Origin of the sequence: Streptomyces sp. 2-1 (assembly GCF_048564895.1) — a bacterium.
Taxonomy (GTDB): domain Bacteria; phylum Actinomycetota; class Actinomycetes; order Streptomycetales; family Streptomycetaceae; genus Streptomyces; species Streptomyces phaeochromogenes.
The window spans coordinates 2,747,244-2,804,914 of the sequence record NZ_CP183383.1; the positions used below are offsets into that span (position 1 = coordinate 2,747,244).

General features: G+C 70.5%; 50 protein-coding genes and 1 pseudogene (2 of these 51 cut by a window edge). 26 read left to right on the top strand and 25 right to left on the bottom strand.

Features of this window, described 5'->3' with window-relative positions; translation table 11 throughout:
* The 4 genes from ACN20J_RS12050 to ACN20J_RS12065 form a co-directional block, all read left to right on the top strand.
* Positions 1–561: the 3' portion of a DUF4331 domain-containing protein gene (locus ACN20J_RS12050; protein ID WP_189840129.1), read on the top strand. The gene continues 981 nt to the left of window position 1, outside the view; only the last 561 of its 1,542 coding nucleotides appear in the window; the start codon falls outside the window, past its left edge; it ends in the stop codon at positions 559–561.
* A 106-nt stretch (positions 562–667) separates the two neighbouring features.
* On the top strand, positions 668–2,125 hold the full coding sequence (locus ACN20J_RS12055) for a tetratricopeptide repeat protein (protein WP_419665876.1): 1,458 nt from the start codon (positions 668–670) through the stop codon (positions 2,123–2,125).
* Positions 2,122–3,891: a sulfite exporter TauE/SafE family protein gene (locus ACN20J_RS12060; protein ID WP_419665877.1), complete on the top strand. Its 1,770-nt coding sequence runs from the start codon at positions 2,122–2,124 to the stop codon at positions 3,889–3,891. Before ACN20J_RS12055 ends, ACN20J_RS12060 begins: the two co-directional genes overlap by 4 nt.
* A gap of 44 nt (positions 3,892–3,935) precedes the next feature.
* Entirely contained in the window at positions 3,936–5,633 is a 1,698-nt protein-coding gene (locus ACN20J_RS12065; RefSeq protein ID WP_419665878.1) for a serine/threonine-protein kinase, read from the top strand.
* Between the two features lie 32 nt (positions 5,634–5,665).
* On the opposite strand, the gene ACN20J_RS12070 is transcribed toward ACN20J_RS12065, so the two are convergent.
* A complete protein-coding gene (locus ACN20J_RS12070; protein WP_189840133.1) occupies positions 5,666–6,475 on the bottom strand; it encodes an SGNH/GDSL hydrolase family protein in 810 nt (269 codons plus the stop codon).
* A 315-nt stretch (positions 6,476–6,790) separates the two neighbouring features.
* Here ACN20J_RS12070 and ACN20J_RS12075 point away from each other — a divergent pair, with 315 nt between their 5' ends.
* From ACN20J_RS12075 to ACN20J_RS12105, 7 genes are all read left to right on the top strand, one after another.
* The gene (locus tag ACN20J_RS12075; RefSeq protein WP_189840134.1) at positions 6,791–7,999 is read left to right on the top strand and encodes a S8 family peptidase; all 1,209 of its coding nucleotides are present in this window, start codon (positions 6,791–6,793) and stop codon (positions 7,997–7,999) included.
* A gap of 481 nt (positions 8,000–8,480) precedes the next feature.
* Complete coding sequence (locus tag ACN20J_RS12080) at positions 8,481–8,858, top strand: hypothetical protein (RefSeq protein ID WP_259333555.1); 378 nt, start codon at positions 8,481–8,483, stop codon at positions 8,856–8,858.
* Between the two features lies 1 nt (position 8,859).
* A complete protein-coding gene (locus tag ACN20J_RS12085) occupies positions 8,860–9,954 on the top strand; it encodes a GNAT family N-acetyltransferase (protein ID WP_189840136.1) in 1,095 nt (364 codons plus the stop codon).
* A 365-nt stretch (positions 9,955–10,319) separates the two neighbouring features.
* The gene (locus ACN20J_RS12090) at positions 10,320–11,138 is read left to right on the top strand and encodes a glycosyltransferase family 2 protein (RefSeq protein WP_189840137.1); all 819 of its coding nucleotides are present in this window, start codon (positions 10,320–10,322) and stop codon (positions 11,136–11,138) included.
* Complete coding sequence (locus tag ACN20J_RS12095; protein ID WP_189840138.1) at positions 11,135–12,121, top strand: glycosyltransferase family 2 protein; 987 nt, start codon at positions 11,135–11,137, stop codon at positions 12,119–12,121. Before ACN20J_RS12090 ends, ACN20J_RS12095 begins: the two co-directional genes overlap by 4 nt.
* Positions 12,118–12,927: a polysaccharide deacetylase family protein gene (locus ACN20J_RS12100; protein ID WP_189840139.1), complete on the top strand. Its 810-nt coding sequence runs from the start codon at positions 12,118–12,120 to the stop codon at positions 12,925–12,927. Before ACN20J_RS12095 ends, ACN20J_RS12100 begins: the two co-directional genes overlap by 4 nt.
* The gene (locus tag ACN20J_RS12105) at positions 12,920–16,867 is read left to right on the top strand and encodes a lipopolysaccharide biosynthesis protein (protein WP_189840140.1); all 3,948 of its coding nucleotides are present in this window, start codon (positions 12,920–12,922) and stop codon (positions 16,865–16,867) included. Before ACN20J_RS12100 ends, ACN20J_RS12105 begins: the two co-directional genes overlap by 8 nt.
* Positions 16,868–16,889: 22 nt before the next feature.
* On the opposite strand, the gene ACN20J_RS12110 is transcribed toward ACN20J_RS12105, so the two are convergent.
* Positions 16,890–18,311 (bottom strand): GH39 family glycosyl hydrolase, encoded by a 1,422-nt coding sequence (locus tag ACN20J_RS12110; RefSeq protein WP_189840141.1) that lies wholly within the window; start codon positions 18,309–18,311, stop codon positions 16,890–16,892.
* 177 nt (positions 18,312–18,488) lie between these two features.
* Here ACN20J_RS12110 and ACN20J_RS12115 point away from each other — a divergent pair, with 177 nt between their 5' ends.
* The 3 genes and pseudogenes from ACN20J_RS12115 to ACN20J_RS12125 all read left to right on the top strand — a co-directional run bounded on the left by ACN20J_RS12115 (position 18,489) and on the right by ACN20J_RS12125 (position 20,559).
* Entirely contained in the window at positions 18,489–19,583 is a 1,095-nt protein-coding gene (locus tag ACN20J_RS12115; RefSeq protein ID WP_189840142.1) for a DUF5925 domain-containing protein, read from the top strand.
* Positions 19,584–19,811: 228 nt separating this feature from the next.
* Positions 19,812–20,159, top strand: a pseudogene (locus ACN20J_RS12120) (hypothetical protein); the annotation flags it as partial.
* A 193-nt stretch (positions 20,160–20,352) separates the two neighbouring features.
* Entirely contained in the window at positions 20,353–20,559 is a 207-nt protein-coding gene (locus tag ACN20J_RS12125) for a hypothetical protein (protein WP_246575221.1), read from the top strand.
* A gap of 329 nt (positions 20,560–20,888) precedes the next feature.
* On the opposite strand, the gene ACN20J_RS12130 is transcribed toward ACN20J_RS12125, so the two are convergent.
* Positions 20,889–21,269, bottom strand: a complete 381-nt coding sequence (locus ACN20J_RS12130) for a GntR family transcriptional regulator (RefSeq protein ID WP_419665879.1) — start codon at positions 21,267–21,269, stop codon at positions 20,889–20,891.
* A gap of 71 nt (positions 21,270–21,340) precedes the next feature.
* On the opposite strand from ACN20J_RS12130, the gene ACN20J_RS12135 reads away from it, so the two are divergent.
* Complete coding sequence (locus ACN20J_RS12135; protein WP_419665880.1) at positions 21,341–22,261, top strand: GNAT family N-acetyltransferase; 921 nt, start codon at positions 21,341–21,343, stop codon at positions 22,259–22,261.
* Positions 22,242–22,742 (top strand): DUF402 domain-containing protein, encoded by a 501-nt coding sequence (locus tag ACN20J_RS12140; protein ID WP_419665881.1) that lies wholly within the window; start codon positions 22,242–22,244, stop codon positions 22,740–22,742. Before ACN20J_RS12135 ends, ACN20J_RS12140 begins: the two co-directional genes overlap by 20 nt.
* Positions 22,743–22,789: 47 nt before the next feature.
* Here the strand turns inward: ACN20J_RS12140 and ACN20J_RS12145 are convergent, their stop codons facing one another.
* Positions 22,790–23,452, bottom strand: coding sequence for a class I SAM-dependent methyltransferase (locus ACN20J_RS12145; RefSeq protein WP_189840146.1), 663 nt, complete (start codon positions 23,450–23,452; stop codon positions 22,790–22,792).
* A 225-nt stretch (positions 23,453–23,677) separates the two neighbouring features.
* Between ACN20J_RS12145 and ACN20J_RS12150 the strand changes: the two genes are divergently transcribed.
* On the top strand, positions 23,678–23,812 hold the full coding sequence (locus tag ACN20J_RS12150) for a hypothetical protein (RefSeq protein WP_257678067.1): 135 nt from the start codon (positions 23,678–23,680) through the stop codon (positions 23,810–23,812).
* Between the two features lie 76 nt (positions 23,813–23,888).
* Here the strand turns inward: ACN20J_RS12150 and ACN20J_RS12155 are convergent, their stop codons facing one another.
* Positions 23,889–24,377 carry a GNAT family N-acetyltransferase gene (locus tag ACN20J_RS12155; protein WP_419665882.1) on the bottom strand — a complete coding sequence of 163 codons (489 nt, stop codon included), beginning with the start codon at positions 24,375–24,377 and terminating at the stop codon, positions 23,889–23,891.
* Positions 24,378–24,542: 165 nt separating this feature from the next.
* On the opposite strand from ACN20J_RS12155, the gene ACN20J_RS12160 reads away from it, so the two are divergent.
* Positions 24,543–25,610 (top strand): lytic polysaccharide monooxygenase auxiliary activity family 9 protein, encoded by a 1,068-nt coding sequence (locus ACN20J_RS12160; RefSeq protein WP_189840148.1) that lies wholly within the window; start codon positions 24,543–24,545, stop codon positions 25,608–25,610.
* Between the two features lie 55 nt (positions 25,611–25,665).
* Here ACN20J_RS12160 and ACN20J_RS12165 read toward each other — a convergent pair whose 3' ends face one another.
* A complete protein-coding gene (locus tag ACN20J_RS12165) occupies positions 25,666–26,544 on the bottom strand; it encodes an esterase/lipase family protein (protein WP_419665883.1) in 879 nt (292 codons plus the stop codon).
* Positions 26,545–26,715: 171 nt separating this feature from the next.
* Entirely contained in the window at positions 26,716–27,162 is a 447-nt protein-coding gene (locus tag ACN20J_RS12170; protein ID WP_189840150.1) for a MarR family winged helix-turn-helix transcriptional regulator, read from the bottom strand.
* A gap of 130 nt (positions 27,163–27,292) precedes the next feature.
* Between ACN20J_RS12170 and ACN20J_RS12175 the strand changes: the two genes are divergently transcribed.
* Positions 27,293–27,667, top strand: a complete 375-nt coding sequence (locus ACN20J_RS12175) for a cupin domain-containing protein (protein ID WP_189840235.1) — start codon at positions 27,293–27,295, stop codon at positions 27,665–27,667.
* Positions 27,668–27,695: 28 nt separating this feature from the next.
* Here ACN20J_RS12175 and ACN20J_RS12180 read toward each other — a convergent pair whose 3' ends face one another.
* Complete coding sequence (locus tag ACN20J_RS12180) at positions 27,696–28,706, bottom strand: DNA polymerase Y family protein (protein WP_419665884.1); 1,011 nt, start codon at positions 28,704–28,706, stop codon at positions 27,696–27,698.
* Positions 28,703–32,278, bottom strand: coding sequence for a DNA polymerase III subunit alpha (locus tag ACN20J_RS12185; protein ID WP_419668872.1), 3,576 nt, complete (start codon positions 32,276–32,278; stop codon positions 28,703–28,705). Before ACN20J_RS12185 ends, ACN20J_RS12180 begins: the two co-directional genes overlap by 4 nt.
* 167 nt (positions 32,279–32,445) lie before the next feature.
* Here ACN20J_RS12185 and ACN20J_RS12190 point away from each other — a divergent pair, with 167 nt between their 5' ends.
* The gene (locus ACN20J_RS12190) at positions 32,446–33,498 is read left to right on the top strand and encodes a DUF3533 domain-containing protein (protein WP_419665885.1); all 1,053 of its coding nucleotides are present in this window, start codon (positions 32,446–32,448) and stop codon (positions 33,496–33,498) included.
* Between the two features lie 111 nt (positions 33,499–33,609).
* On the opposite strand, the gene ACN20J_RS12195 is transcribed toward ACN20J_RS12190, so the two are convergent.
* Both ACN20J_RS12195 and ACN20J_RS12200 read right to left on the bottom strand, forming a co-directional pair.
* Positions 33,610–34,692, bottom strand: a complete 1,083-nt coding sequence (locus ACN20J_RS12195; protein ID WP_246575205.1) for a S1 family peptidase — start codon at positions 34,690–34,692, stop codon at positions 33,610–33,612.
* 285 nt (positions 34,693–34,977) lie between these two features.
* On the bottom strand, positions 34,978–35,982 hold the full coding sequence (locus ACN20J_RS12200; RefSeq protein ID WP_361996956.1) for a slipin family protein: 1,005 nt from the start codon (positions 35,980–35,982) through the stop codon (positions 34,978–34,980).
* Between the two features lie 89 nt (positions 35,983–36,071).
* On the opposite strand from ACN20J_RS12200, the gene ACN20J_RS12205 reads away from it, so the two are divergent.
* Positions 36,072–36,953, top strand: a complete 882-nt coding sequence (locus tag ACN20J_RS12205; protein ID WP_361996954.1) for an alpha/beta fold hydrolase — start codon at positions 36,072–36,074, stop codon at positions 36,951–36,953.
* Between the two features lie 52 nt (positions 36,954–37,005).
* Here ACN20J_RS12205 and ACN20J_RS12210 read toward each other — a convergent pair whose 3' ends face one another.
* The 8 genes from ACN20J_RS12210 to ACN20J_RS12245 all read right to left on the bottom strand — a co-directional run bounded on the left by ACN20J_RS12210 (position 37,006) and on the right by ACN20J_RS12245 (position 45,385).
* A complete protein-coding gene (locus ACN20J_RS12210; protein ID WP_419665886.1) occupies positions 37,006–37,704 on the bottom strand; it encodes a hypothetical protein in 699 nt (232 codons plus the stop codon).
* Positions 37,705–37,849: 145 nt separating this feature from the next.
* Complete coding sequence (locus tag ACN20J_RS12215; RefSeq protein WP_189840156.1) at positions 37,850–38,755, bottom strand: S1 family peptidase; 906 nt, start codon at positions 38,753–38,755, stop codon at positions 37,850–37,852.
* A 237-nt stretch (positions 38,756–38,992) separates the two neighbouring features.
* Complete coding sequence (locus tag ACN20J_RS12220; protein WP_419665887.1) at positions 38,993–39,793, bottom strand: DUF1684 domain-containing protein; 801 nt, start codon at positions 39,791–39,793, stop codon at positions 38,993–38,995.
* Between the two features lie 142 nt (positions 39,794–39,935).
* Complete coding sequence (locus ACN20J_RS12225; RefSeq protein ID WP_189840158.1) at positions 39,936–40,907, bottom strand: ABC transporter substrate-binding protein; 972 nt, start codon at positions 40,905–40,907, stop codon at positions 39,936–39,938.
* 53 nt (positions 40,908–40,960) lie between these two features.
* A complete protein-coding gene (locus ACN20J_RS12230) occupies positions 40,961–41,767 on the bottom strand; it encodes an amino acid ABC transporter ATP-binding protein (protein ID WP_281402061.1) in 807 nt (268 codons plus the stop codon).
* Positions 41,764–42,645 carry an amino acid ABC transporter permease gene (locus ACN20J_RS12235; protein WP_189840159.1) on the bottom strand — a complete coding sequence of 294 codons (882 nt, stop codon included), beginning with the start codon at positions 42,643–42,645 and terminating at the stop codon, positions 41,764–41,766. Before ACN20J_RS12235 ends, ACN20J_RS12230 begins: the two co-directional genes overlap by 4 nt.
* 74 nt (positions 42,646–42,719) lie before the next feature.
* On the bottom strand, positions 42,720–44,543 hold the full coding sequence (locus ACN20J_RS12240; protein WP_419665888.1) for an FAD/NAD(P)-binding protein: 1,824 nt from the start codon (positions 44,541–44,543) through the stop codon (positions 42,720–42,722).
* Positions 44,540–45,385, bottom strand: coding sequence for an amino acid ABC transporter permease (locus ACN20J_RS12245; protein ID WP_190229457.1), 846 nt, complete (start codon positions 45,383–45,385; stop codon positions 44,540–44,542). Before ACN20J_RS12245 ends, ACN20J_RS12240 begins: the two co-directional genes overlap by 4 nt.
* Before the next feature lie 462 nt (positions 45,386–45,847).
* On the opposite strand from ACN20J_RS12245, the gene ACN20J_RS12250 reads away from it, so the two are divergent.
* Positions 45,848–46,795 carry an ABC transporter substrate-binding protein gene (locus ACN20J_RS12250; RefSeq protein WP_419665889.1) on the top strand — a complete coding sequence of 316 codons (948 nt, stop codon included), beginning with the start codon at positions 45,848–45,850 and terminating at the stop codon, positions 46,793–46,795.
* Between the two features lie 94 nt (positions 46,796–46,889).
* On the opposite strand, the gene ACN20J_RS12255 is transcribed toward ACN20J_RS12250, so the two are convergent.
* Positions 46,890–48,062, bottom strand: a complete 1,173-nt coding sequence (locus ACN20J_RS12255; protein ID WP_419665890.1) for a DUF5685 family protein — start codon at positions 48,060–48,062, stop codon at positions 46,890–46,892.
* A 291-nt stretch (positions 48,063–48,353) separates the two neighbouring features.
* Between ACN20J_RS12255 and ACN20J_RS12260 the strand changes: the two genes are divergently transcribed.
* Positions 48,354–48,797: a cell division protein SepF gene (locus ACN20J_RS12260; RefSeq protein WP_143635919.1), complete on the top strand. Its 444-nt coding sequence runs from the start codon at positions 48,354–48,356 to the stop codon at positions 48,795–48,797.
* 49 nt (positions 48,798–48,846) lie between these two features.
* On the opposite strand, the gene ACN20J_RS12265 is transcribed toward ACN20J_RS12260, so the two are convergent.
* Positions 48,847–50,019, bottom strand: a complete 1,173-nt coding sequence (locus ACN20J_RS12265) for an acyl-CoA dehydrogenase family protein (protein ID WP_189840239.1) — start codon at positions 50,017–50,019, stop codon at positions 48,847–48,849.
* A gap of 214 nt (positions 50,020–50,233) precedes the next feature.
* Positions 50,234–51,850 carry an MFS transporter gene (locus ACN20J_RS12270; RefSeq protein WP_189840164.1) on the bottom strand — a complete coding sequence of 539 codons (1,617 nt, stop codon included), beginning with the start codon at positions 51,848–51,850 and terminating at the stop codon, positions 50,234–50,236.
* 260 nt (positions 51,851–52,110) lie between these two features.
* Between ACN20J_RS12270 and ACN20J_RS12275 the strand changes: the two genes are divergently transcribed.
* Entirely contained in the window at positions 52,111–53,280 is a 1,170-nt protein-coding gene (locus ACN20J_RS12275) for a glycosyltransferase family 39 protein (RefSeq protein WP_361899568.1), read from the top strand.
* Between the two features lie 237 nt (positions 53,281–53,517).
* Positions 53,518–54,546: a phosphatase PAP2 family protein gene (locus tag ACN20J_RS12280; RefSeq protein WP_364195355.1), complete on the top strand. Its 1,029-nt coding sequence runs from the start codon at positions 53,518–53,520 to the stop codon at positions 54,544–54,546.
* A 181-nt stretch (positions 54,547–54,727) separates the two neighbouring features.
* On the opposite strand, the gene ACN20J_RS12285 is transcribed toward ACN20J_RS12280, so the two are convergent.
* Together ACN20J_RS12285 and ACN20J_RS12290 are read right to left on the bottom strand one after the other, a co-directional pair.
* The gene (locus ACN20J_RS12285) at positions 54,728–54,943 is read right to left on the bottom strand and encodes an I78 family peptidase inhibitor (protein ID WP_055618508.1); all 216 of its coding nucleotides are present in this window, start codon (positions 54,941–54,943) and stop codon (positions 54,728–54,730) included.
* Positions 54,944–55,294: 351 nt separating this feature from the next.
* On the bottom strand, positions 55,295–56,287 hold the full coding sequence (locus ACN20J_RS12290; RefSeq protein ID WP_189840167.1) for a helix-turn-helix transcriptional regulator: 993 nt from the start codon (positions 56,285–56,287) through the stop codon (positions 55,295–55,297).
* 63 nt (positions 56,288–56,350) lie between these two features.
* Here ACN20J_RS12290 and ACN20J_RS12295 point away from each other — a divergent pair, with 63 nt between their 5' ends.
* Complete coding sequence (locus ACN20J_RS12295; RefSeq protein ID WP_189840168.1) at positions 56,351–57,526, top strand: epoxide hydrolase family protein; 1,176 nt, start codon at positions 56,351–56,353, stop codon at positions 57,524–57,526.
* Here the strand turns inward: ACN20J_RS12295 and ACN20J_RS12300 are convergent.
* On the bottom strand, positions 57,515–57,671 hold the 3' end of the coding sequence (locus tag ACN20J_RS12300; RefSeq protein WP_372505529.1) for a hypothetical protein. 692 nt of this gene lie beyond the right edge of the window; the window shows 157 of its 849 coding nt (coding positions 693–849); its start codon lies beyond the right edge, outside the window — the gene reads right to left on this strand; its stop codon occupies positions 57,515–57,517. The two genes, ACN20J_RS12295 and ACN20J_RS12300, sit on opposite strands and share 12 nt — an antisense overlap.

Here is a 57,671-nt window from a genome sequence, read left to right on the forward strand (position 1 = left end):
GAGGCGATCTACAAGATCCCGGCCCCTAAGGAGCCCAGGAACGACCTGGTCGACGTCTTCCTCAAGGGTGTCGAGGGCCTCAACCAGCCCCCGCACGTGCGTGCTTCGGAGATGCTGCGCCTGAACACCTCGATCAAGCCGGCGGCCAAGGAGAAGCGGCTCGGCGTGCTGGACGGCGACAACGCGGGCTTCCCGAACGGACGCCGGCTCGGCGACGACGTGCTGGACATCGCGCTGCAGGTCGTCGAGGGCGAACTCGTGGGTGCCAAGAACGACTTGGGTGACGCGGTCGACAAGAACGACCAGAAGTTCGAGAAGGCGTTCCCCTACGTCGCGCTGCCGACCTCCGGTTCGCGCGGTCCGCTCGCCAAGGGCACCACGGGCACGAACGACGTCCGCAACCAGCTCGGTGACGCCCTGCAGCCCGCGGGCACCACGGGCGGTGTGGCCGGCATGAACGACACCACGCTGATCGCCGTCTCCGCGGCGTCGGGCGCGGCCGGGTTCCTGCTCATCGGCACGGGTCTCCTGTGGTGGCGCAGCCGCCGCCGGGCCTACTGACCCGCACTCCGACTGGCGCGGCCCGCGCGTATCCGTCCCCCACGGCGCGCGGGCCGCGCCGCTCACCCCGAACCACCGCTTCCATCAAGGAGATTGAGGAGAGGGCATGGCCCCGGGTACGAACGAGGACGCGCAGGAGAAGGATCGCGCGGACGTGACCCCGCCGCCCGAGGGCGAGGACAGGCCCGACCGAAGCGACCGGTCCGACCGGCCGAAGGAAAGTCCTGAGTCCCCGCGGGCGCGGATGCTGCGGCTCGGCGCGTGCGCGGTCGCCATCGCCGTCGCCATGACCGCGGGAGCGGTGGTCCTGGGCAACAAGGACGACGACGGCGTGCGTACGGTGGCGTCCGCGCCCGGTGTCGCTCCCGAACTGCTGGCCACCGGCAGCCTCGCCTCCAGCATCTCCGCACTGCAGACCCACCTCAAGGCACAGCCCAAGGACTACGGCGGCTGGTCCACGCTCGGCGTCGCCTACATCGAACAGGCACGCACGAACGGCGACCCGTCCCGCTATCCGCAGGCGGAGCGCGCCCTGGCGCGGTCCCTGAAGCTGAAGCCGGACAACGACCCGGCGCTCGCGGGCCGTTCGGCGCTGGCCGCGGCCCGGCACGACTTCCCCGCCGCACTCCGCTACGCGGACAAGGCGCTGGACGAGAACGCGTACAACGAGCGGGCGCTGTCGACCCGCATCGACGCCCTCGTCGAACTCGGCCGCTACAAGGAGGCGTCCAAGGCCGCCGACCAGGCCGACGAGCGCCGCCCCGGCATCCCGGTCTTCACCCGCTACGCCTATGTACGGGAGCTGCGCGGCGACGTCACCACGACGCGACGCGTCCTGAAGCAGGCGCTCGCCGGTGCCTCCACCCCCGGCGACATCGCGTACGTGGCGACGGCGCTCGGCCAACTCTCCTGGCGCGAGGGCGAGTACAAGACGGCGCTGACGTACTACGAGCAGGCCCTGCGGGCCGACAAGGTGTACCTCCCGGCGCTGGAGGGCCGGGCCAGGGCGCAGGCCGCGAACGGCGACCGAAAGACCGCGATCGCCGGCATGGAGGACGTCGTGGCCCGCTTCCCGCTGCCCGGCCCGCTGGTCGTCCTCGGCGAGCTGTACGAGGCCCGCGGCGGCGAGGAGGACAAGGCGAAGGCCCGTGCCCAGTACGCCCTGGTGAACGCCTGGACCGCGCTGGCCCGGGCCAACGGCGTCAACGCCGACCTCGACACGGCCCTCGCGGCGGCGGACCACGGCGACCGCAAGGCCGCCCTGCGCGCCGCCCGCGCCGAGTGGGACCGCAGGGAGACCGTCCACACCGCGGACGCGCTCGCCTGGGCCCTGCACGTCAACGGCCGCGACGACGAGGCCCTCCCCTACGCGCGGCGCGCCACGGCCACCGGCTACCGCGACGCGACGTTCCTCTACCACCGCGGCATGATCGAACAGGCCACGGGCAACAAGAAGGCGGCCCGCGGCAGCCTTTCGGCGGCGCTGAAGCTCAACCCGGGCTTCTCCCCGGTGGGCGCGAAGCTGGCCGAGAAGACGCTCAAGGCCCTGGGCGGTGCCGAATGAGCACCGTCCCCGCGCGCGGCCTCCGGGGCCGGCTCGCCCGGCAAGTGACCGTGCGCCGACGGGCGTTCGCGTCCGGTGCGGCCGTCCTCGTGGCGGCCTGCGCGCTCGTGCTGGTCCCCTCCGGAACCGCGTCCGCGCATCCGCTCGGCAACTTCACCGTCAACCGGTACGACGGACTCGTCATCGGTCCCGGGAAACTGCGGGTCGATCACGTGGAGGACCTCGCGGAGATCCCGGCGACCCAGGCCAAGCCCGCCATCGACGAGGCGGGCATGGAGAGTTGGGCCCGGGATCGGTGCGAGACGGCGGCCGGCAAGAGCCGGGTGACCGTGGACGGGGAGGCCGTCGCGCTGACCGTCGGCGAGAGCCTCGCCCGGGTGCGGCCCGGCCAGGCGGGGCTCAACACCCTTCGGGTGGAGTGCCGTTGGACGGCCCCGCTGCCGGAGAACGCCGAGAAGAACCTGTCCGTGCGCTTCCGCGCCTCCGTGGACGACGGCCCCGGCTGGCGCGAGGTCACGGCACGCGGCGACCGGATGACCCTCACCGCCTCGGACGTACCGACGAAGTCCGTCTCGGGTGAACTGACCAAGTACCCCAAGGAGTTGCTGTCGTCCCCGGCGGACACGGCGACGGCGTCGCTGCGCGTCCGCCCCGGCGGTCCCGCGCTCGTCGAGGAGAACTCCGACGCGCCCGGCTCCTCCATCCTGCCGCGCGGCGCCGACCGGTTCACCCGCGCGCTGGACGACCTGGTGTCCCGCCAGGACCTGACCCTCGGCTTCGCCGCGCTCACCCTGGGCATCGCCGTGCTGCTGGGCGCGATGCACGCCCTGGCGCCCGGCCACGGCAAGACGATCATGGCCGCAACGGCCGCCGCCCGCGGCAACGCCACGATGCGCGACGTCATGCCGCTCGCCATCTCCGTGACCGTCACCCACACGCTGGGCGTGGTCGCCCTCGGCATCCTGGTGACCGCCGGCTCGGCCGCCGCGCCCTCGGTGATCGCCTGGCTGGGTGTGGCGAGCGGCGTCATCGTGATGCTGGCCGGCGCGACCCTCGTACGCCGGGCCTGGCGTCAGCGCGGACACGGGCACAGCCACTCCCACGGCCACGGACACAGTCACGGGCACAGCCACAGCCATGGGCACGTGCACGCCCACAGTCATGATCGCGCGCTTGTCCTTGCGCATGCGCAGGGGCACGAGGACGGCCACAAGGGCGTCCACACACACGGGGGCGATCACGCACACGGTGACAAGCAGACGCACGACCACGGCCCGTCCCACACCCACGACCAGGGCCCCGCTCACACCCACGACCACGGCCCCTCCCACGACCACGACGCCCCCCACGATCACGGTCACGGCGGCCACTCACACCCCCACCCGCACAGCCACTCTCACGCCCCCTCCCCCTCCCCCTCCCTCAAGCTCAAGGACACCCTTCTTCTCGGCTTCGCCGGTGGCCTCGTACCGAGTCCCTCCGCGGTCGTCGTGCTCGTCGGTGCCGCGGCGCTCGGCAAGGCCTGGTTCGGGCTGCTGCTCGTGCTCGCCTTCGGGGCGGGGCTCGCGCTCACGCTCACGGCGGCCGGGTTCGCCGTGGTCAAGATCGGCAGCCGGGTCGCGAAGGCCATCGAGAACGGCGCCCGGTGGTCGGGCGGCCGGACCGCGGCCCTGCTCCGGCGGACCGTGCCGATCGGATCCGCGTTCGTCGTGGTGGCCCTTGGGGCTGGATTGGTGTTCAGGGGGGCCGCAACCGCACTCGGTTGAGCTACTTTTGTTCAGAATCGTGCGGATGCGAATGGGGGACGCCCGTGTCCGAAGATCCGGGTAGTGAACGAGTGATCGCGGGGCGCTACCGTCTGCTCTCTCCGCTGGGCGAGGGCGGGATGGGGACGGTCTGGCGCGCCCGTGACGAGGTGCTGCACCGCGAGGTCGCCGTCAAGGAGGTACGGGCCCCGGGCGGACTGCCGGGCCCCGACGCCGAGCGGATGTACGCCAGGCTGGAACGCGAGGCGTGGGCGGCGGCCCGGGTCGCCAACCGCAATGTGGTGACGGTCTACGACGTGGCGACGGAGGACGGGCGCCCGTGGATCGTGATGGAGCTGATCCGCGGGATCGCGCTCTCCGATCTGCTGGACGCCGAGGGCCCGTTGTCGCCGCAGCGCGCCGCGCACATCGGCGCGGAGGTGCTCGCCGCGCTGCGGGCCGCGCACGAGGCGGGGGTCCTGCACCGGGACGTGAAGCCCGGCAACGTACTGCTGTCGAACGACGACCGCGTCGTCCTCACGGACTTCGGTATCGCGACGGTGGAGGGCAGTTCGGCGCTCACCATGACCGGTGAGGTCATCGGTTCACCCGAATTCCTCGCCCCGGAGCGGGCGTTGGGGCGTACGCCTGGACCCGAGTCCGACCTGTGGTCGCTCGGTGTGCTCCTGTACGCGGCGGTCGAGGGCAACTCGCCGTTCCGCCAGAACACCCCGCTGAGCACGCTGCGGGCGGTCGTCGACGAGGAGTTGCCCGCGCCGCAGCGCGCGGGCCCGCTGGCCCCGGTGATCGAGGGTCTGCTGCGCAAGGACCCGGCGGACCGCACGTCGGCCGAGGACGCCGAGCGGGATCTCCGGCTCGTCGCGGCGGGCGGCACCCCCCATACGGGCAGCGCCGCCTACGCGCCGACGATCGCGGCGCTGCGACAGCCGGCCCCGACCCCGCCGACCCCCACGCCCGCGTACACACCTCCCGCCTACACACAGCCCGCTTACTCGCCGCAGCGGACGCCGTCCGCGACGACCACCACCACGGGGCCCGCCCATCCCCGGCGCGCGACGATCGTGATGATCGCGGGTCTGGCCGCGCTCGCGCTCGCGCTGGCGGGACTGACGTACGCCCTGGTCAACCGGGACGACGGAGGCGGCGGGGACGACACCTCCAACAGCGGATCGAGCACCGGTGGCTCGACGGGCGGCGGTGACAACGGCGGGAGCAACGGGAGCAGTGGGGGCGGCACGGACGGCGGCTCGACCACGGAGAGCTCGAGCTCGAACGGGAGCGACGGCGGTTCGACCACCACCGGCGGCCAGACCACCAAGCCGCCCACCCAGTCCGTGAAGGTCACGGTCTCGGGCTCGCACACCGACTACACCGGTGCCTGCCCGCCGCCCGACGCCGAGGCTCCGACCTTCACGGCGACGTTCACGGTGACGGTCGTGCCTGCGGACGTGGAGTACCGCTGGGTGACGGAATCGGGCCAGGTGTCCGACCCGAGCTGGAAGACGCTGTCGTTCCCCGCGAACGGCGGGAAGACCAAGCAGAACACGGTCATCGCGACGACGTACGACGCGTCGGGTACGTACCAGAACAAGATCGGGGTGGAGGTCCGCAGTCCCAAGGAGGCGAAGTCGGAACAGGTGCCCTTCTCGGTGACGTGCGAGACGGAGGCCCCGACGGGCGGGGCCTCCTCCGACGCTCCGCAGGCGCTCGCGCCGAACGGAGCGATCAGGCCTCGGCACTAGTCGGTCCGAGGCGATCCGGGCCTCGGCGGTGATCAGTCCGAGGCGTTGAGGACGGGCAGATAGCCACCCGACTGGCCCGAGGCCGTCGGGTGGTACGACTCGCCGATGTTCAGCCAGTTGACGCTGTGCAGCCAGGCGCTGCCGGAGCAGATCTCGTGACCGGTGAACGTGGGGCGTACGTCGCCGAAGGTGAAGCCGTGGTCGGCCGCACGCTTGGCGATGGCGCTGTCCAGGTAGTCGGCGGCGCTGTTGATGGCGGCCCGTTCCGTCTCGGTGAGGCCGGCCAGGCAGCTGCCGCCCAGCTTGTAGAACCGGGGGTAGCCCAGGACGACCACATGGGCGGCCGGGGCCTTCGCGCTGATCGCCGAGTAGACCGAGTCGAGCTTGCCGGGCAGTGTCGAGTCGACGTACGCCTTCGCCGTGTTGATGCGGGCGACGCAGGCGCTCTCGGACTGCAGGACGCAGGTCGTCATGACGTCGGAGAAGCCCGCGTCGTTGCCGCCGACGCTGATGGAGACGAGGCTGGTGCCGGAGCCGAGCGGGCCCAGCTGGTTCGCCAGAACATCACCCGTACGAGCGCCTGAGCAGGCCGTGAAACTGAACGACGAGGGTGAATGGGCGGCCGCCCAGAGGTAGGGGTAGGCCTTCGTGCTGCGCTTGCAGTCGCCGCTGGAGCTGATGTAGCTGCCCGCGCCGACACCGGACGAGTAGGAGTCTCCGAGGGCCACATAGCCCGTGGCTGCTGCTTGCTGGGACGCCTGGGCCGTCGTTGCCCCGGTGAGGGCGAAGGCGGTGGCGAGGAGGAGCGAGGTCACGTATGCCGTAAGTCGGGAACGTCTCATGGAACCTCCCTTTAGCAGGATCTCTGCCGTAACTTTCGTAGCAGCTACGCGTGTTGACAGGAAGTGTCCATGCCAAGACTTTTCCGGACCTACCGGATCCCACTCTTTGCGTTCACTGTGCGTTCGATTGCGTGTTCATGACAGGCGCGTGACAAAGCGTCAACTCCCTTGAGCCGCACGCGTAGATCGATCACGCTGATGCCTCAACCGGTAGCGGAACGCAACGCTCCTGGTTGTGCGTGCGATCACGCACGCACCCCCCACAGACGTGCGCCCCACCCAGGCGTACGCCGCCTATGAGGAGGACTCCCTCGCATGGCACAGCTGCGTAGCAAGAAGATCCGGATCGCCGCGATAACCTCCGTGGCGACCGCCGCCCTGCTCGGCGCCGTCACCGCGATTCCCGCCCAGGCCGCGCCGGCCGAGGGCCGGGTCCTCGCGGCGGACTCCCCCACCGCCGTGAAGGACAGCTACATCGTCACGCTGAAGAAGGGCGTGGACTTCAAGGCCTCGTCGACCGAGGGCAAGGGTCTGATCAAGGAGTACGGCGGCACGGTCAAGAAGACGTTCGGCGCCGCGCTGAACGGCTACACGGCGACCCTGTCCGCGACCGAGGCCAAGAGACTGGCCGCGGACCCGTCGGTGGCCGTGGTCGAGCAGAACCAGACGGTGCACGTCACCGACACCACCCAGTCCAACGCCCCCTGGGGCCTGGACCGCTCCGACCAGGCGGCGCTGCCGCTCTCCGGCACGTACACCTACCCGGACTCGGCGGGCAGCGGGGTGACGGCGTACGTCATCGACACCGGCGTGCGCATCACGCACTCGCAGATCAGCGGCCGGGCCAGCTACGGCTACGACGCCGTGGACGGCGACACCGTCGCCTCGGACGGCAACGGTCACGGCACGCACGTCGCCACGACCATCGCCGGCTCGACCTACGGCATCGCCAAGAAGGCGAACATCGTGGCGGTCCGCGTGCTCGACAACGCGGGCTCCGGCACCACCGCGGGCGTCATCGCGGGCATCAACTGGGTGACCCAGAACCACAGTGGTCCCTCGGTCGCCAACATGTCGCTCGGCGGCGGCGCGTCCACGACCCTGGACACCGCGGTGGCCAACTCCATCGCCAGCGGCGTGACCTACGCGGTCGCGGCGGGCAACAGCAGCGCCAACGCCTCCTCGTACTCCCCGGCCCGCGTCGCCACGGCGATCACGGTCGGCGCCACCACCAGCACGGACGCCAAGGCCAGCTACTCCAACTTCGGCTCGATCCTCGACATCTTCGCCCCCGGCTCGTCGATCACGGCAGGCTGGTACACCAGCGACACCGCGACGAACACCATCTCCGGCACGTCGATGGCCACCCCGCACGTCGCCGGCGCAGCCGCCGTCTACCTGGCGGGCCACACCTCGGCCACCCCGGCCCAGGTATCCACAGCCCTCGTGAACGGCGCCACCACCGGCGTAGTCACCAGCCCCGGCACGGGTTCCCCGAACCGCCTCCTGAAGATCGTCCCGTAATGACGTACGCAGGTCCCCGCGCCCCTGACAAGGGGCGCGGGGACCTGCGCATTCTTCTGGCGGCGGCGCGGGGAACTGCGCAATCTTTTGGCGGAGGCGCGGCTGCTCCCTTCGCGGCACGGGCCAACCCCTCAGGGGCGCGGGGAACTGCGCAATCTTTTGACGGGGGGCACGGCTGCCCTCTTGCGGCGCGGGCCAACTCCTCAGGGGCGCGGGGAACGGCGCAATCTTTTGACGGGGGCACGGCTGCATCCTTGCGACGCGGGCCCAGTTTCAGGGGCGCGGGGAACGGCGCGACCAGCCACAACCGACCCCCCACCCAAACATCAACGGCGCCCTCATCTTGACGCCCCCCACACCGCTGGGCCACATTGAAGCCCGGCATCCGGCGCGTCGGGGGGCAAAGTCGCCAATGCAGACCTTACGCATACGTATCAAGCCATCTCCATCGGACCCATCCCCATCGGATGGTGAAGAGCGGTTGGACCAGGATCCGGGGAGGGACCTGCTCCCCCTGCTCGCAGGCGCCGCCGCGGCCATCGCCGGCGTCGGAGCCGTCCTGGCCCTGACCGACACGGACTCACCCCTGCGCGCCCCGTTCGCGCTCTTCTTCCTGCTGGCCGCTCCGGGAACCGCGGTAGGAATCGCCCTGCGCGGCATGGAACCGTTCGGCCGCACCATCGCGTCCTTGTCAGCAGCAGTAGCTCTCAACCTCCTGGTCGCCCAAGGCATGCTCGCGGTGCACCGGTGGTCGGTCCGTGGCGGAATCGCGGCCGTGGCCGCGCTCAGCTCCCTCATTCTCCTGCTGGTCCTGGTACGGCGGTTCCGTGGCCGTACAGTGAGAAGACGGGCATCCTGACGTGAACATCAGCGTGTACCGCCCCGGCGAACTCACCGCCGCCGACCGGGCGGCGTGGTCGGCCCTTCAGTCGAAGGCCCATCTGCAGGGCGCGCCGGAACTCGCCAACCCGTTCCTGTCACCGGAGTTCACCCTCGCCGTCGGACGCTGCCGACGCGGCGTACGGATCGCCGTCGTCAGAGAGAGCGGCGAACCGGTCGCCTTCTTCCCGTTCCAGAGAACCACCACCGGCGTCGGCCGGGCCGTCGGCCTGGGCGTCTCCGACTGCCAGGGCCTCGTCCACGGGCCCGGCTTCACCTGGGACGCAAGGGAACTGCTGCGGGCCTGCGGGCTCGCGGTGTGGGAGTTCGACCACCTGGTGGAAGGCCAGGAGCCGTTCGAGGCCGAGGCCTCCGGCACCTTCCCCTCTCCGGTCATGGACGTCGACCGTGGGTACGAGACGTATCTCGCCGAACTGCGGGCCCGCTCACCGAAGTTCACCCGGACCACGCTCGCCAAGGACCGCAGACTCGGCCGCGACCACGGCGAGGTCCGCTATGTGCACGACGAGCGTGATCCCGAGGCGCTGCTCACGCTGATGGGCTGGAAGTCGGCGCAGTACCGCAGGACCGGTCGCAGCGACCGCTTCGCACAGCCGTGGATCACCCGGCTCACGCACCAGCTCTTCCACACCCGTTCCGAGCCGTTCGCCGGAATCCTGTCGGTGCTCTACGCGGGCGGCAGGCCGATCGCCGCGCACTTCGGGCTGCGCTCCGAGCGCGTCCTGGCGTGCTGGTTCCCCGCGTACGACCCGGCGTTCTCCAAATACTCCCCGGGCCTTGTCCTGCATTTGCGCATGGCCGAGGCGGCTGCCGCCGACGGCATCGCCTATCTGGATCTCGGCCGGGGGCAGAAGGAATACAAGGACTCCCTGAAGACACGCGAACTCGCCGTGTCCGAGGGGTTGGTCACGCGCCGCCATCCCGTGGCGCTCGGACACCGGGCGCGGCGCGCCCCGGTCCGGGCGCTGCGCAACGTGGTGCTGTCGCGGCCGGAGCTCTTCGAGCCGGCCGACAAAGCCCTCAAGCGGATGGGAAAAATCCGCTCGGGCCGTTAGGTAACGTCCAAACCAACAAAAACGTGAGGCCACGTTCCAGGTCTTGCCATATCGTCTCAATCATCAATACCGTCGTACATCCACCCGCATCGGACCATCATGCACATGCGATTCAGGGGAGGGCTCAGGATCGCGAAGAGGGCCCGGCGCGGGGCGCGGTAGGGGGGTGCCGTGCTCGGTGACCGCTTTTGTGCCGAGTGCCGCCGCGCGACCGACCCAGCCAGTCGGCCAGCTTTGCCAGCTCACCCGGCTTGCACGGAGATCGATTTCGGCATGCCGTAAGTGACAAAACCCCCCTTTCGAACCGGACAAAATGCCGGACCGCCCAGGGGCGGGCGGTCCACCGGACGAGAGGGATCAGACTCATGAGTTCTGTTGTGCGCCCGGCGGTTTCGGGCAAAGATCCGCTCATAGCCAGCAAGTACCGGCCCATATCGACTCACCTGGCCATAGCGCCTCCGGTGAGCGTCGTGATTCCCGCCATGAACGAGGCGGAGAATCTCCCGTACGTCTTCAAGACTTTGCCTGGATGGATCCACGAAGTGGTTCTCGTCGACGGCAATTCCACCGACAACACCGTCGAGGTCGCCCGCGAACTGTGGCCCGACGTCAAGGTCGTCAAGCAGGTCGGCAAGGGCAAGGGAGACGCCCTGATCACCGGTTTCGCGGCCTCCACCGGCGACATCATCGTCATGGTGGACGCGGACGGCTCGGCCGACGGCCACGAGATCGTCAGCTATGTCTCCGCGCTGGTCTCCGGGGCGGACTTCGCGAAGGGGTCGCGGTTCGCCAACGGCGGCGGCACATCCGACATGACGCCGATCCGCAAGCTCGGCAACCATGTGCTGTGCGCGGCCGTCAACGCCAAGTTCGGCGCCCGCTACACCGACCTCTGCTACGGCTACAACGCCTTCTGGCGGCACTGCCTCGACAAGATCGACCTCGACTGCACCGGCTTCGAGGTGGAGACCCTGATGAACATCCGGGTGGTCAAGGCGGGGCTCAAGGTCCAGGAGATACCGAGCCATGAGTACCTCCGGATCCACGGTTCGAGCAATCTGCGAGCCGTGCGGGACGGGCTGCGGGTGCTCAAGGTGATCCTCAAGGAGCGCTCCAACCGTCGCTCGCTGCGCCGTCGTCCGCACGCCGTGGCACTCAACTCCGGGCCGGGAGAGGTGTCTTGAGAACCCTGGACATCTCCGTGGTGGTCTGCGTCTACACCGAGGACCGCTGGGAGGACATCCTCGCGGCGGTGGACTCGGTGCGGGCGCAGTCCAGGCCGGCCCTGGAGACGCTCCTGGTGGTGGACCACAACCAGGTGCTCCTGGACCGGCTGTCGAAGGAGTACAAGGAGACCGAAGGGGTTCGGGTGCTCGCCAACGCGGGCCCCCGGGGCCTCTCCGCGGGCCGCAACACCGGCATCGCCGCCTCGTACGGCGACGTCATCGCCTTCCTCGACGACGACGCGGTGGCCGAGCGCGACTGGCTGCGCCACTTCGCCGAGGGGTACGAGGATCCGCTGGTCATGGCCGTCGGCGGTCGTACGATGCCGATCTGGGCGTCGGGCCGCCGGCCGGCCTGGTTCCCCGAGGAGTTCGACTGGGTCGTGGGCTGCACGTACAAGGGTCTGCCGCCCGGCCGGGTCCAGGTGCGCAACGTGCTGGGCGGCAACGCCTCGTTCCGGCGCAGCGCCTTCGACGCGGCGGGCGGCTTCGCGACCGGCATCGGGCGCGACGGCGACAAACGGCCGCTGGGCTGCGAGGAGACGGAGCTGTGCATCCGCCTCACCCGCGCCCGGCCGGACGCGGTCCTGCTGATCGACGACCGTGCGGTGATCCACCACCGGGTGCCCGAGGCGCGCGAGCACTTCGCGTACTTCCGTACGCGGACGTACGCCGAGGGTCTGTCGAAGGCGCTGGTCGCGCGGAGTGTGGGCGCCGACAAGGGCCTTGAGTCCGAGCGCCGGTACACCACGCGCGTACTGCCCGCCGGGGTCGCGCGCGGGCTGCGCGACGCGCTGCTCGCGCGCCCCGGCGGCGCGGGCCGGGCCGCCGCCATCGTCACCGGAGTGGTGACGGCGGCGGGCGGGTACGTTCTCGGCAGCGTCCGGGCACGCAGGGGTGGGGCCACGTTCTCGGTCGTGCAGATCGAGGGGGCGAAGCCATGAACGATCCGCGCGATGCGCGCGTGCCGATTCTCATGTACCACTCCGTCGCGACCGCGCCGAACGACGCGACCCAGGAGCTGTCGGTGGCACCCGAGGCGTTCACCGAACAGATGGCGCTCCTGGGTGACCTGGGGTTCACGCCGGTCAACACGGCCGCGCTCGCCGAGTGCTGGCGTGAGTCGAAGCCGCTGCCGAGGCGGCCCGTGCTGATCACGTTCGACGACGGCTACGAGGGCGTGCACCGGCACGCGCTGCCCGTGCTCGGCGAGCACGGCTTCGCGTCCACGCTGTTCGTGTCGACGGGCTGGCTGCGCGGCGCGTACGACACCGGGGGCGCCCTCGACGAGATGCTCGACTGGGACCAGGTGCGCGCGCTCGCGGGCGCGGACGTCGAGATCGGCGGCCACAGCCACACGCATCCGCAGCTGGACCAGCTGACCGACGAGGTTCTCTGGTTCGAGCTGCTGCGCTGCCGGGAGATCGTCGCCGACGAACTGGGCACCCGCCCGGCGTCGTTCGCGTACCCGTACGGCTACTCCAGCGGCCGGGTGCGCCGGATCGTGCGCGAGGCCGGGTTCGCCCAGGCGCTCGCCGTCGGCAACAGCCTCGCCCGGCGCCGCCAGGGGCCGTACGCGCTGCGACGGGTCACCGTGCGCCGCAGCACCGGTATCGAGGAGTTCGAGCGGCTCGTGGAGGGCCGCGCGATCGCCCGTACCTTCGCCAGGGACCGGGCCCTCACCAAGGGGTACGCCATGGTCCGCAGAGCACGACAGGTTCGCCGGAAGGCCATCCGTTCCCGTGTCTGACACGACCACGGCCCAGGCCGACACTCCCACGTCCGAGGCACCCGAGCAGTCCGGGCGCCGCCTTCGGCTGCCCCGCCTCGGCCGGTCGTCCGGAGGCAGCCCGCTGTTCCGGAACGCCTACGCCCTGATGCTGAACACCGGGATCTCCGCCGTGCTGGGGCTGGGCTTCTGGCTGGCCGCCGCCCGGTACTACTCCGAGTCCGCGGTCGGGCAGGGCTCCGCCGCGATCGCCGCGATGAAGCTCCTCGCGGGGCTCACCGCGGTGACGCTGACGGGCGCCCTCGCCCGCTTCATCCCGGTCGCGGGGCGGGGCACCGGACGGCTGATCTTCCGTACGTACGCGGGCAGTTCGGTGGTCGTGGCGCTGGCCGCGGGCGTCTTCCTGCTCACGCTGAGCCTCTGGGGTTCCTCGTACCGCTTCCTGCACAGCCCGCTGATCGCAGTCGGTTTCGTGGGGGCCGTCGTCGCCTGGTCGGTGCTGACGCTCCAGGACGGGGTGCTGACCGGGCTGCGCAGCGCGCTGTGGGTGCCGGTCGGCAACACCGTGTTCTCCGCGGTGAAGCTGGTGCTGCTGGTGGCGTTCGCCGCGGCGATCCCGACCATGGGTGTCTTCGTTTCGTGGGTCGCTGCCATCGCGGTGTCCGTGCTGCCGCTGGGCTGGCTGGTGTTCCGCCGCCTGGTGCCGCGGCATGTGAAGGCGACCGCTGAGCACGCCGAGCCGCCCAGCACGAGGGAGATCGGGCGGTTCCTGGCGGGCGACTACACCGGCTCGCTGTTCTCGCTCGCCGTGGTGTACCTCGTCCCGGTGATCGTGGCCGCACAGGTCAGTTCCACCGACAACGCGTACTTCTACATCACCACGACCATCGGCGGCACGGTCAATCTGCTCGCCATCAACATGGGCGCCTCGCTGACCGTCGAGGGTTCGCACGACCCGGCGCGGCTGGCGGCGAACACCCGTGCCGCGCTGCGCCGGATGGCGCGGATCATGCTGCCGGTCGCCGCTGTGCTGTTCTTCGGGGCGCCCTGGATCCTCGGTGTGTTCGGCCAGGGGTACGCGGACGCGGCGACGCCGCTGCTGCGCTGGTTCGCGGTCGGCGCGGTGCTGCGGGTCGTCATGGAGACGTACTTCGCGGTGCTGCGCGCGCAGAGCCGCACCTCCGGACTCGCCTGGCTGCAGGGCCTGTTGTGCCTGCTGGTGCTCGGGCTGACGGTGATCCTGCTGCCCCGCATGGGCCTGACCGGCGCGGGCGTGGCGGAGATCTCCAGCCTCGCGGTCATCGTGGCGCTCGCAGCTCCCAAGCTGTACCGGATCGTCAGGACCGCGCCGGCCGACGCCGTGCCCGAGGACGCGGCGCCCGACGGCGACCTGGCGGACCTGGGCGCCCGTGATGTGCCTGCGTCTCAGCAGGAAAAGCCGAAGAAGGGGCGCGGCCCGGCCTGGGCGCAGCGGCTCGACACGGACACGCTGGCGCTCGGTGTGCAGCTGGACTTCGACCACCTGGAGCGGCGGCCTGACGTACGGCCCGGTCCGGGGACACCGCCCGTCGGGACGCCGAAGGTCGAACGGCCGGAGCACCGCGGCGAGCCGCGTCCCGACCACCGGCCGACCTGGGCGCTCAAGGCACCCCTCCAACTGCCCCCCGCCCGCGTGGAGGTGGGCCTGCCCGTCGAGGAACGGGAACCCGGCTCCGAGACCTCCCTCGGCCCGTCCGAGGTCGAGGTGGACGCCCCCTTCGAGCCGTCGGAGGGCAGGTCCGGCGACGAGTCGGAGGGCGTACGCGAACGCAGCGAGTCCGGCGCGTCGGGGGCCGTACGCAGGAAGGGGTCTTCGCCGCTCGCGCTTGAGGCGGGTGCGCTTGAGGCGGGTGGATCCTCCGGTCCGTCCGGTCCGTCCGCGCCGCCGGTGCCCTGGTGGGAGCGGCTGCGGCCGACCCGGCTCGGGGTGGTGCTCGGCTGTCTGCTGACGGCCGCGCTGGTCCTGTACTGGGTGCCCGCGGCCGGACTCGGCGAGCGCGATCTCGACCGGATGGGCGGGCTCGGCCTGGTCTCCGTGCTGCCGACGCCGACGCTGGTCGGGGCCGGTCTGCTGGTCACGGTCTTCGCCTCGCTGCTCTGGCTGGGCCGTGAGCACCGGGCTCTGCTGCTCGTCACGCTGCTGGCCACCGTGGTGTCGCTGCACGCGCTGCCCGCGGTCATCGAGACCGAGCCGCGGTTCGCGACGGCCTGGCAGCACCTCGGGTTCATCGACTACATCGACCGGACCGGGTCCGCCGTGCCCGACCTGGACGCGCGCTGGAGCTGGCCGGGCTTCTTCGCGGGGGCCGCGTTCGTCGCGAAGGCCTGCGGGGTCACCGACCTCACCGAGGTCATCCGCTGGTGGCCGACGGCCATACAACTCCTCTATCTGGCACCGCTGTTCCTGCTCGTACGCCATATGCGCGCGAGCTGGCGGGCCAAGTGGACCGGCATCTGGATCTTCGTGCTCAGCGGCTGGGTCGGCCAGGACTACTTCTCGCCGCAGGGCTTCACGTACCTCCTCTATCTCGTCTTCGTGGCGATCCTGCTCGTGTGGTTCCGGGCGCCACGGGTGCTGTGGACGAAGGCGCGGCCCGGCGAGCTGGAGGTCGAGCCGACCGACCGGCGCCAACGGGCCGTACTGCTCATGGTGTTGATCGGGCTGTTCATGGCGACCGTCCCGGCGCACCAGCTCACGCCGTTCGTGATGCTGGGGGTCCTCGCGGTCCTCGTCCTGATCGGCCGCTCCGAACTGCGCGGCCTGCCCATCCTGTTCGCCGTCGTGGTCTGCGTGTGGATCGGCTTCCTCGCCGAGCCGTACTGGTCGGGGCACTTCGACGAACTGTTCGGCGGGGTCGGCGGTGTGGGCAGCAACGTGTCCTCGTCGGTCTCCGGCCGTATCGGGGAAGGCAGTTCGTCCCACAAGCTCGTGCTGTACGCGCGTGTGGCGCTGGCCGGCGGTGTGATGGCGCTGGCCTGCTGGGGCTGGTGGCGGCGGCGCGACCACAAGTACCGCGAGCGGTCGCTGCTGGTCCTCACGTTCGTCCCGTTCCTGGGCTTCGGCATGCAGTCGTACGGCGGCGAAATGGCGCTGCGCGTCTTCATGTTCGCCCTCCCGGGGGCGGCCCTGCTCGCCGCGCTCGCCCTCTTCCCGCGTACCGGCGTCACCGCGAAGGAACGGGACAAGGACCGGGTGAGCCTCGCCCCGCTCGCCGCGCTGATGGCGGGTCTCGTCCTGATGGGCGGCTTCCTGGTGGCCCGCTGGGGCAACGAGCCGTTCGAGCGGATCCGGCCGGGCGAGGTCGCCGGCATGGAGTACGTGTACGCGCACGACAAGCCGACCGTACGGCTGCTGTGGCTCAGCGACGACACGGTGAACAACGTGACGCCCGCGATGCCCTGGGGCGCCCGGGACATGGAGAAGGTGGAGTACCTGCCGACGCTGGCGCCGCCCGATCCGGTCCTGGTGTCGGGCCTGGTCAAGTCCCTCAAGGACGCGGGTCCGAACTCGTTCCTCATGGTCAACCGCAGCCAGGTGACCTACCTCCAGCTGGACGTGGGCTACTCCAAGACCTGGGACACCCGGCTCGTCCACAACCTCGACGCCCGGCCGGAGCTCCGCAAGACGTTCGCCAACGACGACGTGACGATCTACGCGCTGCGCAAACAGCCGGACGGCAAGGTCCCCGAGCCCGACCCCGGTCCGATCGGCCCCCAGGTCACCTGGACCCCGTGGTCGGTCGTCGGAGGCCTCGCGGCGATCGCCCTGATCATCCTGCTGACGACCCGCGAGGTGGTACGGGTGGCCGTACGGCCGAGCGTGCGTCAACTGCAGTGGTTGCAGGGCAGCTTCTGGTTCTCACTGCCGTTGCTGGCGGTGCTGCTGGCTTCGCTGATACAGAGATTCCTGACGATGGCGTGAGGGGGATGCGGGGATGCGGGGGCTAGCGGCCGAGCCACTTCACCTCGTACGCCCCCATCTCGAACCGCTTCCCGTCGACCTGCGCACTGATCTTCCGGTCGAGGGTGTTCACGACGAGGAGGGCCTTGTCGTCGGCGAGGACCCGTACGTTGGGCTTGTCGTCCGCGGCGACGGAGACCTGCTCGTACTTGGTGCCCGGCGGGAACTCCTTGTCGAAGCGGGAGATGAGGTCGAGCATCGGCAACGCCTTGCCGCCGCCGGCGCGGTCGGTCGGGGTCCACAGGCAGCCGGGGCAGGTGGCGCCCTTCTCGGTCTCCGGGTTCCAGTAGAAGGCGGAGGTCGTGCCGCCGCGGGCCATCGCGATCAGGCCCGAGGCCTGCACGGCGACGCGGTGCGGCTCGGACCAGCCGTCGCGGATGTCGTCGCCGTCGGCGGGTTCCACGTAGTACTCGGCCCACCACAGCGGCAGGTCACCGGTCTGCTCACGGACCCAGCGGCTGACGGCCGTGAACTTGTCGGTGGCCCCGAACTCGTCCGGCAGCAGGTCGTCGTCCTTGGTGTAGCTGGACCCGTCGACGACGACGAAGTCCGCGCCTGCCTTGTGCTCGTTCCAGTAGTCGAAGGCGTCGAGGATCCGCTGGTCCATCGTGCCCCAGCTGCCCTTCAGCGTCGTCGACGCGTTCTCCTTCTGGCGCGGGTCGAGGCTGTCCATCACCAGATAGGGCCCGCCGACCTCGATGTCCTTGTCGACCTTCTTGAGCGCCTTGTAGACGAGGTTGTAGAGCTCGGTGTAGCCCTCGTAGTCCCAGCGGGCCTCGGCATCGTTCCAGAAACCCTTGAACTCGTTCCAGACGATGAAGTGCCGTACGTCCGGGTAGCGCTTGGCGACGGTCGCGGCCAGGGCGGCGTAGTCCTTGTAGTGGGCGCGGTCGGGCGCCGTCTCCAGGGCCGCCTGGCTCCAGTCGGTCTTGTCGGAGCCGGGTGTGCCGCCCTTCATCCAGTCCGGGGCGCAGCACAGCGTGACCACCGGCGTGCCGCCCGTCTCCCGGACGAAGTCGATGCGGCGGTCCATGTCCTCGAAGTCGTACCGCCCCTTGACCGGCTCGGGGTTGTCCGCGCCCCAGCCCATGATGTGCTGGATCTGCGGCAGGGGCTGCTCGCCGAGGCGCTTCTCCACCCGCTTCGTGGCGGCGCCGCTGCCCTCGTCCGCGCTGAACTGGGTGTGCGTGAAGCCCCAGCCCACCTCGGGCCTCGGCTCCGACGGGGGAACGGCCGGCGTGCCGTGCACCTTGTCACCGTCGCGGGTCGTGCCGGCCTCGCTTCCCGCGTCGCCGGGAAGTGTGTGGATCAGGGTCAGCACCAGGGCCAGAGCGGCCACGCCCACACCGAGCAGAGCGGTGAACCGCCACCGCCGAGCCCCCGAATTCCACCCATGACGTCCCATCAAGGGCAACAGTAACTGCGGGGGTCAGCGGTAGAACAGGTTCCGTCGACCACAGCCCTGTAACAGGGCGGAGGGGATACACAGAGTCCCCGCCGGTGTGCCTCTTCGATATGCCCCCTTCGATGCGCAACGCGGAAACCGGATGCACGGGTCGCCCACGTGACGGATCATGGCGGCATGTCTGCGAACCCACACGACGCTCTGCCGATCCGGCTCAACGTCGACGACAGCGACTCACCGTCGGACGTCGTCGACGCGCTGTTCCTCGGCCGCTTCGCGACGGGCGAGCAGCCGCACTCGCACTCGGCGAACATCGACCGCGTACGCTCCGGGGCCACGCTGCTCCCTCCGGACGCCCAGGTGCTGCGGTCCGCGCGCGACGACGACCGCAGCGCGACCCTCGCCGAAGGTGAGGGCTGGACGGTGCTGGTGTCGCGCTGGAACCGGGGCGCCGACATCACCGTCACCGCGACCAGCGCCGAGCTCGCCGAGAAGGTGCTCGGCCAGGCCACGGACGGCGCGGCCGACGAACCCGAACCCCAGCCGGAGAACGTGACGATGGGGTTCTGGTACGTGTCGCCCCGGCGCGGACCGCACCGCACGACCCGCCAGATCTCGGCGGGTACGTGGGAGGAGGTGCGCGCCAACTACACCGCGCGCGTGGCGGACGCGATGGACGGCCTGATGAAGACGACGCCCGAGGACATCGCGGGCCGTCTGCTGTTGCTGCACGGTCCGCCGGGTACGGGCAAGACATCGGCGCTGCGGACTCTGGCGCGCTCGTGGCGGGACTGGTGCCAGGTGGACTGTGTGCTGGACCCGGAGCGGCTCTTCTCCGACGTCGGCTATCTGATGGACATCGCGATCGGCGAGGAGGACGGCACGGGCAAGGGCCGCTGGCGGCTGCTGTTGCTGGAGGACTGCGACGAGCTGATCCGCGGCGAGGCCAAGCACACGGCGGGCCAGGCGCTCTCCCGCCTCCTGAATCTCACGGACGGCCTGCTGGGCCAGGGCCGCAACGTCCTGGTGGGCGTCACCACCAACGAGGACCTGGAGCGCCTGCACCCCGCCGTCGTACGCCCCGGCCGCTGCCTCGCCCGTATCGAGGTCGGCCCGCTCACCCGCCGCGAGTCCGCCGCCTGGCTCGGCACGGAGGAGGGCCTCCCCCGGGACGGCGCCACCCTCGCCGAGCTCTACGCCCTGCGCCGGGGCACTACCCCGACTTCGGTCCCGGACCAACGTGAGGGCGCGGACGCGGGGTTGTACCTGTAGGCAGCGAAGCCTCCGAGAAGAAGGCCCAGATGACGGCGGGAGCGTCGAGAGTGTCATCGGTCCTCCCCATGAGCCGCGGGAACCGGTAGTCGGGGTTGGGGATGGTGTGGCCGCCGCCGCGGCCGGCGAGCGCCACGACAGGCTGTTTGCCGGGCTGGGCGTAGCGGGTCTCAATGACCAACGGGCCCTCGAAGTCACCGCCCGGGCATCCGCTCGCGCCCGTCATGAATGCCTGCATGGCCCAGTCCTCTTTCGTTTCACGCGGTCCGCGGATCTGCACGTTGTTCTGCGTGTCTGTCCCCTCACCCTGTGGTCGTCCCGCGGCCGGTATCCAGGGACCGGGAGTCCGTGGCTGGCGCGCGGCCCGGGCGTACGGTGGTGACCATTGGACAAGCACGCGCTCGCGGAGTTCCTGCGCGGCAAGCGAGAGCGCGTACGGCCCGAGGACGTGGGCCTGCCGCACGGGTCCCGCCGCCGGACCCCGGGCTGCGCCGCGAGGAGGTCGCCCAGCTCGCGCACATCTCGGTGGACCACTACAGCCGTCTGGAGCAGGCTCGCGGACGCCACCCCTCGCAGGCCGTTCTGACCGGGATCGCCCGCGCGCCGCGTCTGTCCGACCAGGAGCGCGCCCGTCTCTTCCGGCTCGCCGACGAGGCGGCAACCGAGCAGGCTCAGGGGCCCTCCCGTGCGGTGGACCCCGGCACGCTGAAGCTGCTGGAGTGGCGTCGATGTACTGGCTCTGATCGACGCCGAGTACACCGAGGGCCGAGTGGTCGTCGACCGCAACCGGATCACCGGCGGCGGGGTCACCGCGGGGCTCGAGTACGCCCCCGCCCCGCCCTTCGACGCCGGCACACCGGAGACCGCGGGACCTGAACTCACGGACATGGCACGCGCCGGCAACAAGGCGGTGAACGACGAAATGGCAGCCGTCGCCGAAAAGCTGGCATCGAACGGTTGGGGCCGCGCCGCCTAGGCCCTGCCGTCACATTCCCGCCGTCCCGTTTCCACCATCGCCCGAAGAACTGGCCGGGCGGCGCCTGGTGCATTCTTTTCCGCCCAGGAAAGAACGGCCAAGGAGGCATGCGAATTCGCCGCCGCCCGGGAGGCGGCGCGTCGCTCCCTTTGCCGTTCCAACAATGGACTGCCTCCGCCCCTGGGCGTCATCAGCTGCCGTGCCCCGTGGGCGGCCACCACATGGCTACGCGGCCGACCCTTCCTCGCCTCAGGCCGACCTCGCCGTCAGCCATCAACGATCAGCCATCTCCCGTCAGTTGCCTGCCGCCAGCCACCTGTCGTCAGCCGTCAGCCGGACGCCCCGTACGCCGCGCGCAGCGCGTCCCGGGCCGCGGCGAGGGCGGCGGCCTCGGACAGCCCGAGCCGCCGCACGCGATCGGCGTAGGCCTGCGCGGCGGACGCGGCTTCCCGCTCCGCCGCCGAGCCCGCGGCAGCGACGAACGTTCCGTTGCGCCCCCGCGTCTCGATGACCCCGTCCGACTCAAGAGCCCGGTACGCCTTGGCGACCGTGTTGGCGGCGAGGCCGAGCTCCTCGGCCAGCCCCCGCACGGTCGGCAGCCGGTAGCCCACCGGCAGCGCCCCGGCCCGCGCCTGTTCGGAAATCTGGGCGCGCACCTGCTCGTAGGGCGCGATCCCCGCCTCGTCCTCGATGTCGATCTTCAGCGTCACGCAGTGATTGTCCCGCACCGGCGGGAAAATGAGAGGCACCCGGCCTCACCTCCCACGTAGCGTGCGACGTCATGACTGTGATCGTCCGCGACTTCCGCACTGGAGACGCCGAGGGCTTCGCCCGTATCCGGCACCTGGCGCTCCCCTTCATGCTCTCCACCCCCGAGGCCATCACCTACGACGCCGCGAACGCCCACCCCGACTCCCACTTCCAGCCGCTGGTCGCGGAGGAGGACGGCGAACTCGTCGGCACGGCCCAGGTCGGCATCGTGTACGACAGCCCGCAGCCCGGCCAGGGCTATCTGAACGTGTACGTGCACCCGGACCGCCAGGGCCGGGGCGCGGGCTCGCTGCTCGTGAGGACCGCCGAGGAGCGCCTCGCCGCCCTGGACGTGACCAGGTCCTTCGTCCGGGTCGTGGACGAGCCGGCGAACCGCGCCTTCGCGGAGAAGCGCGGCTACCTCCCCCGTCGCTCCGCGCACTTCCTCCGCCTGGACCTGGCGACCTGCACACTCCCGCCGCGCCAGGAGCCGCCCGCGGGCGTCGAGCTGCGCACGGCCGCGGACTTCGCGGACGACCCGCGCCCGCTGTTCGACCTGGACGCGGAGACGCTGCTGGACGAACCGAGCGACATCGCCCATGAGTTCACGGACTACGAGGCCTGGCTGAAGGAAACCTGGCACCACCCCCTCCTCAGCCATGAACTGACTTCGGTCGCGGTCGTCGACGGCCGCCCCGCGGCGTTCAGCGCCGCCCGTACCGACGACGGCACCCGCTACGGCACCGTGATGACCGGCACGGCCCGGGCCCACCGCGGCCGAGGCCTCGCCAAGCTCGCCAAGAACGACTCACTGCACCGCGCCCGCGCCGCCGGCTTCACGGAGGCGTTCACGGCCAACGACGCGGGCAACGAACCGATGCTCGCGGTCAACAAGTGGTTCGGCTACGAAATCTGCGCCACGGAGGTGCAACATGTCCGCGAACTCGTCTGATTCCCCCCTCCAGTTGGACATCGTCCTGGTCAAAGCGGGTCGTACGAAGATCCGTTACCCGGCCGAGCTGCTGCACGACGACGGCACCCACGTCACCGTCCGAGCACCCTGGGCCGGTGCCGGAGTCCGCGACTTCGGCTTCGTACGCTTCGAACCGGGTGACGTCTTCACCGAGCACTACTGGCGCGACCGCTGGTACGCGGTGAAGGAGGTCCGTGGTCCCGAGGGCGTGCTGAAGGGCTGGTACTGCGACATCACCCGCCCGGCCTCCGTCTCCGGGGGCGAACTGGTCGTCGAGGACCTCGACCTCGACCTGTGGCGCTCCGCCGACGGCACGGCCGTACTGCGGCTGGACGAGGACGAGTTCGCGGAGAGCGGTCTGGAGACCACCGACCCGCAGGCCGCGGCCGCCGCCCGGTCCGCCCTGGACGAGCTCGAACTGCGTGCTCGCGAGGGCGACTTCGAGGCACTTCTGGCATAGGCCCGCCCCAGCCAGGACACCTCCGACCGCAGCCCCGCCGACAGCCCTCAGGGCACGGCCACCACCGCGTACCGCTCGTCCTCCACCTCTCGTCCCCACAGCAGTGGGTCGTCCGACAGCGGCTCCACGCGGACGTCCTCCGCGAGGGGTGCGAGCAGTCCGGTCAGCCGGTCGGCGGAGATGCCGACCGGGCTCACCGTCCCCCAGACGCCCTCTATGAGCACGAGCCGTCCGCCGGGGCGGAGCAGTCCGCACCAGTGCCTCAGGACGCGGCCGGGATCGGGCAGCGTCCACAGCACATGGCGGACGAGGACGACGTCGAAGCGCTGCTCTCCGACCGGCGGGGCCGCCGCGTCCCCGACCAGGAACGCCGCGTCCCGCCCGGCCAGCTTGGCGCGGGCGAGATCGACCATGCGCGGCGAGGAGTCGACCCCGGTCACCCGGTGCCGCTGCTCGGACGCGAGGAGCGACAGGCTGCCGGTGCCGCAGCCCAGATCGAGCACGTCGGCCGGCCCGCGCGGCAGCCAGCCGCGCAGCCTGGCCGCCCAGGCCTCGCGCACGGCGGGATCCCGCAGTCCGTGGTCGGGCTCGTCGTCGAACGTCGCGGACTCGGCGTCCCAGTCGACACCGGGCCGCTCTCCGCCGATCTTCACTTCTTCTGTCTTCACTTCTTCGGTCTGCACTTCTTCACTGGCGCTGTTACTCGTCATGTGCCCAGAGTGACACCCGGCACTGACAACGGTCCGGCGCCGGGCCCGGGACAGAACTTCACCGGACCTGCGTCGGAACTGCGCGGAACCCCCAGTTGTCCGGCATGTGGACTCACAGGTGAAACGTGACTACCGCCACTGACAAGCGGGCACCGATGAGTCACTCTCCCCGGAACGGTCTACCTCCGTACAAACGCGGAACCCGGTAGATGCAAGGAGGCAGCCATGCGCCGTGTAACCGTGCAGAAGCCCCTGAGGAAGTCGGACTCCCGTCGCGTGCGGGACGACGCGGACGAGCGCCCCGCCGAGCGCCCCGAGGTCCGAAAGGACATCGCACGCACGTGGTGGCCGGACGGCTGAGCCGCCACGACGCGAGGAACCGCCACAACGCCAGGAGTCGTCACGGCACCAGGAACCGTCAGGGCGCGAGGAGCCATCACGGCGCCAGTCGCTTGCGGTAGTGGAGGCGGTCGTACGGCCCGTCCACGCGGCGCTCCACGAGTTCGTACCCGTACTTCGGGTAGATCTTCTGGTTCTCCCACATCAGCGCGTTCGTGTAGAGCCTGACCTCGGGCAGCCCGAGGTCACGCGCGCGTGCGTCCACGAAGGCCAGGAGCCGGCGACCCACACCCTGCCCATGGGCGTCCGGGTGGACGGCGATGCTGTCGAGGAACAGATGGTCCTCGTGCGCCTCGATCACCACGAGTCCGGTCACGGGCTCCCCCGTGACGAACACCCGCCCTGCCGCGATGTCGGCCGCGTGGTCCGCCTCCATGGGCCGCGGGACCACCCCGATGCGCTCGATGTACGGGTGGTAGGCCGCGTCGGTCACGGCCTTCACGGCAGCGGTGTCGGAGGCGACGGCGGGGCGGATCCGAGCCTCGTACGGAGTGTCCGCCGGGGCTTCTTCCGGGGTCTTCGTCATGGCCGGAACGGTACCTACCTGATCGCAGTCTCAGCACCCCCTTAAGCGGACCATAAGGATCGCCCTCACCCCCTCCCAGCAGGCGATTTCGCGGTTTCGAGGGGCTAGCTTGCTGATCGCCCCCAGGCATCACAAGCACCCCGGATCCGCTTCGAGGAGTTCCCCATGTCCGCTCGCCGCAAGGCCACCCGCACCCGCCTCGCCACGGTCGCCGCCGTCGGCGTCGCCCCGCTCGCCCTCACCGGTCTCGCCGCCGCCCCGGCGGTCGCGCACGGCTCGATGACGGACCCGGTGAGCAGGGTCGCGGGCTGCTTCGCGGAGGGTCCGGAGAACCCGAGGTCCGCCGCCTGCAAGGCGGCGGTCGCGGCCGGCGGCACGCAGGCCCTCTACGACTGGAACGGCGTCAACATCGCGAACGCGGCCGGGAAGTCGAAGGAGATCATCCCCGACGGAAAGCTGTGCAGCGCGGGCAACGACAAGTTCAAGGGCCTCGACCTGGCCCGCGCCGACTGGCCGGCCACGCGGCTGACCTCGGGCAACCGCACCTTCCGCTACAAGGGAACGGCCCCGCACAAGGGCTCGTTCGAGCTGTACGTCACCAAGGACGGCTACGACCCGGCGAAGCCCCTGAAGTGGTCGGACCTGGAGTCGAAGCCGTTCCTCAAGGTCACCGACCCGCGGATGGAGAACGGCGACTACGTCTTCGACGGCGTCGTCCCGGTCAAGTCGGGCCGCCACCTCATCTATTCGATCTGGCAGCGCTCGGACTCCCCGGAGGCGTTCTACACCTGCTCCGACGTCGTGTTCGGGGAGGGCGGGAGCGGAAGTGGGGGCGGCGCCGGGGCCTCCGCGGCCCCGACCGCGTCGGCACCGTCCGACCAGGACATCGCGGACGGCACCGACGAGTCGTCCGTGGAGCACGGCGGTCACGGCGACGACGACCCGAAGACCCAGGCCACGGCCACGGCAGCCGCGGACACCGCCTCGGACTCCGACTCCGGTACCGACTCCGCCACGGAATCCGCGGAGGCGGCGGGCCCCTCCGAGGCGACGGACGACTCGGCGAGCGACGCCGAGCCCGCCGGCGGTTCGGAGAACCTCGCCGAGACCGGCGGTTCGAGCACCACTCCGTACGTCGCGATCGGTGGGGCGACCGCCCTGGCGCTCGGTGCGGCGGCGCTGTTCGCGTCGGTCCGCCGCCGCGCGGTGGGTGGCGGCCGCCACAGCCGATAGCCCCATAAGGGGCGCGGGACCGTATCAACGTACGGCCCGCAGTTCCCCTCCCCCGCTAGCCGATGACCGACAGGCAGGTCGTCGGAGTGGCATGCGCCGGATCAAGGGCGTTCGCCACCTCGTGGAAGGCGATCCGGTCGATGAGCCCGATCGCCGCGTGTTCGGAGAGGTCGACCGCGCACAGGTCCTGGATCAGGACATTGCGTACGTTCGGGCCGTCGAGGTACTGCGAGCGGTACGGCGTGACGACCTCGTCGTACTTGGTGGCGATGACCGTGTAGCGGACACCGGGGACGGTGTCGCCGCCCGCGTTGAGCTTGGTCAGGAAGGCCGATCCGGCCACCTGGTCGGCGAGGGCGGGGGTGGCGGTGGAGAGCAGGTCGGCCGCACCGGGGAAGTAGTCGAGCAGTTGGGCGAGTCCGTTCAGGGTGGTGCCGTGGTTGTCGGGGGCGATCCCGACGAGGGCGTTCACCTTGGCGGCTCCGCCGAGGAACTTCAGATAGTGGCGGGGCATCATGCCGCCCTGCGAGTGGCCCACGAGGTCGGCCTTGGCGGAGCCGGTCGCGGCGAGCACTTTGTCGACGAAGGTCTTGAGCTGCTCCGCCGACTTGTCGATGGGACCGAGGCCGTTGAAGAACGGCACGCCGGGCAGCTGCCCGTAGTCGAGGGCGAAGACGCAGTAGTCGCGGTTCACGAGGTAGGGCGCGAGGCCCAGCCAGTTGTCCACGGAGTTGGCGAAGGTGCCGTGGACGAGGACGACGGGCCGCGGGTGGGCGGCGGAGGGCTTGCAGGAGTAGTCGTTCCAGCCACGGCTCGGCGCGGCCTCGGCCTGAGCGGTGGCGACGGAACCAGCGGCGGCCGTGGGGACGACGGTGACCGCGGCGGTCAGCAGCAGCACGGCCAGGGGTCTGAGCAGGCGTTTCCAGGGCAGCATCGAGTGATCTCCTTGCGGCTCAAGGGAGTTGCGATGGCGTACGCCCTGTGATCCGGATCACGAGGATGCTGTTCTTTTGCCAAGTTACGAGTGAGTAGTAGAAGTGTGAAGTTACGCGTCAGTAAAAACTTCCGGCGCTGGCCGGGAGCACTGACACGTGCCGTGGAACCGTCACCAGGCGGGCCTGATGGGACCGTAGGGCGCAATGCGCAGCAAACGGTCACGCAACGCCCGGACTTCACCCTCACCGAGTAGCTCGACCCAGGGGCCGACGGCCTCCGCCGCCGCTTCCTCGGCGGCCCGCGTGCAGGCCCAGCCCTGCTCGGTCAGTACGACCAGCCGGGCGCGCGCGTCGTCGGGGTGCGGGCGCCGCTCGGCGTACCCCTTGCGGACGATCTCATCGACAAGTTGACTCGCGGCCTGCTTGGTCACGCCCAGATGGGCGGCCAGCTCCGTGACCGTCGCCCCGCCGGGCGCGAGCCGCGCGAACGCGAACCCGTGCGCGGGCCGAACCCCCTCGAACCCGCGGGCGACGACACCCTCGTGGATGCGCTGGGTGAGCTCACCGGCGACGGCGAGCAGGGCGGCGGACAGGGCCATGGCCTCGGAGTTCTGCACGCACGCATTGAAACACCCTTGACGAATTGGTCAAGCAGCTTGACCATGGATCCATATAGTCAAGCAGCTTGACCATTCACCACCACGACTCACCACCGCTATTCACCACCATTCGCCTCTGGAGGCAGCCGTGCCCGTAGTCCGCTCGTCCGAAGCCGTCGTCCACGAGATCCACGGCGCGCGCTTCGTCTCGTACGCCACTCCCCTCAGCGGGAGCAAGGAACTGTGCGCCTGGCGGGGCGAGATCCCCGCGGGCACGAAGGCGCCCGCGCACACCGTCAACCGTGAGGAGATCTTCCATCTGCTGTCCGGCGAACTGCTGATGACCCTCGACGGCCGCACCGAGCGGATCGCCGCGGGCGACACGGTGATCATCAATCCCGGCGCGACGCTCACCGTGGAGAACCCGACCGAGGAGACCGCGACCTCCTGGGTCACCACGTCCATCGGCCTCCAGGCGGAGCTGGCGGACGGCACGGTCATCACTCCGCCGTGGGCCAACTGACCGCGCCCCCCTGTTGTCCGGGAAACGGTTACGCCACCAACGCCCCCGGCATCACCGCCCGCGGCCCGAACTTCGCCCGGACCCGGTCCGCCACCTCCTCCACCCGCCGGACCTTCTCGTCCACCGGGTCGAAGGTGAGCTGGTAGGAGGCCCGCTCGGCAGGATCGAGCCCCTCGGCACGCAGGGCGATGCCGCGGACCCTGGCCCGCTGCAGCCCGAGCGCCTCGTACATGCGGTACGCGGCGTCGGTGAGCGCCGAGGAGTGGGCGGTCGGCTCGGGGAGGGTGCGGCTTCGGGTCGTGGAAGAGCGGTCGGCGTAGCGGACGGTGAGGGTGAGTGTGCGGCACACCTTCTCCAGGGCGCGCAGCCGGGAGCCCAGTTCCTCGGCGGCGGAGAGCAGGGCGCGCCGGTGCAGGTCCGGGTCCAACTCGTCGCGCGGGAAGGGGCGTTCGGCGGCGAGCATGGGGGTCCCCCCGCTCGAGCGAAGCCGAGAGTGGGGGAGGGAGACGGCGTTCGGTACGACCCGGCCGCGGTCGATGCCCTGTGCCATCTCGTGCAGTTCGCGGCCCGTTCGGGCGCTGGTGAGCCGTTGCAGTGTGGACAGGGGCGCGGCGGCGACCTTGCCGACGCTGTCCAGGCCGTACTCGCACAGGGTGCGGGCGGTGGCGGTGCCGACTCCGGGCAGCGCCCGCACGGGCTGTTCCGCCAGGAACTCCGCGAGGGCGCAGGGGTCTTCGGGCACCACGCGGGTCGTTCCGGGGGCGGCTTCCCGCAGGGCCATCCGTGCGAACATCGGCCCGGGTCCGGCCCCGATCACACAGTCGACGCCGTGCCAGGCGAGCGCCCGTACCCGGATCAGCGAGGCCAGTTCCCCCACATCCCGCTTGAAGTACCGCTCGGCGCCCCGCAGATCGGCGAGCGCTCCGTCGGGCGGCAGCGCCTCGATGACGGGGGTGAACTCCTCCAGCGTGCCGAGGAGCCCGGGCAGGGCGGCCTCGTTCGTCGGAGGCAGCTGGAAACGTACGCAGAGGATGGTCATCCCGCACTCCCCGGGCTCTGGTGCCACAACTTCTTTCCACCGGCGGGCCCTTCGCCCGCCGGGCGCAGATCGGCCCACGGATGCATTTCGTATCCCGTGGGCATCTGGATTCGACGGCCGCCCGTCGGATCTCCCGTGTCCCGTGAGCCGTCCTCGGCCTCGTCCTCCCCCTGCGGTTCGGCCAGTCGCAGGGCCACCCCGTCCAGGCCTTCCTCGCGCCGCAGTTCCACCAGGTCGGCGAGGTTCCAGGCGGCGGCCCCGACCACGCTGAGGCTGCGCGGGCCGCGCCGCTGCACCACTCCGCGTACGAGCAGGAGCCAGGAGTGGAAGACGGTGTGGGCGCACGCGTCGTGGGAGTCGTCGAAGAAGGCGAGGTCGACCAGGCCAGTGCCGTCGTCCAGGGTGGTGAAGATGACCCGCTTGCCGGAGCGGATCGGCGGGGTCTGGGTGGCCGCCTTGGCGCCCGCGACCAGGACCGTCTCACCGTGCCGGGCCGCCCGCAGCCGGCGCGCGGTGACCACACCCAGCTCCTCCAGGAACGTCCGGTGGTCGTCCATCAGATTGCGTGAGGCGTCCATGGAGAGCACCCCCAGCTCGGCGCTGAGCCGCTCCGCCGAGGAGAGGTCGGGCAGCCCGGCCGGCGCGGTCTTCTGCCCACCGGCCAGCGGAAGTTGGTTCCCGCGACCGCCGCGCGCTCCCCGGTGCAGCTCGGTCAAGTGCAGTTGCAGATCACGGCGGTTGGCCCCGAAGGCGTCCAAAGCACCGACCTGCGCGAGTCGTTGGGCGAGTGGCCTGCTGGGCCGGGCCCGTTCCCAGAAGTCGAGCAGCGAGGCGTACGGCTGCCCGGCCGCGACCCGCGCCGCCTCGGCCTCGCTGATGCCGTGCACGTCGGAGAGGGCGAGCCGCACACCCCAGGCCTTCCCGGACCCTCCGGGGATCTTCCCGGCCGCCCCTCCGAACCCCTCAGATTCAGACACCAGTTCGATACGATGTGCGACCGCCGACCGGTTCACGTCCAACGGCAGGATCGGCACTCCTCGCCGCCGCGCGTCCGCGAGCAGCAGCCGCTTCGGATACATCCCGGGATCGTGGGTGAGCAGCCCGGCGTAGAAGGCGGCCGGGTGATGCGCCTTCAGCCAGGCCGACTGGTACGTCGGTACGGCGAAGGCGACCGCGTGCGCCTTGCAGAAGCCGTACGACCCGAAGGCCTCGACGATCTCCCAGGTCCGCCGGATCGTCTCCGCGTCGTATCCCCGCGCGGCGGCATGCTGCGCGAACCACACCCGGATCCGCCCCTGCGACTCGGGGTCGGAGAGCCCGCGCCGCACCCGGTCCGCCTCGTCGCGCCCGCAGCCGGTCATGATGTCGACGATGTCGATGATCTGCTCGTGGAAGACCACGACCCCGTACGTACTCCTCAGCGGCTCCTCCAGATCCGGGTGCGGGAAGCGGACCGGCGCCCGGCCGTGTCGCGCCTCGATGAACGGCCGCACCATGTCGGCCGCGACCGGCCCCGGCCGGAAGAGGGAGATGTCGACGACGAGATCGTGGAAGGTCGCGGGCTGGAGCCTGCCCACCAGGTCCCGCTGACCCGGCGACTCGATCTGGAAGCAGCCCAACGTCTCGGCGGACCGGATGAGTTGATACGTGGCGGGGTCGCCCTCCTCCACCGCGTCCAGGTCGACCCGGTCCCCCGTGGCCCGCTCCACCTCGGCCACCGCGTGCGCCATCGCGGACTGCATCCGCACACCCAGCACGTCCAGTTTGAGCAGCCCGAGGTCCTCGACGTCCTCCTTGTCGAACTGCGACATGGGGAACCCCTCGCCGCTGGTCGGCATGACGGGCGTACGGGCGAGGAGCGAGGCGTCGGAGAGGAGTACCCCGCACGGGTGCATGGCGACTCCGCGCGGCAGGGCGTCCAGTGCCTCCACGAGTTCCCACAGCCGCCCGTACTTCTCCATCTCCCCGGCCAGGGGCCGCAGTTCGGGCAGTTCCCGCAGTGCGGCGCGGGCGTCGCGGGCCCGGATGTGAGGGAAGGACTTGGCGATGCGGTCGATGTCGGCCGGGTCCATGGAGAGGGCCGCGCCGACGTCCCGTACCGCATGACGCACCCGGTACGTCTCCGGCATCGCCACGGTCGCGACCCGCTCGGTGCCGAACCGGCCGATGATCGCGCGGTAGACCTCAAGCCGGCGCGCGGACTCCACGTCGATGTCGATGTCGGGCAGGACCGGGCGGCGCTTGGACAGGAAGCGTTCCATCAGCAGTCCGTGTGCGACGGGGTCGGCGTGCGCGATGCCGAGGAGGTGGTTGACGAGCGAGCCCGCGCCGGAGCCGCGCGCGGCGACCCGGATGCCCATGTCCCGTACGTCGTCGACGACCTGAGCGACCGTCAGGAAGTAGGAGGCGAAGTTGTGGTGGGCGATGATGTCCAGCTCGCGGTGCATCCGTTCCCAGTAACCGCGCGCTTCGGAGGAGCGGTCGTAGCCGCGCAGCACCATCCCCGCCGCCGCCCGCGAGGCCAGTACGCGCTGCGCGGTGCGTCGTCCGGCGCCGACGAGGTGCGGCTCGGGGAAGTGCACGGCACCGAGGCCGAGGTCGTCCTCGGGGTCGACGAGGCACTCGGCGGCGGTGGCCCGCGTCTGTTCGAGCAGGCGGTAGGCGGTGTCACGGCGAAAGCCCGCGGCCTCGACGATCCGTTCGGCGGCGCCGAGCATGGCGCCCGCGTCCTTGAGCCAGGCCTCTCCGCTGTCCAGCTCCTTGCGGGGGTCGACCGGCACGAGCCGGCGGGCGGCGTCCAGGACGTCGGCGACCGGGCCCATGCCCGGGTCGGCGTACCGGACGGCGTTGCTGAGCACCGGCCGCACCCGCTGCTCGGCGGCGAAGCCGACGGTACGGGCGGCCAGCCGCAGCGAGCCGGGACCGGTGCCCTCGCGCCCGTGCCAGACCGCTTCGAGCCGCAGGGCGTCGCCGTAGACCTCCCGCCAGGGCGCGAGCAGTTTCGCGGCCCGGTCGGGGCGCCCGGCGACGAGCGCCCTGCCGACGTCGGAGGCGGGCCCGAGCAGGACGGTCAGGCCGTCGGCGTGGTTGTCCGCCCAGGGCAGCAGCGGCCCGCCCGAGTCGCCCGCGTGTGCCGCAGTAACGATTCTGCAGAGCTCGGCCCAGCCCTTCGCGCCGTCCCGGGCAAGGAAGGTCACCCGAGGCGTCGACTCATCGATGAAGGCACCGCCCCGCACGGGAGTCCGCCGCCGCTCCCCCCTTACGGGCTCACCGGCCCGCACGGACTCCCCATCCCCTACGACCCCCGTGGCCCGCGCGGACTCCTGGACTCGTACGGGAGTCCGGACCCGTACGGGCTCCTCGACCGCGAGATCGACCCCGAACAGTGGGCGCACGCCCTGGGCGGCGCAGGCCTTGGCGAAGCGGACCGCGCCCGCGAGGGTGTCCCGGTCGGTGAGGGCGAGCGCGTCCATGCCCCGCTCGGAGGCGCGCTCGGCGAGGCGCTCCGGGTGCGAGGCCCCGTACCGCAGGGAGAACCCGGAAACGGTGTGCAGATGCGTGAAGCCCGGCACGCGCACCTCCACCACTCCCAGGGGCTCCCACGCCAGCCCTACCAGCACTCGAACGTTTGTTCCCTACTCCCTCACCCCCACCATAGACCAATTCCCGAACATGTGTGCGACATCCGTTCGAACCCGTCCCACCTGCGCAAACGCCGGGTGGCTCGGACCGTGGGGGCATGACACAGACAGCCGGGGCCCCTCGCCGGACCTTCCTCGAAGAGGTGAAGGACGGAGTCACTCCGCGGGCCACGCTGCTGGTCATCGGCGTGGTCGCCCTGCAACTGCTCTTCATCGCCTCCTATGTGGGGGCGCTGCACAACCCGAAGCCGAAGGACGTGGCGTTCGGGGTGGTCGCCCCGGGAGCCGCCGCGGACCAGGCGGTGGCCCGTCTGAAGCAGCTCCCCGGCGAGCCCCTGGACCCTCGCGCGCTCCCCGACCGGGCGACGGCCCGCGAGCAGATCGTGAACCGCGACATCGACGGCGCCCTGGTGATCGACCCGGCCGGCACCACCGACACCCTGCTGGTCGCGTCCGGCGGTGGCAAGGTCCTGGCCAGCGCGCTGATCGCGCTCACCACCGGGCTGGAGAAGGGCCAGGGGCGCACGGTGAGAACCGTCGACGTGGTCCCGGCCGACGCGCAGGACGCCAACGGGCTCACCACCTTCTACCTGGTCGTCGGCTGGTGCGTGGGCGGCTATCTGTGCGCGTCGGCGCTGGCGATCAGCGCGGGCGCACGGCCTGCCAACCCCCGGCGCGCGACGATCCGGCTCGCCGCCATGGCCGTGGTCGCGATCGTCGGCGGACTCGGCGGCGCGGTCATCGTCGGGCCGATCCTGGGAGCCCTTCCGGGCAGTGTCTGGGCTCTTTGGGGGCTCGGCGCGCTGATCACCTTCGCGGTGGGAGCGGCCACGCTCGCGTTCCAGTGCCTCTTCGGGGTCGTCGGCATCGGAGTGGCCGTACTGCTCGTGGTGATCCTGGGCAACCCGAGCGCGGGCGGCGCCCTCCCGCCCCCGATGCTCCCCCCGTTCTGGAAGGCGATCGGCCCCGCCCTGCCCCCGGGCGCCGGCACCTGGGCGGCCCGCTCGATCGCCTACTTCAAGGGCAACGACACCACGGCCTCACTCCTGGTCCTCTCGGCCTGGGCGGCGGTCGGCACCGCGGTCACACTCATCGCGGGCTCGCTGCAGAGCAAGTCATCGAGCCCCGGTTCACAGGGGCGCCCCTCTTAGGGGCGCGAACTGCGCACCCAGCCACGGCCGGCCCGCACGAAGCACCCGACCCGAAAAGCCCCGCCCCCGCGCAAGCGGGAGCGGGGCTTTCGGAAAACCGCGACGGAAGCGTCAGCCGATCTGCGTCCCCGTGGCGGACAGCGCCTCGGTGACCGGCTGGAAGAAGGTCTCCCCGCCGGAGGTGCAGTCACCGCTGCCACCGGACGTGAGCCCGATCGCGCTGCTGCCCGAGAACAGCGACCCGCCACTGTCACCCGGCTCCGCGCAGACGTCGGTCTGGATAAGCCCGTTCACGATGTCGCCGTTGCCGTAGTTCACGGTGGCGTCAAGACCGGTCACCGACCCGTCGTGCACCTGGGTGGTGGAGCCGCTGCGGGTGACCTTCATCCCGACGGTCGCCTCCGCCGCACCCGTGATCGCCTGAGCGGAACCGTTGTAGAGGTTCACCTCGCTCGGGTGGGCCACGTCCGCGGTGTACTTCACCAGGCCGTAGTCGTTGTCGGGGAAGCTGGAGTCCGCGTTCTCACCGATCTCGGTGCCGGACGAGTCGGACCAGTTGGTGATGCCCTCGGTGCAGTGCCCGGCGGTGAGGAAGAACGGCTCGCCGCCCTTGACCACGTTGAAGCCGAGCGAGCAGCGACCGCTGCCACCGGTGATGGCGTCACCGCCGGCGACGAAGGGCTTGAACTCCCCCTTCGTGGTCTTGAGTTCGGCCTTGGCGCCGAGCCCCTCGACGACCTTGGTCAGCTGCGCCATCTTCGCGCCCTTGACCGTACGGTCCGCGGTGACGACGACCTTGTTCGTCGCCGGGTCGACCGCCCACGAGGTGCCGGGGATGGTCGCGTCCTGCTTCAGCGTCGTACGGGCGCCCTTGAGTTCGGCGAGGGAGTTCTCGACGATTCTGGCCTTGGCGCCGGCCGACTCGACGGTCTCGGCCGCGGCCTCGTCGAGGACGTTCACGACGAGGCTCTTCGCCTTCGCGTCGTAATACGTTCCCGCCGCGTCCGTGCCGAGGTCCTTGCCGAGCGTCGAGGCGAGCTTTCCGGCCGCCGTGACCGAGAGGATCTTGAGCTCGGGAGCGGGCGCGTTCTCACTCGCGTTCGCACTCTGCAAGGTGACTCCCGCGGCGACCAGTGCGGCGATGCCCGCACCTGCCACGGCTGCCCGCCGCTTGGGTATGCGTCGGTGCTTCAACTTGTGTCCTCCTGTGGGGGGTCGGAAACGGCGGCTGTGGGGGCCGCCGAGACCGAAAGGTGTACGGACATGGGCCCGACTCGCAATAAAAGCCGCGTCCATGCCAACGGACGCCGACCACTATTCCGAGGCCGTACGGGAGCACACAAGGTCGACTTCAGGACGCGCGTGCCACAACGGACGCGCGCCCCCGCATGGTTGACGCGCGTTGACAAGGGGCCGTCTCACCACGTCGATTCCCATAGCAAACACTACGAGCGAGTAACTAACGGCAGCCTGTGAGGTCTAGTCCTGTCCGGATTTCGACCCTCCGAAGTCCGGATCCAACGGTGTCTCGACGGGCGGGAGTTGCTCCTGCATCGATTGCTGCCACTGCGCCAACAGCTGTTGCGCCTGCGCCGAGAACTCCTGCGGCTGGATCGGAAGCTGCTGCGCCTCGGGCAACGACTGCTGTGTCGGAGCCGTCCGGTCCGACGATTGCTGTGCCTGGGACGCGGGAGGCGCCACCTGTTGCGCCGACTGCTGGGCCGGCTGCTGCGCCCGCTCCAGGAACCGCAGCAGCTCGACGGGGAAGGGCAGGACGAGCGTGGAGTTCTTCTCGGCCGCGACCGCCACCACCGTCTGCAGCAGCCGCAGTTGCAGGGCGGCGGGCTGCTCGGACATGACTCCGGCGGCCTCCGCCAGTTTCTTGGAGGCCTGGAGCTCGGCGTCCGCGTTGATGACCCGGGCCCGCCGCTCACGGTCGGCCTCCGCCTGCCGGGCCATGGACCGCTTCATCGTCTCCGGCAGCGACACGTCCTTGATCTCGACGCGGTCGATCGAGACGCCCCACTCCACGGCCGGACTGTCGATCATCAGCTCCAGGCCCTGGTTGAGCTTCTCGCGGTTGGAGAGCAGATCGTCCAGCTCGCTCTTGCCGATGATCGAGCGCAGTGACGTCTGCGCCATCTGCGAGACCGCGAACCGGTAGTCCTCGACCTGGATGACCGCGTCGGCCGCGGACACCACCTTGAAGTAGATGACGGCGTCCACGCGCACCGTGACGTTGTCCCGGGTGATGCCGTCCTGCCCGGGTACCGGCATCGTCACGATCTGCATGTTGACCTTCTGGAGCCGGTCCACGAAGGGCACGATCATGGTGAACCCCGGGCCCCGCACCCCGGATCGAAGCTTGCCGAGCCGGAGCACCACGCCCCGTTCGTACTGTTTGACGACGCGGGCCGCCGCCATCGCGTACACCGTTCCGACGGACGCGAGAGCCACTCCCGCCGTCACCAGCTCCTCGATCATTACGACCCCCAGGGTCCGTACCGGGCGCAACAGGTGTGTACTTCGACGGTAACTCCGGCGCGGACGCGAAGGGGAGATGGAGGACCGAGGTGCCGAACGGGATACGGATGCGGGACGGACGACTGCTGGCGTTCGAGGAGTGGGGGGACCCGGACGGCAGCCCGGTGATACTGCTGCACGGCACACCGGGCTGCCGGCACGGGGCGGTGCCTGCGGAGCTGATGGCCGAGCGTCCCGGGGTGCGGTTCATCGCGTACGACCGGCCCGGGTACGGGGATTCGGACCGCGGTCCCGGACGCCGGGTGGCGCAGGCCGCGCGCGATGTGGCGGCGCTGGCCGACGGGCTCGGGCTCGGGAAGTTCGCGGTGCTCGGCCGCTCGGGCGGTGCCCCGCACGCGCTGGCCTGCGCGGCGCTGCTGCCCTCGCGGGTGCGGCGGGTGGCGGCGATGGCGAGTCTCGCGCCGCCGGTCGCCGAGGGGCTGAACTGGTTCGACGGGATGGCGAGGTCCAACGTCGAGGAGTTCACGCAGGCGCTCACCGACCCCCTGGAGTTCGCGGACCGGCTCGCCGCCCGGGCCGCCGCGATCCGCGCGGACCCTGCGCAGCTCCTCGCGTCGATCAAGGACGGCCTCACCGACGCCGACCGCCGGATCGTCTCCACCCCGGCCGTGAGCGAGATGCTGCTGCGCAACTACCGTGAGGCGCTGCGCGATTCGGCCTACGGCTGGCTCGACGACACCCTCGCGCTGCTGAGCCACTGGGGCTTCGACCCGGCGCAGATCACCCGCCCCGTGCTGCTGTGGCACGGCGCCGAGGACACCTTCTCCCCGGTGGGCCACTTCGAGTGGCTGGCCGACCGCATCCCCCGAGCCCGCCCGGTCCTGGACCCGAAGGGCAGCCACTTCTCAGCCCTGGAGGCTCTCCCGGACGTACTGGACTGGCTGTGCGCAACCCCACGAACGGCCACCTGACCCGGGGCAACCGCTTCACATCCCGGACCACCACCTCACGCCCGGGGCCGGCTCACGCCCCGGGCCCCACTATGAGCCCGCTCCCCGCGGCCCCCGGCCGCTCCAGCCGCGCCCCGCGCATCAGGTCCATCACCCGCTCATGGCTGTCGCCCACGGCGTCCGTCACCCGCAGCCGGAGCCGCAACTCGTCGACCTCGTCGACGAACCGCTGGGTGTACGCGCCGTGGGGCGCGGTCTCGTACCCGGTGGCGCCCGGCAGGGGGAAGCCCGCGCCGACGAGCATCTGCCGGTAGTGCTTGCCGTGCACGAGCCCCATCGCGGCGAGTTCCCGCAGCAGCCCCGCGTGGTCGGTCCAGGCCCCGGGAACCCCGTCGTGCGGTACGAGCTGGTACTCCACCCGCTCCACCACGGCGTGCTGCGGACCGCCGTTCAGGACGCCCGCCTCCCAGGCGGACTCGTCCGGGACGAAGGCGCCGGGCACCCAGGACGCACGCCAGCCCAGCGCGGGCCGTACCGTACGCGCGTACTGCGCCCGGCCGAGCACCGCGGCGAGGGCGACCGCCAGCAGGCTGCCCAGCGCGTCCGTGTCCATCAACTGCAGCCGCCAGGGCCACTGGCGGCTCAGCTCCCCCGTCACGTTGCCGCGCGTGATCTCCCACAGGAGCACCAGCGCCAGCACCCCGAGCAGCACCAGCGGTGTCGTGAACAGCAGCGGACTGCGGCGTACATGGCGCTGCTGGTCGGAAGTCACTTCTCTGTTCCCCCGGATCTTTCTCGTGCGCACCGGCGAGCCCCCACGGCCAAGGCCGAGCCCCCGCACCGCGAACGGCGGTGCGGGGGCTCGTCTGCTGCTGGCTGCAGTCAGGTCACGCGGGTGTCGATGTGTCGCGTGCCGGTCAGAATACGTTGACGCCGTAGGCGCCCAGCGCCTCGGTGACCGGCTGGAAGAACGTGGTGCCACCGGAGGTGCAGTTGCCGCTGCCGCCGGAGGTCAGACCGTAGGCGACACCGTTGCTGCCGTAGAGCGGACCGCCGGAGTCGCCGGGCTCGGCGCAGACCGTGGTCTGGATCATGCCGTAGACGATGTCGCCGCCGCCGTAGTTGACGGTCGCGTTCAGCGCGGTGACGCGACCGGTACGGGTGCCGGTGGTGGAACCGGTGCGGATGACGTTCGTGCCCACGGCCGGGGTGGCGGCGCTGGTGATGTCCACGCTGCCCGCGGTGCCCGACTTGGCGACCGAGGTGTTGGTGTAGCGCACCAGCCCGTAGTCGTTGGTCGGGAAGCTGGAGCCGGCCGTCGAGCCGAGCGTGGTGGTGTGCCCGGAGTTCGACCACCAGGTGCCGGCGCCGTCGGTGCAGTGACCGGCGGTCACGTAGTAGTCGGCGCCCGCGCTGTTCTTGACGTTGAAGCCGAGGGAGCAGCGCCAGCTACTCGCATAGATGGCGTCGCCGCCCTTGATCAGCTTGTTGAACTTGCCCGGCGTGTACTTGATCTGCAGAGCGCCGGCGTTGGTGCCCGCGGCCCGCTTGATCTTCGCGATCTCGGCCTTGGAGACGGTGCTGTCGACCGTGACGACGACCTTGCCGGTCTTGGCGTCGGTCACCCAGGCGGTGCCGGGCACATCGGCCTTGAGCACCGAGGAGTTGGCGCTCTTCAGCTGGGAGGCGCTGAACGTCTGCGCGTCGCTCGCGTTCGCGGAAGGGATGGTGAATGCGGCCGCGGCCACGAGTCCGGAGGTGACGGCGATCAGCCGGGTCCGTCTCGCTATTCCGCTGCGGGGGGTGGTGCGCTTGGTCCTCACTGTTCGTTCCCTCCAAAGGGAAGTCGGGGGCCCGCGTGGGGTCGGGGCCCGTGAGGCGCACGCCAGAGGCAGAATGCCCGGATTCCGGACAAGCCGTGCCCCTGACAAGGCGCTGGGGGGAGTATTTGGCCGCACACCCGACGGGCGCAAGGGCGCCTTTCGGCCGTGCGGTGTTCAACTTACGTATGTCCCACGGGAGTTGATCTCATCAGCGGCAGTGTGTGGATTACGTGCGGATTATCGGAGCAGATTGCGTTCCCCGGCGGCAATCGCCGCGCTCAGCGTATTGCCCGGCGGTGGGAATGGGCAGATGAAGTGGTCTGCGAATGCGCAGGGCGGGAGCAGGGCCCGGTTGAAGTCCACCGTCGTGCGCCCCTCGGTGTCAGGAGCCGCCGGGCGCAGGAACCGGAAGCGATAGCTGCCGTTCCCACTCGTCACATCGCCGAAAACAGCCCACAGCGATCCGTCCCCCTGAACCGTCACCTGAAGCGTCAGATCCTGCCCGCCGAGCGTGAAGGCGAGCTCACCGCCGAGCCCGAGCCCGCGCTCCCGTCCGTCGGCGTTCGCCACACGTACGGTCCGGTCCTCCCCGTACGGCGTGAAGCGACCCGGCACCGACCAGCGCGGGTCGTACGGCGTGGCCTCGATGCCCCGGAACGCCTGCCGGGCCGGGGAGGCGGGGTCGAAGTCGCGTACCCCCAGGGCCCCTTCCCGTACGAGGACGACGAACCGGCGCTCGCCGTGCGCGACCCGGGCCGTGATGGCCGGACCGGGATCGGCCCCGAGCCGGACCTCACCGGCGAAGGGCTCACCGTCCACGAGGAGGCCGTCGGCCGCGTCGGCCGTCAGCAGGACCTCGTCGCCGTCCACGGACCACCGGCCGGGCATGTCCGGAAGTAGCCCCTCCGGATAGTCCTCGATCCAGTGGGTGCCGGTGAGCGCGAGCGGGCCGTGGGGCGCGGACACCGTCTCGGTGCGGTGCTCGTGCCAGTGCTTCCACTCCTCGGAGGCGTCCGCCGTCCCGTGTTCCGTCGTCATGTGATCAACCCTTCCACACGGGCTCCGCCGGCCCGAGGTATGAGCGCGGCGTCGCGCCGGTGTATTCCGTCCGGCGCGGCGCCGGCGGTCGCGACCTCCCCCGAACACCGTGGTGGTCGCGACCGCCGGGCCGCGGGATCCCCTAGATCTTCGGCAGGCCGGGCGGGTTGATCTCCGACTTCGGCACGGCCTCGCTCGACAGGCCCCAGCGCTTGAGCACACGGCCGTAACTGCCGTCCTCGATCACGTGGTTGATGGCGGCCGCGTACGCGTCGACAAGCCCGCTCCCCTTCTTCGTGGTGGCGGCGATCTTGCCCTGAAGGTCGTCGCCGGCACCGGAGAGCGTGCCGATGACCTGCGACTGTCCGGCCGAGGCCACGTGGTACGCGGCGGACGGGCTGGGGCCGAGGTAGGCGTCGATACGGCCCGACTGGAGGGCGAGGTAGTAGTCCGTGTCCTTCTGGAAGTACTTGATGGTGACGGCCTTGCGGCCCGCCTTCTCGTTCTGCTTGCTCCAGTCGACGAGGATCTTCTCCTGGTTGGTGCCGGAGGAGACGGCGATCGTCTTGCCCGCCACGTCCTCGGGACCGTCGACCTTCCAGTCGGTGCCCTTCTTCGCCTCGAACGAGATGTTGTCGAGGCGGTAGGTCGCGAAGTCGTACTTCTCCTTGCGCTCCTCGGTGACGGTGACGTTCGAGAAGACGGCGTCGAACTTGCCGCTGTCGAGACCGACGAAGAGGTTCTCCCAGGAGACCTCGTCGTTGTCGAGCTTCAGCCCGAGGGTGTCGGCGACGAGGGTCGCGAGGTCGATCTCGGAACCGATTCTGGTCTTGTCGTCGGTCGCGTAGAAGCCGAGCGGCGGCGAGGCGTCGGCGCTCTGGCCGAGCTTGAGCGTGCCGCGCTCGCGGATCGCCGCCGGGACGAGCGCGGCGATCTCGTCGACCTTCTTGCCGCGGATCCGGTTCTGGTCCGGGCCGATGTTGACGCCGCCGGCCTTCTTGGTGCCGGAGCTGCCCGTCCCGGTCGCCGCGTCGCTGTCACCGCCGCAGGCGCTGAGCAGAGGGGCGACGACGAGGGCGACGACGGAGGCGGCGAGGGTGCGTCGGGATATCACGGGTGAACTCCTGTTGTGGGAAGAGAGGTTGGAACGATTGGACAGCGGCCGGTTCAGAGAACCTTGGAGAGGAAGGCGCGGGTGCGTTCGTGCCGCGGCCGGTCGAGTACGTCGCCGGGGGTGCCCTGTTCGACGATCCGGCCGTCGTCCATGAAGACGACCGTGTCGGCGACCTCGCGGGCGAAGCCGATCTCGTGCGTGACGACGATCATCGTGGTGCCCTGATGGGCCAGGTCCTTGATGACGTCGAGGACCTCACCGACCAGCTCGGGGTCGAGGGCGGACGTCGGCTCGTCGAAGAGCAGCAGTTTCGGCTCCAGGGCGAGCGCGCGGGCGATGGCCACGCGCTGCTGCTGTCCGCCGGAGAGCTGCTTCGGGTAGGCGTCGGCCTTGTCGGCGAGCCCGACCCGGTCGAGCAGTCCGCGCGCGGCCTCGGTGACGTCCTTGCGGGACCGCTTCAGCGCGGAGACCGGCGCCTCGACGATGTTCTCCAGCACCGTGAGATGCGGGAAGAGGTTGAAGTTCTGGAAGACGAACCCGATCCGGGTGCGCTGCCTGAGGATCTCCCGCTCGCGCAGCTCGTACAGCTTGTCGCCGGAGCGCCGGTAGCCGACCAGCGAGCCGTCCACGCTGATCCAGCCCTGGTCGACCTTCTCCAGGTGGTTGATGGTCCGCAGCAGCGTGGACTTGCCGGATCCTGACGGGCCGAGGATGACGGTGACCTCACCGGTCCGCACCTCCAGGTCGACGCCCTTGAGGACCTCCAGCGAACCGAAGCTCTTGTGCACGGACTTGATGTCGACCATGGGGGCGGCAGCCGCCCCGTCCTTGGTCGGTTCCTTGGTCAGCGGCGCGCTCATCGCGTGCTTCCCTTCGCGAAGTGTCGTTCGACGTAGTACTGGAGGACCGAGAGCGCGGTGGTCAGGAGGATGTACCAGGCCGTCGCGACCATGAGCAGCGGTACGACCCGGCCGTTGCGTCCGTAGATGACCTGGACCTGGTAGAAGAGCTCGCCGATCGCCATGACGGAGACGATGGAGGTGCCCTTGAAGAGGGAGATCACCTCGTTGGCGGCGTTCGGCAGGATGGAACGCATCGCCTGCGGCAGCACGATCCGCCGGATCTGCCGCAGCCTGGGGATGCCGAGCGCGGCGGCGGCCTCCAACTGCCCGCTGTCGACGGACAGTACGCCGCCGCGCACGATCTCCGCGGCGTACGCGGCCTGGTGCAGGGCCAGCCCCAGCACGGCCGCGCTCATCGCGCCGACCAGACCCATCGTGTCGAAGGAGAAGAAGCCGGGCCCGAAGGGGATACCGAACTCCAACTCCTTGTAGAGGTAGGCGAGGTTGAACCAGAAGAGCAGCTGCACGATCAGCGGGATCGACCGGAACGCCCAGATGTACGCGAAGGAGACGGCCTTCAGGAACGGGCTGGCCGACAGTCGCATGAACGCCAGGACGATGCCGAGCGCGAAGCCCAACGCCGTTCCGTAGAAGGTGAGTTGGAGCGTCACCCAGACCGCCTTGAGGATCACCTCCGCGGTGAAGAACTCGGCGAACACCTCCCACTCCCAGCCGGAGTTGGTGGCGAGCCCGTGGACGAACTGGGCGAGCAGCACGGCGGTCACGGTCACCGCGACCCAGCGCCAGGGGTGGCGTACGGGCACGACCTTGAGCGCGCCGTAGTCCTCGGGCTCGACGGATGTTCTGGCAAGGGGTGGATCACTGGTAAGCGACATGGGAGTCCTCTGGGTGAAGGCAGTGAGCGGGGCCGCTCGGCGGTGCCGGGGATACGGGAGGGTGCCGGGGGTGGTTACGCGGCGGCGCTACAGGACAGCGCGCGCAGGAAAGCCAGCGCAGCGCGCGCCGTCGCGTCGTTCTGCCGGAAGGCGGGCCCTCCGGTGCGCGGCCGGGTGAAGGCCCCGGAGCCGCGGGCGTCGGTGTGCGGTCCGAGCGCGAATCGCCGTGGATGCGGGGTGCCGGAGCGGTCGAGGACACGCCCGTCGGCGGGGTCCACGGCGAGCAGCCCCTCAGGCGTCGCCGCGGCCCCCTCGGCGTACAGCTCGCGCAGCAGGGAGTCGCGGGTGCGCTCGACGGTGGGATGCGGCAGCCGCGCCTCGACGAGCGCCCGGGCCTCGACGTACTCCCCCGGCACGCCCGCGCTCCCGGCCCGGAAGACGCCGTCCGAGGCCGATACGGTCATGCCGGCGCCCAGGAACCTGAGCACCCCCGCCCGGGACAGGGCGAGCATCTGCCGCAGCCGCGGTCCGGGCGGTCCCGACGCCAGATAGCTGAAGAACCCGTGCCACCAGGACCCGATGTCACCGAGCCGCACCAACTGCCCGTAGACGGACAGGAGTCCGAGGAAGACCGCCATGTCCGCGCTGTGCGAGGCATCGTGACGCCGGGTCAGATCCCCTTCGATGTAGGCCCGCAGACCGTCCTGGAGTTCGTCGTACGAGGCATGGCGCACCCCGTCCAGCGGGTGGTCGAGCGCGGCCGGGTCGAACCGGTCGGCGGTGTCGGGCACGGCCGAGGCGACCAGGGCCTGGATCTCGGCGCTGTCACCGGCCGCGTACTTCTCCTCGAAGTCCGTCCAGGCCATGTCCGTGCGCTCGGGGTGTGCCGTGAACAGCCGGTGGTAGTGCGCGAAGCCCAGTTCCTTCTCGACGAGCGGCCACACGTCCCGCCGGAAGTCGAAGCCGCCGGGGCGCGCGAGCAGTGCGTCCACCTCGCCCGGCCCGAAGAACCGTGGCAGCGGCGGCCGTTCACCGGTCCAGTCGTAGCCGATCTTCGAGTGGTACGGGACTCCGCGCCGCGACCCGACGTGCAGCACGGGCTCGCGCCCGGACGCCCGGTACGTCAACTCCCCGTCCGCGCCCGTCTCGTAGTGCCCGCCGCGCCCTTCGGTGAGCAGCACCATCAGGTCGACGAAGGCGAGCCCGAAGCCGCGGACGAGCACCGGTTCGCCCGGCGCGAGGGCGGACAGATCGCTGTCGGCGGTGAAGTCCGGCGGCAGGTGGACCAGATCATGGGCGCGGGCGTACTCGGCCAACTCGACCTGCTCCTCGTCCAGTTCGGCGTCGAGGTGGCCGAGCGTGAGGACGACCAGGTCGGCGAGGAGCGGGCGCGGCCGGCCCTCCAGCCACACCTGCTGGCGCCCCTCGCGCGGGCCGACGACCCGCAGGGCACGGCGGGCGTGATGGTGGACGCGGATGCCCGGCGGGAGCGCGGCGACGGTCCGCTCGTAGACCCAGCGCATGTACGTGCCCTGCCGTTGCCGGTCCGCGAAGACGCGTCCGTCGAGTGCGGCCCACTCGTGCAGCGTGGGACCCTCGCGCACCGGTCCCGTCATATCGACCGTCTCGTCGGTGAACATCGTGACGTCCTGCGCCTCGGAGTTCATCCACAGCAGCGGTGACTGAGCCTCGCGCCAGATACGGCCGCCGCCCGGCGGGTAGGGGTCGACGAGATGGATGTCGAGCCCCTCCGAACCGACGGAGCCGCCGACCGAGGCATCCGGACCACTGCCCGAACTCGCGTACAACTCGGGTGCGTTGGCGGCGATCCGCTCCAGGAGTCCGGTCCCCCGCGGCCCGGCTCCCACGATCACCAACGAGGGGCGTATCGGGCTCATCGCGTGCGCTCCGAACCGCGCGCGTAGTGCCGCTCGACGTAGTGCTGGCCCACGCTGAGCACCGAGGTGACCACGACATACCAGACCGTGGCCACCATCAGGAGCGGGATGACCTGGTAGGTGCGGTGGTAGACGAGCTGCACGGAGTAGAGCAGGTCCTGCACGGCGATCACGCTGACGATCGAGGTGCCCTTGAGCGTGCCGATCAGCATGTTCCCGGCGGGCGGCACGATGGAGCGCATGGCCTGCGGCAGCACGATCCGCCACCAGCGGCGCCACCGGCTCAGCCCGAGCGCCTCGGCGGCCTCGATCTGGCCCCGGTCCACGGAGAGGATGCCACCGCGGACCACCTCGGCGGCGTACGCGGCCTCGTGCAGGGTGAGCCCGATGATCGCGACCGTGACCGGCCCGAGCAGGTTGACCGTCCTGACCCCGAGGATCGTCGGGTAGAGCGCCCCGATGTTGAACCAGAACAGCAGCTGCACCAGGATCGGCATCGACCGGAAGAGCCAGACGTACCCCCAACTCACCGCGCGCAGCACAGGGTTCGCGGAGAGCCGGAACGCGGCGAGCAGCGCGCCGAGGGCGAAGCCGAGCGCCATGACGAGCGCGGTCAGCCAGAGGGTGAGCCAGAGTCCGCGCAGGACCGAGGCGGACGTGAAGTAGTCACCGACGACGTCCCACTGGAAGGCCTCGTTGCGGACGACGGAGTTGACGGCGAGCCCGAACAGGATCAGGACGACGCCGGCGGCGGTCCACTGGCCGAGGCGGCGGCGCGGGACGATGCGCGGAGGCATCGCCTCTTGTGGCGCGGCCACCTTGGTAAGGGTGTGCGAGGACATGCGGAGGCTCCGTGATACGTCGAGTCGAACACGGGTGGTGCCTTCACACAGGTCACGCGGAACATGTGGACGCCACGAGGGCGTCGTACGGCGTGCACGGCCGAGCCCCTCAGCAGGGCCGTGCACCGAGAGTACGGGTGCGTTTCCCCTCGCTGTCAAGGCCGTCCACACTGTGAGCCGTACGTCTCACGCCAGTTGACGCGAAACCGGATGCCTGTTCCACTTGCTCTCATGCATCCGCAGCAGTGGCTGGTCAAGCGCTCCCACATCGACTTCGGTCGAGTGTGGTCCTCTTCCTGTTGAGCTGACCCCCTGCGCGCCCGAGCCCTTCACGGGCGGGCGCCTTCTGCGTTTCCCGACCTTCTCCACCTTTCTCCACGCCTTCACACGCGCACCCCTCCCCTCGCACTCCCAGCTCCCTTCCGTGTTTCCTGCCTCGTTCGTCCAGGAGATCCGCACGCCATGAGTACGTCCTCACGGCCCCGCCGTGCCCTTTTCATCCCCTTCGCCCTGATCACTTCCGCGGCACTGCTGCTCACCGCATGCGGATCCGGCACCGACGACGGAAGTGACGCCCAGGCCGCGGGCTCGTCCCAGAAGATCCCGACGACCGACGTCGTCTCGTCGCTCAGGACGGACGCCGCCGCCGCGAAGCTGCTTCCGGCCGGCACCGACTCGCTCAGCCTCGCCGTCAGTGTCGGCGGCACACCGCCCGGCACCAGTTATCTGGAGGACGGCAAGACCCTGGCGGGTCAGGACGTCGACTTCGCGGCTGCCGTCGCGAAGGTCCTCGGCATCGGGCTCAAGCGCGAGGCCGCGAGCTTCGAGGCGATCCTCCCGGCACTCGACAGCGGCAAGTACGACGTCGGCGTCGGCAACTTCGGCGTCACCGACGAGCGCCGCAAGACCATCGACTTCGTGACCTACATCAACGACGGGCAGGGCTTCGCCACCCGTAAGGACAGCAAGCTGGACAAGGTCACCGACCTAGCCCAGCTGTGCGGCCTGAACGTCGCGACCGGGGCCGGCACCACCTTCGAGGCCACGCTGGAGGAGAACAAGCACGTCTGCTCCGACGCCGGCGAGAAGGCGTACAAGGTGCAGACCTACAGCGAGCAGGGCGCCATCTGGTCCTCGCTCCAGCAGGGCCGCAGCGACATCGTGATGAGCACCATCAACGGGCTGCGCTATGCCGTCGCCCAGCAGGAAGGGCTGAAGTTCCTCAACGAGTTCCACCGTCTCGACGTCGGCTTCGCCTTCAAGAAGGGCACGAAACTGGCCCCCGCGTTCCAGGCCGCGGTGAACAAGCTCATCGCGGACGGCACGTACGACCGGATCCTCAAGAAGTGGGGCACGACCGGCTCGGCGATCGAGAAGTCGGAGATCTCACCGCCGGAGCTCAAGGACTGACCGGCCGTCACGCCCGGGGCCGTCGGGCCCGAGACCGCCTGTTCGTCGCTGTCGGGCCCAAGAGCATCGGGCCCGACAGCGACGAACAGGCGCGTCAACAATTGCAGCCGCAATCGCATCCGCACCCGTCACAGCAGTTCCCGCAGCAGTCACAGCCGTCGCAGCAGTCGTCGCAGTTGTCGCACCGCCGGCAGATTCCCTCCTTGCGTTCCCCGCTCCACGGGTCGTCGTACTCGCAGCAGCACATCTGGCACGTACAGGCCAGCCCCATCCACACGGCGCAGCCCGCGAGGAGTCCGCGCCGGTCACGGCGTGGCGGCTCGGGAGGGGGCGGCGGAGCGCCGGGCCCGGAGGGGGCGTACGGGTTGCCCGGCGGCGGCCCGTACAGCTCGGCCCCCTGGTGCGAGCAGGAGGAGGTGCCGAAGGCGCGGTCCACCGAGTTGCGCAGCTCGTGGGCGAGCAGCACGTGCGCCAGCTTCGCGTCCGTGAACTCCGTCTCCCGCAGCGCGAGCCGTATCCCGTGCAGCGCGTCGTCGGCGAGCCGCCGGGCCTCCTTCAGGGACGTACCGGTGGCGGTCAGCGGGTTCCAGGCACCCGACGCGGCGTCAGTTTCCCTGTCCTCCACGGCGTCCAGGAGATGCGCGAGCCGTCCGAAGAGCCGGCCGGCCTCGGCGAGCGGCTCCGCGTTGCCGGGCCGCCCGGCCAGGATCGCGGTGTGCGCGAAGGCCGCGGCGGTCGCGGTCTCGGTCGGTTCGGTGACGGTCAGCAGCGGGGTGCCGAGCCCGGCGAGCGCCTCGATTCCCACCTGCCGGTCCACGGCATCGACCAGCACGGCGGTGTCGAAGCCGACGTCGGAACCCGTACGGGCACCCGCCCGCCCCCAGTTCACGGCGACCCTGCGGGCCGCGAGCGCCACCGGCCGACGGGCCAACAGCCCGTCCCCGTCGGCCATGTGATCGCGCACCTTCGCGGAGGCGAGCACCAGCGAAACGGCGGCGGCGAGCCGGGCTCCCTCACCCTGTGCCACCGAAGCGCTCCGCATTCCGCGCAATGGACAGGGCCCCGCCGTGCGCCGCCATCCACTGGCGCGCTCGGCCTGAGCCTCCGTCAGAACCGATATCAGCAAGCCGTCGTAGTTCGTGACGACCCGTGCGAACTGTCCGTGATCCCCGCGAAGTGCGAGACACAGCCCGCACAAATGCGCCATCCATTGGGTTTTGAGGCTTTCCCCGAGCCTATGAGTGCAGGGCCTGACGATTCCGAACACGACGATCCCCCGTGGTGTGTACGACGTTGAGCTGCGGCATCGTACCGACCACCCCGTTCACCCGTACGCCCCAGCCGTCACCCGTCCGCCGTGAAGAATCATATTTCACTCTCAGTCAGCAGCGGTGTACGGCACGACCCTTGGGGTACGCGGCCTCTCGACGAATTCGCTGTGCACCAGTACCGTCACGAAACCCCCGCGCGGCGTCTATCCCCTTGGCGCGACATCCGCATCATGCACGACCATGGGGATGCGGAGAAAAGAAAGACCGCTGTGAGAGGAGGCGTCCACATGGGATCGGTGCGCAAGGCGAGTGCCTGGCTTGGCCTCGTCGACGACAACGATGACGAGCGTTACTACGACGACGATTACGCCGAAGGGTCCGAGACCGGAGCCAGGGATGCCTGGGTGACGGACCCGCGTGTGAAGGTGGCGTCGGAAGCGGCCGAGGAGAAGGGCCGCCGGATCGGCACGGTCACCCCGGACAGTTTCCGGGACGCCCGTGGCATCGGCGAGCTCTTCCGCGACGGCGTTCCCGTCATCATGAACCTCACGGCCATGGAGGCGGCCGACGCCAAGCGCGTCGTCGACTTCGCGGCCGGCCTGATCTTCGGCCTGCGCGGCTCTATCGAGCGTGTGTCGAACCGGGTTTTCCTGCTGACCCCCGCCGACACCGAAATCGTCAGCGGGGAGCCTGCCGGCCGCCGCGCGGACGGCTTCTTCAACCAGAGCTGAGCAGGGCCGCTCACCGGACCCGCCTCTCGGCACAGCGGTAGGAACTCGCCTACCGGAACGCGTCGAGACCGGTGAGCGCCTTGCCCAGTACCAACTGGTGCATCTCGACGGTGCCTTCGTACGTCAGCACCGACTCGAGATTCGTGGCGTGCCGCATCACGGGGTATTCGAGCGAGATTCCGTTGGCGCCGAGAATCGTCCGCGCCGTACGGCAGATGTCGATCGCCTCTCGTACGTTGTTGAGCTTGCCGAAGCTGACCTGCTCCGGACGCAGCCGTCCCGCGTCCATGCGCCGGCCCAGATGATGGGCGAGCAGGATCCCCTTGTGCAGCTCGACCGCCATGTCGGCGAGCTTGGCCTGGGTGAGCTGGAAGCCGCCGATGGGCCGCCCGAACTGCTCGCGCGTCTTCGCGTACTCGACCGCCGTCTCGAAACTGGACCGCGCGGCGCCCATCGCACCCCATACGATCCCGTACCGGGCGTGCGACAAGCAGCTGAGCGGCCCCTTGAGCCCGGTGACCTGCGGCAGCACGGCGTCCGCGGGCAGCCGTACCTCGTCGAGCACCAACTCGCTGGTGACCGAGGCACGCAGTGACCACTTGTGCTTGATCTCGGGCGCGGAGAACCCGGGCCGGTCGGTGGGCACGACGAACCCGCGGATCCCGTCATCGGTCTGGGCCCACACAACGGCCACGCCCGCCACGGACCCGTTGGTGATCCACATCTTCCGCCCGGTGAGAACCCAGTCGGAGCCGTCCCGCTTGGCGTACGTGCGCATCGCCCCGGGATCGGATCCATGGTCGGGCTCGGTGAGTCCGAAGCACCCGATGACCTCGCCCGAGGCCATCCTCGGCAGCCAGGCCTGCTTCTGTTCCTCGCTGCCGAAGCGGTGGATGGCGTACATCGCGAGCGATCCCTGTACGGAGACGAGCGAGCGGATCCCCGAGTCGGCGGCCTCCAGCTCCAGACAGGCGAGCCCGTACTGCACGGCGGAGGCCCCGGCACACCCGTACCCGTCGAGCGACATGCCCAGCGCGCCGATCTCCCCCAACTCCCGCGCCAGTTCCCGGATCCCGGGCAATTCGCCCTTCTCGTACCACTCGGCCACATACGGCAGCACCCGATCCGCCGCCCACGCCCGCACGGTGCTCCGGACCGCCAGATCCTCCGCACTCAACAGGTCGTCGACGCCGAGGGGATCGGCGGGGTCGAACGGCGGCAGCTTCGGCGAGGAGTTCGGCGAAGACGAATTCGACGAGGAAGCAGAGGAAGCAGACACGGCAGGGGCCTCCGGCACGGAAAACTAGCACTGTTAACCACGGGTGAGGCCCGACGTTACGACGCAGTGTCGCGCACGTCCAGGCCCGCTTCACCTCGTACGGACCCGCGGTCGCCGACGACGGGACGCCCCCGAACCGCCGGCCGACGACAAGCCCTCAGCCGACGGACTCCACCCGCAGCGAAGTCTCCGCCTCCGCCTCCCGAGGCCCGGGAACGTCGACACCGGCCGCCGACCCGCACTCCATGGCCCGAGGCAACCGCAGCGCCATCACCGCTCCCAGCAGCAACAACCCCGCACTCACCAGCAACGTCACATGCAGCCCATGCACAAACGCATGCCGGGCAGCGTGCCGCAACGCCTCGCCGGGCCCCCCGCCCAACTGCCCCGCGACCTCATAGGCCTCCCCCAGGGAATGCCGAGCCGCAGCGGACTCACCGTCGGACACCCCCGGAACGGAGGCCAGCCCGGGTGCGTACGCCGCGTTCATCACGCTCCCCAGAAGCGCGATCCCGATCCCGGCCCCGAGCTGGTACGACGTCTCCCCGATCGCCGCGGCCCCGCCGGCCTGCTCCTGCGGAGCCTCGCTCAGCATCGACTCGTACGCCCCGAAGAGCGTCACCTCAAGCCCGAACCCGAGCAGTACGAACCCGGTGAGCAGCAGGGGAGCGTTGTCGTGGCTGCCCATCCCGGTCAGCGTGACGACAGCCGCGGCGGTGAGACAGAAGCCGGAACAGACCATGGTCCGTGGCCCGAACCGCTGCAACAGCTTCGCCCCGACGAGTCCCGCGGCCATCGCGGCGATGGTGAGCGGCAGCAGTCGCAGCCCGGTCTCCAGCGGGGAGAGCTTCAGCACGAGCTGGAGATACTGCGCGGCGATCAGCTCAAGGCCGACCAGCGCGAGCATCGCGAGCACGATGCACCCCACGGACGTGCTGAACGCGGGCCGCGAGAACATCTTCAGGTCGACGAGCGGATGCCTGCGCCGCCGCTGCCGGCGTACGAAGGCGACGAGCAGCCCGGCGCCCACGAGAAGCGGTACCGCCGTGAAGGCGCTCAGCGGGGCCTCTCCGCCGCCGAGGCGCTTCACTCCGAGAACGACGCCGAAGAGTCCGGCCGCGGCCATCAGCGCGCCGACTACGTCCCACGGCCCGTCGCCGTCACCGGTCGACTCGGGCAGCAGCAGCCGCCCGACGGGCAGGCTGACGAGCATCAGCGGGATGTTGATGAGGAAGACCGAACCCCACCAGAAGTGTTCGAGCAGGAACCCGCCGAGCAGGGGTCCGACGGCCGCGCCGACCGCGGCGACGGCGCTCCAGACGCCGATCGCGAGCGCCCGCTCACGCCGGTCCGGAAAGACCTGCCGCAGGATCGACAGCGTCGCGGGCATGATCATCGCGCCGCCGACGCCGAGCAGGGCACGCGCCGCGATCAGCACCTGCGCGCTGTCGGCGAGGGCCGCTATGGCGGAGGCGACGCCGAAGAGCGCGTAGCCGAGGAGAAGAACGCGTCTGCGACCGACGCGGTCACCCAGCGTGCCGAAGAGAATCAGCAGCGAGGCGCAGACGAGCGGGTAGATGTCGACGATCCAGAGCAGCTCTATCGCGCCGGGTGTGAGGTCCTCGGTGACTGCGGGCACTGCGACGTGCAGCACGGTGGCGTCGACGGCGACCAGCAGCAGGCTGACGCAGAGGACGATGAGGACAACCCAGCGGTTTGCACCGGCCCCGGTCTCCCGACGGCAACGCGCAGCGGCCGTGGTAGTCCCGGACATGTACGTACCTCCCAGATGTTCCCTCGCGTTCGGCGGATCCGCTGGGTGGGGACTCCCTGCGGCTGCGGCCCAGGAGGAGCGGTGTCCCGGACCCACGCAACAAAGGCGAGTGAGTGGTCAGGGTACGCGAGTTCCCACGGAGGACAGGTGGCGGACCTCTCACGTTCCTTGTCGACACGTGTGGCGTGCGCCACGCTCCCCCGTGGGCAAGCACGCCCCGCCGGGGTCCCCGGTTCCGGGCGGCATCGATAATCGAGCCCGTGACCGATCTTGAAACGCCCGTCGCGCCGCCCGGTGCGGGACCCGCCTGGCGCCGTGCCGCGCCCGCTCTCCTCGGATACGCGGCGGTGCGCGCGCTGGGCCTGGTGACGCTGGCCGTGTGGAGCGCGGCCCGGGACAAGAGCGCGCACCAGCTGCTCTCCGCCCGCTGGGACTCCCTCTGGTACACGAGGGTCGCCGAGCTCGGCTACGGCTATGAGGTACGGCTGCCCAACGGGGACGTCCACTCGAACCTGGCGTTCTTCCCGCTGCTGCCCTGGCTGGAGCGGGCCTTCGCTGCGGTCACCCCTCTCTCCCACGCGGACGCGGGCCTGCTGGTCAGCGCGCTGGCCTCGCTCGCCGCGGCCTGGGGGATCTTCGCGGTCGCGGACCATGTGTACGGGCGCCGGGCCGGGATCTGCGCGGTGCTGCTGTGGGCGGTCCTGCCCGTCGGCATCGTGCAGTCGATGGCGTACAGCGAGTCGCTGTTCACGGCGCTCGCCGCCTGGTCGCTGTACGCGGTCCTGACCGGCCGCTGGCTGACCGCGGGCCTGCTCGCGTCACTGGCCGGCCTGACCCGCCCGGTGGGCGCGGCGGTGGTCGCGGCCGTCTGGGTGGCGGCGATCGCCTCGTTCGTACGGGAGCGGAGCGTTCCGGCGCGGACCGGCGCACCGGGATGGCGGCGCGCCCTGGCCATGCTGATCGCGCCCCTCGGCGCCGCCGGCTACGTCCTGTGGGTCGGCCGTCACACGGGGAAGGGCCCGCTGGGCTATCTCGACGTCCAGGCGGGCTGGCGCAACGGCTTCGACGGTGGCTACGCCTTCGCCCGCTTCGTCGCCGACAAGTTCACGTCGTTCCCGTCGGCCCTCGCCGGACTCGCGCTGATCGTCGGGGTCGGCCTGCTGGTCTGGCTGTACGTGATCTGCGTACGGCAGCGGCAGCCGCTGCCACTTCTGGTGTACGCGGGGGTCGTCACCCTGCTCGCCCTGTGCGCGTCGAGCTACTTCGGCTCGAAACCACGCCTTCTGCTGCCCGCCTTCCCCCTGCTGCTGCCCCCCGCCCTGGCCCTCGCCCGGCTGCGAACCTCCAGGTCGGCGTGGGTGCTGGGCGGTGTGGCGGCGGTCTCGGCGGCGTACGGCGCCTTCTGGCTGAACGGTTCCGGGCCGCCATGATCACCCAGGGTGGCGGGTGAGCAGTTGGAGAAGTGCGCGCGAGCATTCGGTGAACGAATTCAAAAGCGCCCCAAAACTTCACATTGGAATGATCAATCGAATGGAAGGAAGAGCGGACGAGGGATTCCATAATCCAAGGAAATAAACGCCCTCCTGAGAGCAATCCCACATCACATCGTCATCACAAAGAGGGTGCTTCGGCCTGGAACACAGCTCACTCGCTGTAACGTCGATTGAGTGCGTACCGAACGAAAGCTGACTCGTCTGGACCGGGTCTTCGCCCGGCTGGACCGTGAGCCGGAACGACCGGCCCACATCGACGTGCCCAGGATGAGCCGGCACCGAGTGGTCCTCTTCGCGTCCACGCTCGCCTTCTACGTCGCCATCGTGTGGGCCATCGTGATCACGTCGTGGCTGGTCCGGTTCGACTGGCAGGTCATGTTCTTCCGGCCGTACCAGCAGTGGCCGGAGATCCACGCGTTCCTCGACTACTACGTGGTGCTGGGCCAGCGCGGCCCCACCGCCGTGATGATCGCGGCCTGGCTGGGCTGGCGTTCCTGGCGGCAGCACACCCTGCGCCCGCTGCTCGTCCTGGGCGCCTCGCTGCTGCTGCTGAACATCACGGTGGGCGCCGCGAAGCTGAGCATGGGCCGTCTCGGTCCGCACTACGCGACCAACGTCGGCTCGAACGAGATGTGGCTGGGCGGCGACATATTTCCTTCGGGCCACACCGCCAACGCCGTCGTGACCTGGGGCATCCTCGCCTATCTGGCCTCGACGCCGCGTGCCCGCCGCTGGCTGTCGGCCGTCTCCGCCGTGGTCTCACTCGGCGTCGGCCTGACCACCGTGTACCTCGGCACGCACTGGTTGAGCGACGTGGTGCTCGGCTGGGCCGCCGGCCTGCTGATCCTCCTCGCGCTGCCCTGGTGCGAGCCGCTGATCGCGCGCGCCGAGACCGGGATCTTCGACCTGCGCGACGCCTGGCGCAACCGCCGTCGCGGCACCGCGCCCGCTCCGGCCGCCCCGGTGGGCGCTCCCGTGGCGCTCTCCCCGCTCGACAGCCCGGCAGGCGACGAGGAGCCCGTGGTGCGCGAGCCGGTGGCCGCCTCCCGGCCGCCCCGGGCGCAGGGCGGCTACCTGGCGCCGGGCCCGCATCTGGCCCGCTCCGAGCGCACCCCTGTCACGCCCATCGGAAGCCGCAGACCTCCGCAGTCGGACCGAGTGACACGTGGCACCACCTCGGCCCGCCCCCTGACGGGCGGCTGAGCAAGGACTGCGGGGCCCGGTACGCACACACCACGCCCCGCGCATGGCGAAGGCCCCGGCTCCTTGAGCCGGGGCCTTCGCCATGCTTGCCATGCGCCACGATGCGCGGGCTTCACGATGCGCATGTTTCTCGGTGCAGGCTTCTCGCTGTGCGGACGGCAGATGGTGGCGGGCTGGCGGGTCAGCCCTTCCAGCAGCGCGTCACCCGGCCGTCGGCGACCTCGAAGTTCAGCCGCCCCGAGAGGTACTCCATCGTGATGATCGCGCCCGGTGGCAGCGACCGCACCGTGGACCAGCCACGTTCACGGGCCAGCCGCTCTGCGCCGCCCGCCTCCAGTCCGACGTACGCGTCCGGAGTGTCCGAGGGCTCTGCGGGAGGAGTGGGAATCGGTGCCATGCCGCCACGTTAGGCGGCGGAATGCGGCGGCGGAACCCCGGGCCCGCCACCATCAGTCACCGGTCCCTCTCCGGTCACGCTTCTGTCACAGGACAACGACACCCGTTTCGACCTCCGCGACATGAACTGATGCACATCGGGCCATCACACGTACGGGCGGTTCCGTACGTGTTCCGCCCACCTTCGAACGTAATTCGGGAGTACCCGGGACTACCGCGACCGCGGCCCGAATATCAGGCCGGAAAACGCGATGCCGACCCCGCGTCCGCGCTTTTTCTTTCCGATTCCGGGGTGTGTTCCGGAAGCTGACACACCATAGGAAATGCATGGCTCAAGCACAGGACCCGCGCTTCAGGAGGCCGTACGCCGTCCCTCCGGCGCAGCCCGCTCCAGCGTCCGGCTCAGCCGGTCCCGCGCCGTCCTGATCGCCTCGACGAGCTCGACGGGTTCCAGCACCTCGAACTCGACGCCCATCAGCATCACGTGGATCACCATCACGTCGAGGCTGGCGGCCCCGGTGCGCAGGATGCAGCTGCCGTCGCTCTCCGCCTCCAGCGTCCCGGCCGAGGGGGAGATCCGCTGGGCCGCCTCCTCCTTCGGCACGAGCAGCCGGACGACGGCGTGCGTGGCGTAGGCGCGGACGGACACGCCCTTGGACACATAGGCGGCCAGGTCGTCGGCGGGCGGCTGCCGGGGCGTGAAGCGCGGTCCGTGGGGCGGCTTGGGCGTGACGCGGTCGGCCCGGAACGTACGCCAGTCGTCGCGGTCGACGTCCCAGGCGACCAGGTACCAGCGGCGCTCGGTGCACACCAGGCGGTGCGGTTCGACCGTGCGGCGGGTCGAGGAGCCGCCGTGGTCGCGGTACTCGAAGCGCAGCCGCTCCGAGTCGCGGCAGGCGGCGGCCAGGTCGGTCAGGACGGCCGGGTCGACGGCAGAGGGCTGGGGGCCGCGCAGCATCGGCACGGTGAAGGCGTTGAGGGCGCCGACCCGGCGGCGCAGCCGGTGCGGCAGCACCTGTTCGAGCTTGGTGAGAGCGCGTACGGAGGTCTCACCGATGCCCTCGATGCCCTGTCCGGCGGCGGTGCGCAGGCCGACGGCCACGGCGACCGCCTCGTCGTCGTCGAGGAGCAGCGGTGGCAGTTCGGCGCCCACGCCGAGCTGGTAGCCGCCGCCCGTGCCGGGGCTCGCGTTCACCGGATAGCCGAGTTCGCGCAGCCGGTCCACGTCGCGGCGGACCGTGCGCGGGGTGACGCCGAGGCGGTCGGCCAGGGCGGCGCCCGACCATTCGCGGTGCGCCTGCAGCAGGGAGAGCAGACGCAGGAGTCGTGCCGAGGTCTCCAACATGAATCCGAGTCTGCCAGGCATTGCGGACAGTACTTGTCCGCAAGGGTGCGTACCTTTCGAGACATGGCAGACAACAGCGCAAGCGAAGAGATCCGCCCCTTCCGGATCGACATCCCTCAGGCGCAGCTCGACGACCTGCACACCCGCCTGGACCTGACCCGCTGGCCCGACGAGCTCCCGGGCGTGGACTGGGAGTACGGGGCCTCGCTGCCGTATCTCCGTGAGCTGGCCGGCCACTGGCGGGGCGCGTACGACTGGCGCAAGCACGAGGCGGCCCTGAACGAGATCCCGCAGTTCGTGACGGAGATCGACGGCGCCCAGGTGCACTTCCTGCACGTCCGCTCGCCCGAGCCGGACGCGGTGCCGCTGATCCTGACGCACGGCTGGCCGGGCTCGATCGTGGAGTTCCTCGGCCTGATCGGCCCGCTGAGCGACCCGCGCGCCCACGGCGGCGACCCGGCCGACGCCTTCCACCTGGTGATCCCGGCCATCCCCGGCTTCGGCTTCTCCGGGCCCACGAAGGACCGCGGCTGGAACGTCGGCCGTACGGCCCGGGCGTGGGCCGAGCTGATGCGCCGGCTCGGCTACGAGCGGTACGGCGCGCAGGGCGGCGACCTGGGCGCGCTGATCTCGCCCGCGCTCGGCCGGGTCGCGCCCGAGTCGGTGATCGGGGTCCATGTGAACGCGGCGTCCGTCGGCTTCATCCCGCTCGGTCCCGTGCCCGAGGACGTCCAGGCCGAACTGACGGACCGGGAGCGGCAGAGCCTCGCGGCCATCGGCAGGTTCACCAGCGACGGCTTCGGCTACAACGTCCTGCAGTCGACCCGCCCGCAGACTCTCGCGTACAGCCTGGTCGACTCCCCCGTCGGCCAACTCGCGTGGATCATGGAGAAGTTCAAGGAGTGGACGCACTCCTCGGCCGAGCTGCCCGAGGACGCGGTCGACCGGGACACGCTGCTGACGAACGTGATGCTGTACTGGCTGACCGGGACGGCCGGTTCAGCGGCGCGGATGTACTACGAGAACGGCCACAGCGGTGACTGGTTCCCCGTCACGCGCTCCGAAGTGCCCACCGCCGTCGCGAACTTCGGCGAGGACGTGGCGATCCGGCGCTGGACCGAGGAGACCAACACCGTTGTCCGCTGGACGGAGTTCGACCGCGGCGGGCACTTCGCGGCCCTGGAGGTACCGGAGCTGCTGACCGGCGACATCAGGGAGTTCTTCGCCTCACTGCGGTGAGCCCACCGGGCTGACGGTCACCGACAGGTCGTTGTCGCTCGTGTAGTACGGCCCGGCCTCCGCCGGGCCGTACACCGTCTCCACGGTGACCTTCGGGTAGCTGAAGATCGGCTTCTTGTCGGCGATGTCGTCGAGCAGCCGGGCG

Bases quoted from the DNA above. Each gene is read 5' to 3' on its own strand.
- ACN20J_RS12250 (WP_419665889.1), top strand. From the start codon at position 45,848: ATGAGTACGTCCTCACGGCCCCGCCGTGCCCTTTTCATCCCCTTCGCC.
- ACN20J_RS12135 (WP_419665880.1), top strand. From the start codon at position 21,341: ATGACTGTGATCGTCCGCGACTTCCGCACTGGAGACGCCGAGGGCTTC.
- ACN20J_RS12100 (WP_189840139.1), top strand. From the start codon at position 12,118: ATGAACGATCCGCGCGATGCGCGCGTGCCGATTCTCATGTACCACTCC.
- ACN20J_RS12285 (WP_055618508.1), bottom strand. From the start codon at position 54,943: ATGGCACCGATTCCCACTCCTCCCGCAGAGCCCTCGGACACTCCGGAC.
- ACN20J_RS12160 (WP_189840148.1), top strand. From the start codon at position 24,543: ATGTCCGCTCGCCGCAAGGCCACCCGCACCCGCCTCGCCACGGTCGCC.
- ACN20J_RS12140 (WP_419665881.1), top strand. From the start codon at position 22,242: ATGTCCGCGAACTCGTCTGATTCCCCCCTCCAGTTGGACATCGTCCTG.
- ACN20J_RS12200 (WP_361996956.1), bottom strand. From the start codon at position 35,982: ATGATCGAGGAGCTGGTGACGGCGGGAGTGGCTCTCGCGTCCGTCGGA.
- ACN20J_RS12270 (WP_189840164.1), bottom strand. From the start codon at position 51,850: ATGTCCGGGACTACCACGGCCGCTGCGCGTTGCCGTCGGGAGACCGGG.
- ACN20J_RS12290 (WP_189840167.1), bottom strand. From the start codon at position 56,287: ATGTTGGAGACCTCGGCACGACTCCTGCGTCTGCTCTCCCTGCTGCAG.
- ACN20J_RS12075 (WP_189840134.1), top strand. From the start codon at position 6,791: ATGGCACAGCTGCGTAGCAAGAAGATCCGGATCGCCGCGATAACCTCC.
- ACN20J_RS12190 (WP_419665885.1), top strand. From the start codon at position 32,446: ATGACACAGACAGCCGGGGCCCCTCGCCGGACCTTCCTCGAAGAGGTG.
- ACN20J_RS12165 (WP_419665883.1), bottom strand. From the start codon at position 26,544: ATGCTGCCCTGGAAACGCCTGCTCAGACCCCTGGCCGTGCTGCTGCTG.
- ACN20J_RS12150 (WP_257678067.1), top strand. From the start codon at position 23,678: ATGCGCCGTGTAACCGTGCAGAAGCCCCTGAGGAAGTCGGACTCCCGT.
- ACN20J_RS12235 (WP_189840159.1), bottom strand. From the start codon at position 42,645: ATGTCGCTTACCAGTGATCCACCCCTTGCCAGAACATCCGTCGAGCCC.
- ACN20J_RS12110 (WP_189840141.1), bottom strand. From the start codon at position 18,311: ATGGGACGTCATGGGTGGAATTCGGGGGCTCGGCGGTGGCGGTTCACC.
- ACN20J_RS12295 (WP_189840168.1), top strand. From the start codon at position 56,351: ATGGCAGACAACAGCGCAAGCGAAGAGATCCGCCCCTTCCGGATCGAC.
- ACN20J_RS12245 (WP_190229457.1), bottom strand. From the start codon at position 45,385: ATGTCCTCGCACACCCTTACCAAGGTGGCCGCGCCACAAGAGGCGATG.
- ACN20J_RS12155 (WP_419665882.1), bottom strand. From the start codon at position 24,377: ATGACGAAGACCCCGGAAGAAGCCCCGGCGGACACTCCGTACGAGGCT.
- ACN20J_RS12060 (WP_419665877.1), top strand. From the start codon at position 2,122: ATGAGCACCGTCCCCGCGCGCGGCCTCCGGGGCCGGCTCGCCCGGCAA.
- ACN20J_RS12070 (WP_189840133.1), bottom strand. From the start codon at position 6,475: ATGAGACGTTCCCGACTTACGGCATACGTGACCTCGCTCCTCCTCGCC.
- ACN20J_RS12145 (WP_189840146.1), bottom strand. From the start codon at position 23,452: ATGACGAGTAACAGCGCCAGTGAAGAAGTGCAGACCGAAGAAGTGAAG.
- ACN20J_RS12115 (WP_189840142.1), top strand. From the start codon at position 18,489: ATGTCTGCGAACCCACACGACGCTCTGCCGATCCGGCTCAACGTCGAC.
- ACN20J_RS12230 (WP_281402061.1), bottom strand. From the start codon at position 41,767: ATGAGCGCGCCGCTGACCAAGGAACCGACCAAGGACGGGGCGGCTGCC.
- ACN20J_RS12220 (WP_419665887.1), bottom strand. From the start codon at position 39,793: ATGACGACGGAACACGGGACGGCGGACGCCTCCGAGGAGTGGAAGCAC.
- ACN20J_RS12090 (WP_189840137.1), top strand. From the start codon at position 10,320: ATGAGTTCTGTTGTGCGCCCGGCGGTTTCGGGCAAAGATCCGCTCATA.
- ACN20J_RS12055 (WP_419665876.1), top strand. From the start codon at position 668: ATGGCCCCGGGTACGAACGAGGACGCGCAGGAGAAGGATCGCGCGGAC.
- ACN20J_RS12180 (WP_419665884.1), bottom strand. From the start codon at position 28,706: ATGACCATCCTCTGCGTACGTTTCCAGCTGCCTCCGACGAACGAGGCC.
- ACN20J_RS12240 (WP_419665888.1), bottom strand. From the start codon at position 44,543: ATGAGCCCGATACGCCCCTCGTTGGTGATCGTGGGAGCCGGGCCGCGG.
- ACN20J_RS12260 (WP_143635919.1), top strand. From the start codon at position 48,354: ATGGGATCGGTGCGCAAGGCGAGTGCCTGGCTTGGCCTCGTCGACGAC.